Genomic DNA, 55,864 nt, shown 5'->3' with positions numbered 1-55,864 from the left:
GCTCGGCGCCGCCCTCGAATCGGCGACCCGCGACTACGTCGAATCGGTGCGCGCCCGCGCATTCCCCGGCGAGGGCAACTACAGGGACGAGTGACCGCCGCAGGAGCGCGGGTCTACGCTGTGCGCATGACTCACCCTTCCGTTCTCGCCTCCCGCGCCCCCCTGGGCGACCTCGTCCCCGGACGGGTCTCCCCCCGCCGCGACGTCCCCTCATCGATCGAGCGCCCCGAGTACATGTTCCACGACGGGCCCGAGCGCGTCACCGCCTCCGACGTCAAGGACGCCTCGACCATCGAGCGGATCCGCCGGGCCGGGTCGATCGCCGCCCGGGCCCTCGAGGCCGTCGGGCGCGCCGTCGCCCCCGGGGTGACCACCGACGAGCTCGACCGCATCGGCCACGAGTTCCTCATCGACAACGGCGCCTATCCGTCCTGCCTGGGGTACATGGGATTCCCCAAGTCGCTGTGCACGTCGGTCAACGAGGTGATCTGCCACGGGATCCCCGACGACCGCCCCCTCACGGAGGGCGACATCGTCAACGTCGACATCACCGCCTACGTCGACGGAGTCCACGGCGACACCTGCGCGATGTTCGAGGTCGGAGAGGTCGACGAGGAGTCCCACCTGCTCATCGAGCGGACCCGCGAGGCCATGATGCGGGGCATCAAGGCTGCCAGGACCGGTCGCGAGGTCAACGTCATCGGCAGGGTCATCGAGTCCTACGCCAAGCGCTTCGAGTACGGGGTCGTTCGCGATTACACCGGTCACGGCGTCGGCGAGGCCTTCCACTCCGGGCTCATCATCCCCCACTACGACGCCGCCCCCCGCTACGACACCGTCATCGAGCCGGGGATGGTCTTCACCGTCGAGCCGATGCTCACCCTCGGCGGCGTCGAATGGGAGCAATGGGACGACGACTGGACGGTCGTCACCGCCGACCGCTCGCGCACCGCGCAGTTCGAGCACACGATCGTCGTCACCGAAGACGGTCCCGAGATCCTCACCCTGCCATGAGGCCGGCCACCGCGGCTCCGGTCCCGCGACCGGGCCCTGGGTTACGATTCGTGGACGACGACGAGCACCTGGGAGGGGCAATGGCACAGACGGCATGCGGAATCGACATCGGCGGATCGGGCATCAAGGCCGCCCTCGTCGACCTTGCCACCGGGGAGTTCTCCAGCGAGCGGCTGCGCATCGACACCCCCCGACCGGCCACCCCGGAGGCCGTCGCCGACGTATGCCGCCGACTCCTCGACGAGCTCGGGGTCGGCCCGGACGTCCCCGTCGGCATCGCCTTCCCCGCTCCGGTCATCCACGGTGTCATCCCCTTCATGGCCAACCTCGACGAGTCATGGGTCGGCATCGACGTCGACGCACTCATGGACCGGGTCCTCGGGCGCGACGTCGTCCCCCTCAATGACGCCGACGCGGCCGGCCTGGCCGAGATCGCCTACGGAGCGGCCAAGGGCGTCGACGGCATCGTCATCATCACGACTCTGGGCACCGGGATCGGCACGGCCATCGTCCACGACGGCAAGCTCCTGCCCAACACCGAGCTCGGCCACCTCGAGATCGACGGCCACGACGCCGAGAAGCGCGCGTCGTCGGGGCAGAAGACCCTCCAGGACCTGTCGTGGAAGAAGTGGGCGAAGCGGCTCCAGCGCTACTACTCCCACGTCGAGATGCTCTTCTCCCCCGACCTGTTCGTCGTCGGAGGGGGCGTGTCGAAGAACCACGAGAAGTTCATGCCCCTGCTCGACCTCAAGACGCCGATGGTGCCGGCCGCGCTCTTCAACACGGCGGGGATCGTCGGGGCCGCCTGGTACGCCGCCCAGCAGCGCCAGCGCCCCTGAACGGCCCGAGCCGCCCCGCCCCCCGTGCGCGGTCTGCCGCGCGTACGCGAACCTGGGCGTCGGCGGGGCGCGGATGAGCCGGCCTGTACGCCGGGTTCTGTTCCGCGCACCGTCACCGGTGGCGCGGCGGCGACCATCTCTCTAGGACCTGCGTCGCCGCAGGCCTCCAGCGACCTACCCGCGAGCATCGGACGGGCCGCCCTGCTCGCTGCTCGGTCTTGCTCCGGGTGGGGTTTGCCGAGCCGATGCGGTCACCCGCATCGCTGGTGGGCTCTTACCCCACCGTTTCACCCTGACCGCGGACTGGCCGCGGCGGTCTGTTCTCTGTGGCACTGTCCCGCGGGTCGCCCCGGGTGGCCGTTAGCCACCACCCTGCCCTGTGGAGCCCGGACGTTCCTCGAGGGCTCGCGCCCGCGCGGCCGCCCGACCGACTCATCCGCATCGCCGATCCTACCCCACACCGGTTAGGGTGCCCGCATGCGCATCTGGCTGCCCCCTTCCGAGGGGAAGACCCCTCCGTCCACGGGCCCCGCCCTCGACCTGGATCGCCTCGTCCTGCCGGGGCTGCGCGACGATCGGATCCGCGTCATCGACGCGCTCTCGGCTGCGAGCGCCCGCCCCGACGCCCTCGAGGTCCTCGGGCTCGGCGCCCGGTCAGCGCAGGAGATCGCCTCGAACCTCGCGCTGCACGGCTCCGCGTGCGCCCCCGCCGCCCGCCTCTTCACCGGGGTCCTCTACGGGGCCGCCCGACTCGACCTGGTCGCCCCGGGGGCCCTCGACTCCCTGCCGGTGAGGATCTTCTCCGGGCTCTTCGGCGTCGTCTCCCCCGCCGATCCCCTGCCCGATCATCGTCTCGCCATGGGCCGCGACCTGCCGGGCGTCGGTAGTCTCGCCGCCTTCTGGCGCCCCCGCCTCGAGCCGGCGCTGCGCGAGGAGACCGGGTCGCAGGAGGTGCTCGATATGAGGTCGGGACCCTACCGCCAGGCCTGCCCGGCCCCCTGGGCCCGGGTCCTGAGGGTCGGCGTCGTCCGGGAGCGCGAGGGAGTGCGGCGCACGGTCTCCCACGACGCGAAGAAGTGGCGGGGGCTGTTGACCCGGGCGCTGCTCGCCGAGGCCCCGTCGGGGGAGGCCGCCGAGGCCGTCGACCGGATCGCCCGGGGCCTGCGGGCGCGCGACGCGTCCAGGGACGAGCATCGCGTCGTCGACGTCGAGATCGACGAGGCGCGGGCGACGCGCGCGGGCGGGACGATCCGCTCCGTCGTCCTCGTCATCGATTGAGGGACGGTCAGGCCCTTTCGCCCGGGAGGGTGCGCACGACGATCTGCTGGGTGTCCTCGGTGATGTAGAGCCTGTCGTCGGGGGTCAGGCGGATCTGCTCGAGCTCGAGGGGGGAGAGGTCGGCGGCCACGCCGACGCCGTAGCCGTCGCGGACCTCGAGGACGGCGAGGACCCCGTTGCGGCTCCGAGCGTGCTCGTACTCGTCGAGGAGGCCCGCCGGCACGGACGCGGCGAGATCGCGGCGGCGCGCGATGACCTCGCGCAGCTCCTCATCGGTCGCGGCCGTGTCCTCGGCGAAGGAGGCCTTGGCGGCCTCGACGTCGGCGGCGATGGCCGCGGCCTCGTCCCTCATCGCCGTACGCGCGGCCTCGGCGGCCTCGCGGCGTTCCTCGGCGGCGAGCTGGTCGTTCTCCAGGCTCCTCAGGCGCAGATCCATCTGGGCGATCTCGTGCTCCATCGACGAGATGTCGCGCAGCGGGACCTGGTTCGCCTCGATCCGGCCCTGCTGGCGGGCGCGGCGCTCGGAGACCTTGGCGAGCTCGTCCTCGATGCGGGTGATCTCCCGGCCGATGTCGGAGATCACCGCCGTCTGGGCGATCGCGGCGCGCTGGAGGTCCTCGGCCCGTCCGGCGAGTTCCCGGACCGTGGCGTGGGCGGGATGGGAGTCGCGGCGGTGGCGCAGCGAGGACTCGCGCCGATCGAGGTCCTGCAGGTCGAGCAGGAGCAGCTGGTCCTGATGCGAAGCGTTCACGCGCGTCCTCCCTGGGTCGGCCGGTGGCTGGTCCACGGCTCGGTGACAATGGTAGAGACTACGACCTCGACCCCCGCGTCGTCGCGGGCCTCGGCCCTCGCGAGCCGTTCGGCCAGGACCGGCAGCCATGGCCACTCGGTCGCCCAGTGGCTCGCGCACAGCAGCGCCGGGGAGCCCGCCTCCAGGTGCTCCGAGGCCGGGTGGTGGCGCAGGTCGGCGCACAGGTAGGCGTCGGCGCCGAGGTCGCGGACGCGGCCGAGGAAGGAGTCCCCCGAGCCGCCGGAGACCGCGACGCGCTCGACGATCCGCTCCTCGTCCCCGCCGACGAGGAGGCCCGTGGGCCCCTCCGGCAGGCGCGAGGCGACGAGATCGGCGAGGTCGGAGAGGCTCATCGGGTCGATCTGGCCGATCCTGCCGTGCCCGATCGGACGGCCCTCGTCGTCGGTGCCCGCCTCCTCGAAGGGGACGGCGCCCCGGATCCCCACGAGGTCGGCGAGGGCCCGGGCCACGCCGTCCGAGGCGCAGTCGGCGTTCGTGTGCGCGTTGAGCAGGGCGATCCCCGCACGGATCAGGCGGGCGACGATCCTCCCCTTGGGATCCGATTCCGGGAGGAAGGAGGCGCCCCTCAGGAGGAGCGGATGGTGGGTGATGATCATGTCCGCCCCGAGGGCGATCGCCTCGTCGGCGACGGCCCCCACCGGGTCGACGGCGAGGAGGACGGTGCGGACCGGGCGGTCGCCGTCCCCCAGGATCAGGCCGACCCGATCCCATGATTCCGCGGTCGCCGCGGGGTACCACCGCTCCATGAGGGAGCACACGTGCGAAACCGTCCATGTCCGTGCCATGGCGCCAGTCTATCGGCGGGCCGCCCGATTCCCGCAGGAGCGCGCTCCTGCGGCCCCCGCGCAACCGCCACCGCCTCCGCCGATCCCGCCCGTGGGGAGATCGCCGTTTGACGGTCCAGGCGTCGAAACGGCACATGCGCCGATCCCGTCCCCTAGATCGCGGCCGCCCTGCTGCCCTCGGTCGTAGGGCGGATGCGCGCCGTGATCGGGTCTCCATGATGGCGTTCCCCTCATTCCGCGAGGGCCTCCCCCGTCGAGTCGAAAGGTCGGCGCATGGGGGCTACCCTGTCGATTCGTGGACGTCATCAACCTGCTCGGCTCGGGCCTCGTCGGCTACGAGGAGGTTGACGACCTTCAGCGACGCCTCCACGCCGACGTCCTTCGAGGGGGGCCCGACCGCCTCGTCGTGTCGCAGATGACGCCGACGATCACCGCCGGGCGCCACACGCGCCCCGAGGACCTCCCCGACGCCCCGCTGCCCGTGATCCACGTCGACCGGGCCGGGTCGGCCACCTGGCACGGGCCCGGCCAGCTCGTCGTCTACCCCGTCGTCCGACTGAGGGAGCCCGTCGACCTCGTCGCCTGGATCCGCTCGGTCGAGGCCGGCGTCATCTCGACGGTCCGCGACGAGTGGGGCCTCGACGCCCATCGCATCGAGGGCCGGGCCGGGGTGTGGCTCACCGACGAGGGGCGGCGGGACCGCAAGATCTGCGCCATCGGCCTCAAGGTCGCCCGGGGGGCGACCCTCCACGGACTCGCCCTCAACGTCGACATCGACCCGGACTCGGCGTTCAGCGGGATCATCCCCTGCGGGCTGACCGACGCCGACGTCGCCTGCCTGTCGTGGGAGGGCGTGTCGACGACCGTCTCGGCGGCGGCCGACGCCCTGCTCCCCCGCCTGGTCGAATCGATCCTCCCCCAGCTCGCCTCGGCCGACGACGGCCTCGTCAATAGGAGCCCCCAATGAGCACGCTTCCCGATCCCGAGGGCCGCAAGCTCTTGCGCGTCGAGGTCCGCAACTCCCAGACCCCCATCGAGTCCAAGCCCGAGTGGATCCGGACGACCGCCCGGGCCGGCGACAACTACCAGGACATGCGGGCCCTGTCGCGCTCGCGCGGCCTGCACACCGTGTGCGCCGAGGCCGGGTGCCCGAACATCTACGAGTGCTGGCAGGACCGGGAGGCGACGTTCCTCCTGGGCGGGGCGCTGTGCACGCGCCGCTGCGACTTCTGCGACATCGCGACGGGGCGGCCCGGCGAGTACGACCGCGACGAGCCCGCGCGCATCGCCCAGTCGGTCGCCGACTTGCAGCTGCGCTACGTGACGATCACGGGGGTCGCGCGCGACGACCTGCCCGACGGCGCGGCCTGGCTGTACGCCGAGACCTGCCGGCTGATCCGCGCGAGCGCCCCCGGCACCGGCGTCGAACTGCTCGTCGACGATTTCCGCGGCCAGGAGCAGTCGATCGACATGGTCGTCGAGGCCGGGCCGCAGGTGTTCGCCCACAACCTCGAGACCGTCCCGCGGATCTTCAAGAAGATCCGCCCGGCCTTCCGCTACGACCGGTCGCTCGCGATGATCCGGCGGGCCCACGACGCAGGGATGATCACGAAGTCGAACCTCATCCTCGGCATGGGCGAGACCCGCGAGGAGATCGAGGCGTCGATGCGCGACCTGCACGACGCCGGCTGCGACCTGCTGACCCTCACCCAGTACCTGCGGCCCTCGCCGCTCCATCACCCGATCGACCGGTGGGTCCACCCCGAGGAGTTCCTCGAGCTCGCGGCCACCGCCGAGTCGATGGGATTCGCCGGGGTCATGGCCGGTCCGATGGTGCGCTCGTCGTACCGCGCCGGACTCCTGTGGGCCAAGGGGATGCGGGCGCGCGGGCTCGAGCTGCCCGAGGAGCTCGCCCACCTCGACGACTCGGGGACGACCCTCCAGGAGGCGAGCACCGTCCTCGCCTCCCTGCGGGAGCGTCGGGCGCGCCGGGCGCGCGCAGCGGCCTCCGTCGCGTCATGAGGGCAGTCCCGGACTGCGGACCGGCGCGCGCGCTCGTGCGCGCCGCCGAGCAGCACCCGCATCGTCTCAGCCTCGTCGACGTCGGGGCCGACCGGACGTGGACCGTGGGCGAGGCCGCCGTCGCCGTCCGGCGGACGGCGACGGTCCTGTCCGAGGCGGGGATCGGCCCCGGAGACCGGGTCGCGGTGGTCGCGCCGAACTCGGCGTGGCATTTCCTCGTCCACCTGGCGTGCGCGTGGATCGGCGCGGTCACCGTCCCCCTGTCCGATCGCCTGCCCGCCCTCCAGGTCGTCGAGCGCGTGGAGGCTGCGGGGGCGCGCCTCGTCGTCGGCGAGCGCGTCGACGCCCCCGGGGGGATCCGTTTCCTCGCGCTGGCGGAGCTGTCCGCCGCCGTCGACGGCGCGGCCGCCATCGAGGGGGATCCGCCCTCCCGCTGCTATGAGACGGCGGCGATCCTCTTCACCTCGGGGACGACGGGCCGGGCCCGGCCCGTCGAGCTCAGCCACTCGATGCTGTGGTGGGGGTCCACGTGCTTCCGCGACGGCTTCGAGTACTCGCCCGCGCGCGACATCGTCGGGGTGTGCGCGCCGATGTCGCACATCGGCGGGTTCAACGGGACGTCGCTGGACGTCTTCAGCCACGGCGGCACCGTCGTCCTCCTTCCCGGATTCGACGCGCGCGCCATCCTCCGGGCCATCGAGCGCCACCGGATCTCGATGATGTTCGTCGTCCCGACGATGTGCCACGCGCTCCTCGACGCCCTCGACGAGCACGGGGGCGACGTGTCCTCATGGACCCGGCCCCTCGTCGGCGGCGACGCCCTCTCGCCCGCGCTCGACGCCCGGATGCGCGCCCATGGTCTCGCCCCGATCCACGTCTGGGGGATGACCGAGACCTGCGGGGCCGGCGCGATGCTGGCCCCCGACTCCCCCGGCCCCTCCGGGTCCATCGGCCGGCCCTTCCCCTACGTCGACCTGCGGGTCGTCGACGCTCACGGGGCCCCATGCCCGAGCGGGGCGATCGGCGAGATCCAGGTCCGGGGGCCGGGCGTGGTCACCGGGGACGAATGGCTGGGGACCGGGGACCTCGGGTCCGTGGACGCCCACGGGTGGGTGAGCATGGTCGGCCGGGCGGCGAGGATGATCAACACGGGCGGCGAGCTCGTCGCCCCCGCGCGCGTCGAGCAGGCGCTCGTTGGCCTCGAGGGGATCCGCGCCGCCCTCGTCGTCGGGCTCCCCGACGAGCGCTGGGGCCAGGTCGTCGCGGCCGTCGTCGTCGCCGACCGGGGGGCCGATGGCCTCGATCCGCGTGTTCTCGCCCGCGAGCTGGCGGGCGTCCTCGCCCCCTGGGAGACGGTCCGACGCGTGGAGGCTGTCGAGGCGCTGCCGCTGACCGCCAACGGCAAGCCCGATCCGGCGGCGGCGGTGGCGCTTCTCACCCCCTGAAGCGTCGAATCGCCGCGGATCCGCATCCTGCGAATTTGCTAATATTCTCCTGACTTAATTGAAGGAGAATCATGTCCCGCCATCGCATCGTCATCATCGGCTCGGGGTTCGCAGGGCTGCGGGCCGCACGGCAACTGGCGGGGCAGGACGCCGACATCACGCTCCTGGCGCGCACGAGCCACCACCTCTTCCAACCCCTCCTCTACCAGGTCGCCACCGGGATCCTCTCCGAGGGGGACATCGCGCCGACGACTCGCGAGATCCTCAAGCGCCACCGCAACATCACCGTCCTGCAGGCCCTCGTCGAGGACATCGACGTCGAGGCCCGCGAGGTCCGCTGGCGCAACCACAACGAGTCCCACACCACCGGGTACGACACGCTGATCGTCGCCGCCGGAGCGGGGCAGTCCTACTTCGGCAACCCCCACTTCGCCGTCTTCGCCCCCGGCATGAAGACCATCGACGACGCCCTCGAACTGCGCGCCCGCATCTTCGGGGCCTTCGAGGCCGCCGAGATCGCCGAGGACGAGGCCGAGGTCGAGCGCCTGCTGACCTTCGTCGTCGTCGGCGCCGGGCCGACGGGCGTCGAGATGGCCGGCCAGATCCGCGAGCTCGCCTCGAAGACCCTCAAGGGGGAGTTCCGCAGGATCGACCCGACCCGCGCCCGCGTCGTCCTCGTCGACGGGGCCGACCGCCCCCTGCCCGTCTTCGGCGAGCGGCTCGGGGACAAGACCCGGCGCGAACTCGACAGGCTCGGGGTCGAGATCCGGATGAACGCCCTCGTCACCGACCTCGACGCCTCGACCGTCACCCTGAGGTTCGCCGACGGCTCCACCGAGGTCATCGAGTCGACGTGCAAGGTCTGGGCGGCCGGAGTCCAGGCCTGCGAGCTGGGCCGCGTCCTCGCCGAGCGCACGGGCGTCGAGATCGACCGCGCCGGGCGCGTCGTCGTCGGCCCCGACCTGACCGTCCCCGGCCATCCGGAGATCTTCGTCCTCGGCGACATGATGAGCGTGCCCGGGGTTCCCGGCGTCGCCCAGGGGGCGATCCAGTCCGCGTCCTTCGCCGCCTCGATCATCAAGGACCGCCTCGCCGGACGCGACTGCTCCGACCGGGCGTTCTCCTACCGGGACAAGGGCTCGATGGCGACGATCGCCCGTTTCAAGGCGGTCGTCTCGATGGGCCGGTTCCGCCTGACGGGACTGCCCGCGTGGATCGCCTGGTGCTTCCTCCACCTGCTGTACATCGTCGGCTTCAAGTCGCAGATCGGCACGCTCGTCCACTGGTTCTTCAGCTTCATCTCCGGCGTGCGCTCCCAGCGCACGACGACGAACCAGCAGATGGTCGGCCGCCTCGCCCTCGAGCGCCTCGGCGCCCACTCGTCGGGCCGCCTCGTCGCCGGCGAGGAATGACCCGCCCGGCCCGTCCCGCCGGGAGGGCAGGGCGAGTCGGGAACGTCCGTCATCCGCGCCGCATCGGCACCCGGGGCTTGGGGTAGCGCCGATCCCGCCCGCGCCACCACGGCATCCACGAGGCGTACCCGTCGGCCGGGGGCTCCGGGGAATCCGGATCGAACCCGAGGTCGGCCGGCGTCTCCCGGATCCGGTCGACGAGGAAGTACTTGTCGCGGTCGTCGCAGTGCTCGCGCACGATCGCCCGGAACTCGCCGAGCTCGGGGTAGAGCACCCCGGTCAGAGGATTGCGGCGATGCCGCAGGATCTTCGCGAGCCAGTAGGCGAAGAGGGCCGCATTGGCCGCGAGGGCCAGGCCGGAGCAGACGATGTTGGCACGCGGGTCCATCGTCGCGAAGTTGAACGTCGAGTTCGGCGGGACGAGGAGCTCGGGCAGCAGGGTGTTCATCGAGATCCAGAAGACCAGCGTGAAGCACCGGAACCAGATCCACTGACCCTTGGCCCAGGTGAACGCCGGGATCGTGCACGCCAGGAGGAGGGCGAGCGTGCAGTACCACGTGTAGTCGGCTAGGGAGTTGTAGAGGAACGCGTGGTTCCACAGGTCGTAGGCGATCACCCAGGGCCAGACCATATCGACCCAGATCAGCCCCCGCACCCTCTGCTTGCCCGGCGACGTCGCGATGATCTTGCCCAGCCCCGTGATGGTGACGATGTTGAGCAGGCCCGCGGCGGCGGACATGAGGTTCCAATACCCGCCGATCGTCCGGAACCCGGTCGCGGGGTCGATACCGATGCGGCGCTCACGGAGGGCGGCGGCCACGGCCTCGTACCACTCCTGCGAGTGGATCGGCGCTGAGACTCCCCGGGCCTCGGGGAGCCCGGCGATCATGTCGATCGTATGAGCGTCGTTGACGGACTTGAGGCATCGCCAATCGGCGCCGCACTCGTAGTAGACGTCGGCGTTCGCCCAGATCGTCAGGTCGCGGACATTGGCCTCCATGATGTTGACGGCCAGTCCCAGCCACAGGGCCGCGCCCAGCCAGATCGCGTAGGTGTGCGCCTTGACGGGATTGCGCTTGGCGTAGACGAGGACGCTCCCCGTCATCGTCGCGGTGAGGATCATGATCGCGTACTTGCCGAAGGGGAACCAGCCGACCATCGGGGTCCCGTGGATCCAGGCGTAGGGCATGAGGAGGATCCCCCCGGCCGTCCAGACCGCGAAGATCGTCCAATTCCATCGCCGGTTGATCTCCGCGACCGCCATCTGGGCCAGGAGCACGACGAGCCACAGCAGATAGACCTTCGGGGTTCCGATCTCCCATAGGAACAGCGTGCTCATTTCTCCTCCTCAAAATCGCTCGTCGCCCGTCCTGATGGAGTACTTTAATGCGCATCGGCAGGGTTGATGCCCTATTCGGAAGGCGCCGAATCATTCAAGGATCAAAATTCATCACCCCGGCTCTTCACAGTTTTAATCAATTTCTCATCACTCATCTGCGACGACGAAGGAGACGATCCATGAGATCGATGAACCGAGGACCGGTGATCGCGCTCGGCGCCCTCGGGGCGGCAGTTTTCGGCGGAATGTTGGCCTTCAGCCAGTTCACCGGCAAGGCGACGCCTGAGGAGGCGGCCTGGCGCTATCCGGGCGACGACCTCATCGACGCGAATTACGCTAACGGGTATTCCTCGACCTACGCCACCACCATCGACGCCCCGGCATACGCCGTCTGGAGACTTTTCAAACAGATCGGCGCCGATAAGAGCGGGTCGTTCTCCTCAGAATTCCTCGAGCGAGTCTTCGCCCGGCTCCCCTTCTTCAACTCCTACGAAATCCAAGAGGAATTCCAACAACCGGACTCGATGATGCCCGGCGATATCGCCGCCTTCGACTTCCACGGGATGTCGATGGAATGGGCCGATATCGTTCCGGGCAAGTACCTCGTCCAATGGGTCGACACGAAGAACCCGCCGATGGCTCCGGGCTCCTACGCCTTCCGGTTCCCCGGGATGCGCCATTTCGCCGCCGCCTGGTGCTTCTACATGGTGCCGCTCAACGGGGGCAGGACGCGTTTGATCAACCACTGGCGCATCGGATACGAACCGGCTTCGGCGGCCATGACGGCGCTCAACTGGGTCAACATCGAGCTCATCGGCGGATGCATGACAAACCTGCAGAACATCTACGTCAAGAGGGTCCTCGAATTCCGCAAGAAGCAGCAGCTCACCGGCCGCTTCATGCGCAAGGCGCTCGGCGGAGGGCTGATCCCGACGGGCACGCCCGCGGGCCGATACGACGGCACTCCCCTGTTCGACGACACCTACACCCAGTGGTTCCGTTACGGGCGGCGCTCCCCCGCGGTCGCCGAGATCCGCCCCCCGGTCACCGACGACCCGGCGTGGCCGCCGACCGGCCCCGGAACCCCCTGGGCCGAGGAGGTCGACGCCGACTACTTCACCGGATGGACCGAGCCCGAATTCTCCTGGGAGGAGCAGATCCGTCAGAAGACCGAGCGCACGTACCTGCCGGGTTGGGGCAAGGAGGAGTAGATGAGCGGCATCGTTCCCCCGGATTATCCGACCCTCGTCTTCTTCGAGGTCGGGCAGTGGTGGGATTACGCGATGGCGGTCGTCGTCATCGCCGCGCTCGCGGGGACGGCGTGGCTCGCTCAACGCTCGATGCCGGTCGCCCTGACCGTCTTCATCGTCGTCCCGGTGCTCCTGACCCTCTTCTGGTGGCCGTATTCGACGGCGGGCACGGCCTCGGCCGGCTGGTTCCCGATCGTCAAGCAGTACTCGGCCCTCATCGGCTCGTTGAGTCTCGTGGCCCTCCAGGCGTTCCCGCGGCTACGCCGACTGCGCTGGTACCTCGCGATTCCCCCGGCGATCCTCGCCGTCAACATCATCGAAGCGGTGATCCGGGACTTCCAGTGCTACGGCATCCACGGCGTCGACCCGACCCAGGGGATGGTCACCTGGGGCGGTCCGTGGAACATCCTCAACGGCGTCGCCGGTATCGCGAACCTCCTGGCGATCTCCGGATGGGTCGGCATCTTCGTCTCGAAGGGCAAGGAGCGGGCGGTCATCTGGCCCGACCTGACCGTCGGCTGGATCATCGCCTACGACCTGTGGAACCTCGCCTACGTCTACAACTGCCTGGCCGACCGGGCGTGGTACTCCGGCGTCGTCCTCCTGGCCTCGTGCACGATCCCCGCGTTCCTGCGGTGCGGCCAAGGCGCGTGGATCCAGTACCGCGCGTACACGTTGACGCTCTGGTCCGCCGTCGTACTGACCTTCCCGCACTTCATGCACGATTCGATGTTCGCCCACCGCAGCTCCCACAACCCGTGGGCGATGCTCGGGCTCTCGGCGGCCGCGCTGGCCGTCAACCTGTGGGTTCTCGCCCGGCACGCGCATCGGATCGTCGTGCTGCGCCGCAATCCTGCGCGCCAGGAGATCTACTCCGATTCGGGGCGATCCGCTCAGTGGATCCGCGACCGCGCCGGCGACGAGGACCGGCGCCTCATCGCTGCGCGACTGGAGGCGAGCGCCGGGAGGAGCCCCCTGCTGTCCTAGGGCGTGCCGGTGGGGCCCCTCGGATGGCGGCTGCGACGCGAGCCCGCAAAACGCTCGGATCGTTCGGGTACCGCCGGCTCGTGGCGGCCCGGCGGCAGGAGCACGAGCGCCCCGAGGAAGAGAGGAGGGTGGGCCCGGCCGGATTCGAACCGACGACATCTGCGGTGTAAACGCAGCGCTCTGACCAGCTGAGCTACAGGCCCCAGCGCCCGAGGGCGCCGGATCAGTCTAGGACGGGCGCCGACAATGCGCACCCGGCCCAATCCGCAGGCCGCGTGCGCCACGGGCGCGCCGGAGGGAGGATCAGCGTGCGCGGGGTCGCGCCGTCAGACGGATCCCCGCCCAGTCGGCGCCGACCGAGGCCGCCGACGTCGAATGCAGTCCAGCGACCTTCGCCGCGTCCTCGACATCGGCAACGGGTATGGCTCCCGGCCTGCCCGGCTTGGGGATCAGGACCCAGATCAGGCCCCCGTCGTCGAGATTCGACAGGGCGTCGACGAGGAGATCGGCGAGGTCCTCGTCCTCGGCGTCCTCGCTGCGCCACCAGACGATCGCGCCGTCGACGACGTCCCCGTAGTCCTCGTCGACGAGGGAGTGCGCGGTCTCCTCTTCCACGAGGGCGCGCAGGCCCTGATCCGCGTCGTCGTCGACGTAGAACTCTTGAACGACCTGTCCCGGTTTGAATCCGAGGCTCACCGCCACGATCAACAACCACCCTTCGGCGAGAGCGCTCGGCGCGCTGATGCGTACTTCACCCGTTCATCCTACGTCACGCCCGACCGGCGCCGCCGATTCAACGGCCCGCACGAGCCCCGGCCACACCCTCCGCCCTCGTCCCGCCTCGCCGCGTGCGGCCCGGCTGGCTCCCGTCGCCCACCCGTGGCGCAAATGAGGCGCGAATCATGGGCCCGTGGTCCTAAATAGGCTCGCACGAGCGCCCCAGGCGAGGGACAATGGTCCCGATAGCACGAGGCCGTGCACAGGCACGGCACAAGAGACAGAGGGAAGCCGTGAGCCAATCGAGCGAGAACCACCCCGTCGTCAACGGCCTGCTCAGCCAGGTGCCCGACAACGACCCGCAGGAGACCGAGGAGTGGGTCGAGTCCCTTTCGGGCCTCATCAGCGAGAAGGGCGGGCCCCGAGCCCGCTACATCCTCCTCCACATGCTCGACGAGGCCCGTCGCAACGGCGTCCAGCTCCCGCAGGAGTACACGACCCCCTACGTCAACACGATCCCCGTCGATCAGGAGCCCTACTTCCCCGGCGACGAGGCTATGGAGCGCCAGTACCGCCGGTGGATCCGGTGGAACGCCGCGGTCCAGGTCACCCGCGCCCAGCGCCCCGGCGTCAAGGTCGGCGGCCACATCTCCTCCTACGCCTCGGTCGCCACCCTCTACGAGGTCGGCCTCAACCACTTCTTCCGCGGCAAGGACCACCCCGGCGGCGGAGATCACGTGTTCTTCCAGGGGCACGCCTCCCCCGGCCCCTACGCGCGCGCCTTCCTCGAAGGGCGCCTGTCCGAGGAGCAGATGGACGGGTTCCGCCAGCAGGCCTCGACCGAGCACGGCATCCCCTCCTATCCCCACCCCCGTCAGATGCCGGAGTTCTGGGAGTACCCGACGGTCTCGCTGGGGCTGGGCCCCGCCGAGGCGATCTACCAGGCGTGGTTCGACCGCTATCTCCACCTGCGCGGCCTCAAGGACACCTCCCAGCAGCACACGTGGGCGTTCATCGGCGACGGCGAGATGGACGAGCCCGAGTCGCGCGGCATGCTCCAGCTCGCCGCCCAGCAGGGCCTGGACAACCTGACCTTCGTCATCAACTGCAACCTTCAGCGCCTCGACGGCCCCGTGCGCGGCAACGGCAAGATCATCCAGGAGCTCGAGGCCTTCTTCAAGGGCGCCGGATGGAACGTCATCAAGGTGATCTGGGGGCGCGGCTGGGACCAGCTCCTCGCCGCCGACAAGGACGACGCGCTCGTCCACCTGATGAACGAGACCCTCGACGGCGACTACCAGACCTTCAAGGCCAACGACGGCGCCTACGTGCGCGAGCACTTCTTCGGCCGCGACCCCCGGACCAAGGCGATGGTCGAGAACTGGACGGACGAGCAGATCTGGTCGCTCCAGCGCGGCGGCCACGACTACCGCAAGGTCTACGCCGCCTACAAGGCCGCGATGGAGCACACCGGCCAGCCGACCGTCATCCTCGCCCACACCATCAAGGGATACGCCCTGGGCACCCACTTCGCCGGTCGCAACTCGACGCACCAGATGAAGAAGCTCACCCTCGAGGACGCCAAGCAGCTGCGCGATCGCCTCCAGATCCCCATCACCGACGAGGAGCTCGAGCGCGACCCGTACATGCCCCCCTACTACATGCCGCCCCAGGACCATCCGGCGCTGCAGTACATGAAGGAGCGGCGCGAGAAGCTCGGCGGTTGGGTGCCCGAGCGCCGCGACGAGCGCGACCCGCGCCTGCCCGCCCTGCCCTCCAAGCCCTTCGAGGGCCTGTCCAAGGGGTCGGGCCCGCTGGAGGTCGCGACGACGATGGCCCTCGTCCGCCTCCTCAAGGACCTCTTCAAGGACAAGGAGGTCGGCCGCTACTTCGTGCCGATCATCCCCGACGAGGCCCGCACCTTCGGCCTCGACGCGATCTTCCCGTCGTCGAAGATCTTCAACACGCACGGCCAGAACTACACGGCCGTCGACGCCGACCTCATGCTCTCCTACAAGGAGTCCGAGCAGGGCCAGGTCCTCCACACGGGCATCACCGAGGCCGGCTCGGCCGCCGCCTTCCAGGTCGTCGGCACCGCCTACGCGACCCACGACCTGCCGATGGTGCCGATCTACATCTTCTACTCGATGTTCGGCTTCCAGCGCACCGGCGACCAGTTCTGGGCGGCCGCCGACCAGCTGACCCGCGGTTTCGTCATCGGCGCCACCGCCGGCCGCACGACCCTGGCCGGCGAGGGCCTCCAGCACATGGACGGCAACTCCCCCGTCCTGGCCTCGACGAACCGGGCCTTCGTCATCTACGACCCGGCCTACGCCTACGAGGTCCGCCACATCATGGAGGACGGCCTGGCCCGCATGTACGGCGACCCCGATGGGCGCGACCCCAACGTCATGTACTACCTGACGGTCTACAACGAGCCGATCCAGCAGCCGGCCGAGCCCGAGGATCTGGACGTCGAGGGCCTCCTCAAGGGCATCTACCGCATCGAGGGCCATTCGGGCTCGGGGCGGAAGGTCCAGCTCCTGGCCTCCGGCGTCGGCGTGCGCTGGGCCCGCGAGGCCAAGCGGATGCTCGCCGACGACTGGGGCGTCGACGCGGCGGTCTGGTCGGTCACCTCGTGGAACGAGCTGCGCCGCGACGGCCTGGAGGCCGACGAGCACAACTTCCTCCACCCGACCCAGGAGCCGCGCCGGGCCTACCTGACCGCCAAGCTCGAGGGGTGCGAGGGCCCGTTCATCGCGACCTCGGACTACGACAAGCTGACGCAGGACCTCGTGCGCCAGTGGATCCCCGGCGACTACCACGTCCTGGGGGCCGACGGGTTCGGCATCTCCGACACCCGTCGGGCCGCGCGCCGCTTCTTCCGCATCGACGCCGAGTCGCTCGTCGTCCGGGCCCTCAAGGCCCTGGCCGACCGCGGCGAGATCGACCCGTCGGTCGTCTCCCAGGCGATCGAGCGCTACGACCTGTTCAACACGGCGATCGACGCGGCCGGATACACCGCCGCCCACTGATCCGCCGCTCGCGAGCACCGCCCTCCCGATCCCCGGGAGGGCGGTTCGCATCCGATCGAGGGCGGTCGCGCTGGAGTCGATGAGGCCCCTGCGGGCCCCTCCGGGGAGGCCGAGCGCAGGATCAGGACGAGGGCGCGCCGGCCCCGTCCCAGCCCGCGCGCTCCTCCCGGTAGGGCAGGCGCCCCCCGGCCCGCAAGTAGCACGCCGGGCACATCGACTCGTAGGTGACCTCGACGCCGTCGATGGCGACCTGCGCCCCGTCGAAGACGAAGTCGTCGCCCGCCTTGCGCCCGTTGAACATCGCCTTGCGCCCGCACCGGCAGATCGTCTTGAGCTCCTCCAGGGAGTGGGCGATCTCCAGGAGCCGGCGCGAGCCGGGGAAGGAGTGGGTCTGGAAGTCCGTGCGGATCCCGTAGGCGAGGACCGGGACGGAGCGCTCGACCGCGATGCACAGGAGGTCGTCGACCTGGGCCGGGGAGAGGAACTGCGCCTCGTCGACGAGGAGACAGGCCACGGGGTCTGCGCCGCGCGCCCGGTCGGCCGCGATCCTCTCGTCGAGCACGGCGACGAGGTCGGTGCCGCGGGCGACGAGGATGTCGACCTCGCGCGAGACCCCCAAGCGCGAGACGATCCGCGAATCGCCCTTGGTGTCGACGAGGGGCTTGGCGAGGAGGACCTGCTGCCCGCGCTCCTCGTAGTTGAAGGCGGCCTGCAGGAGGGCCGTGGACTTGCCGGAGTTCATCGCCCCGTAGCGGTAGTAGAGCTTGGCCACGCGCCGTCCTTTCGTCCCGGTGATTCTACCGGGACGGGACTCGTTCGACGGGCGGGCCGGCCCGGTCGCCCCGCCGGTCGGTCATCCGTCCCGCTCGGCCTCGAGGACGTCGGGGTCGGAGCCGGAGTAGAAGCGGATGTCGCGGTACTTGGGGCGCAGGAGATTGTCCACCGAGAGCAGGTCGTCGAGAGCGGCCTCGTCGAGGAGCCCCATCTCGAGGACGACCTCGCGGACGTTGCGGCCGCTACGCGCGCACTCGCGACCGACCGCGTCCCCGTTCGCGTGACCGATGACCTCGTTGAGGTAGGTGACGATGCCGATGGAGTTGAGGACGTTGGCTCGGCACACCTCCTCATTGGCCTCGATGCCGATGATGCACAATTCGCGCAGGGTCCTCATCGCGTTGGTCAGGAGCCGCATCGACTCGAAGAGGCTCTGACCGATGACGGGCTCCATGACGTTGAGCTGGAGTTGGCCGGCCTCGGCGGCGAAGGTCAGGGCGACGTCGTTGCCGATGACCTTGAAGCACACCTGATTGACGACCTCGGGAATGACGGGGTTGACCTTGGCGGGCATGATCGACGACCCCGCGGCCCGTTCGGGCAGTCGGATCTCGCCGAGGCCGGCCCGGGGCCCCGACGACAGGAGCCTGAGGTCGTTGCAGATCTTCGAGAGCTTGACGGCGCTGCGCTTGATGGCCGCGTGCATCGACACGTAGGCGCCGGTGTCGCTCGTCGCCTCGAGGAGGTTGTCGGCCCCGCGGATCGGCAGTCCGGTGATCCGTGCGAGTTCGTCGACGACGGTCGTCTGGTAGCCCTCGGGGGTGTTGAGTCCGGTCCCGATGGCGGTGGCCCCGAGATTGACCTCGAGGAGGAGGGCCGCGTTGTTGCGGAGCCTGGGGACCTCCTCGTCCAAGAGGACGGAGAATGCCTCGAATTCCTGCCCCAGGCTCATGGGGACGGCGTCCTGAAGCTGGGTGCGCCCCATCTTCAAGACGTCCTTGAACTGGCTGCCCTTCGCGGACAGTGCGTCGATGAGCCGCTCGAGCTCTCGGATCATCGCCTCGACGTTGGCGTAGACGCCCAGGCGGAAGCCGGTCGGGTAGGCGTCGTTCGTCGACTGGGACTTGTTGACGTGGTCGTTGGGGTGGACGACGTCGTAGCGGCCCTTGGCGTATCCGAGGTGCTCGAGTGCGAGGTTGGTGACGACCTCGTTGGTGTTCATGTTGACGCTCGTGCCCGCGCCCCCCTGGTAGACGTCGATGGGGAACTGGTCGAGGCATCGCCCCTGCTCGAGGATCTCGTCGCACGCCCAGACGATGGCGTCGGCGATGTCGGGGTCGAGGATGCCGTGGGCCCGGTTGGCCAGGGCGGACGCCTTCTTGACGAGGACCATCCCTCGGATGAGCTCGGTCTCCTCCCCGATGGTGGCTCCCGAGATCGAGTAGTTCTCGATGGCCCTGAGGGTGTGGATGCCCCAGTAGGCCTCGAGGGGGACGGATCGTGAGCCGAGGAGGTCCTCCTCGGTGCGGGTCGCCGTCGTCATTGAGCCTGCCCTTCGTTGATCGCACGCGGATATGTTCTGGGTCCAACGTCCCAGTGACGATCATGCCTCATCTTCGTCCCCCATGCCGGCGTTCCGCCCGCTCGCATCCAGTCCACGCCCTTCGGCGGCGTCGAGGAGATCGCCGAGGGTCCGCCACGAGGCGACGAGGTCGTCGGCGAAGGAGGTCTTCGTCTCGCGTTCGACGCGCGCGACGATGGAGTAGAGGCCGAGGGCGTCCAGGTCGAGGTCGGCGACGAGGTCGAGGTCGGCGACGAGGTCGAGGTCGGCGCGGGCCTCCTGCGGATCGAGGTCGACCTCGGCGAGGACCGCCGCCATCGCGGCCTCGCGGGCCCCATCGGCACGGGCCGCCGCCCCCTCGCCCGACGCCGGGGCGAGGCCGGATGCCTCGGCTTCGGGGTCGGAGGGGGTCAGTGAGTAGCCGAGGAGATCGGCGATGGTCCCCATCGGATCAGCCGACCCGGTTGTTGAGCCAGCGGACGGGGGCCCCGGCTCCGGCGTGGCGGAAGGGCTCGAGCTCGTCGTCCCAGGCCTGGCCGAGCGCCAGGTCGAGGCGCTCGCGCAGCTCCTCGAGGGTGCCGGAGGTCTCGAGGGCGGCGCGGATGCGGTCCTCGGGGACGACGACGTTGCCCACGGTGTCCATCTGGGAGTGGAAGATCCCCAGCGAGGGGGTGTGGGACCAGCGGCCGCCGTCGGTCGACGCGGTCGCCTCCTCGGTGACCTCGTAGCGCAGGTGCTCCCAGCCGCGCAGGGCGGAGGCGAGGCGGGCGCCGGAGTCCGTTGGCCCGACCCACGCGAATTCGCACCGGACCATTCCCGCGGCCGCGCCCTGATCCGTCCACTGGAGATGGACCTCCTGGCCGAGGGCGGTGCCCACGGCCCATTCGATATGCGGGCACAGAGCGGGCGGCGTCGAGTGCACGAAAAGCACACCGCGGGTGTACGTCCCTCTCATGGTGACCTCCGGTTGTTCGATGAGGATCGTCTTCCCCTACGCCCTCAACAACCCCGTCACATGACACACGGTGTTGTTTTCATCTTAGAGCACCTCGCCCGCCGACTCCAGGAGCCGACGGGCGGGGCGGGAGGAACGAGTCGTCCTAGAAGGAGGAGTTGCGGATATCGCGCAGGGCCCTCTTGCGAGTCGCTCGATCGAGCCGGTCGATGTAGATCATCCCGTCGAGGTGGTCGCACTCGTGCTGGAGGCACCGGGCCATGAGCTCCTCGCCCTCGAGCACGACCTTCTTGCCGTCCAGGTCGATGCCCTCGACGCGCGCGTACCACGAGCGCTCCGTCGGGTACCACAGGTTCGGCACGGACAGGCACCCCTCATCGCCGTCCTGGTACTCGTCCGTGGACTTCTCGACGATCCTCGGGTTGAGGACGTAGCCGATCTCCCCGTCGATGTTGTAGGAGAAGGCCCGCAATCCCACGCCGATCTGGTTGGCGGCCAGGCCCGCCCGGCCCTCCATGTCGACGCCCTCGAGAAGGTCCTCGACGAGGGCCTTGACCCTCGCGTCGATGTCGACGATCGGGTCGCACGGGGTGCGCAGGATCGGGTCTCCGATGATGCGGATATCGCGGATCGCCACGTCACTCCCCCTTCTCGAGCAGCTGTTCGTGCAATTCCCGGATCGCGTCGGCGGCCTCGGCGACCGGGATCTCGGTCCTCTCCCCCGTCGCGCGCACGCGGATCTCGACGAGGCCGTCGGCCAGGGAGCGCCCGACGACGAGGGACAGCGGAATGCCGACGAGTTCGCTGTCGGCGAACTTCACGCCGGCGCTGACCTTGCGCCGATCGTCGAAGAGCACGTCCAGCCCCGACCCGTCCAAGTCCTCGGCCAGTCCCCGAGCGGCGTCGAAGACCTCGTCGCCCTTGCCCGTCGCCAGGATGTGGACGTCGAAGGGGGCGATGCCCGCCGGCCAGGCCAGGCCACGCTCATCGTGGTTGGCCTCCGCCAGGGCCGCCATGACGCGCGACACTCCGATTCCGTAGGAGCCCATCGTCACGACCCGGGACTTCCCGTTCTCATCGAGGACCGTCAGGCCCAGGGCCTGCGCGTACTTGCGGCCGAGCTGGAAGATGTGCCCCACCTCGATGCCGCGCTCCAGGTGGAGGGGGCCGGACCCATCGGGCGCCAGATCTCCCTCTCGGACCTCGGCGGCCTCGATGGTGCCATCGGCTGAGAAATCGCGGCCCATAACGAGGTCGAGGACGTGGTGGCGATCGATGTTCGCGCCCGTCACCCAGCACGTACCCTCGACGATGCGGGGATCGACGAGGTAGCGGACCGAGCCGGTCGGCTCTCCGTCCTCCCCGACGGCGCGCAACGGCGAATTCGGCCCGATGGCCTCCGGGCCGATGTATCCGCGGACCAGCTCAGGGTGGGAAGAGAAGTCCTCGTCCTGGGCCATCTCGACCTCGGCGGGGGCGACGGAGGCCTCCAGGCGCTTCATGTCGATCTCGCGGTCGCCGGGCACGCCGACGACGAGCAGTTCGCGCGCCCCGTCCGGGTGGGTGAGGACGACGACGACGTTCTTCAGGGTGTCGGCGGCCGTCCACGGGCGGTCCTCGCGCGGGTACTCGGCGTTGAGGAGGTCGACGAGGGTGTCGATCGTCGGGCAGTCGGGGGTGGGGACGACGCGCTTGGGCCCCACGCCCGACGCATCGAGGGGATCCGGCGCGGGCGTCGTCACGGCTTCGGCGTTGGCCGCGTAGCCCCCGGGGGACCGGACGAACGTGTCCTCGCCGATCGGGCTGGGGTGGAGGAACTCCTCCGAGCGCGACCCGCCCATGGCCCCCGACATGGCGGAGACGATGACGTAGTCGAGTCCCAGGCGCTGGAAGATCCTCTCGTAGGTGTCCCGCTCGGCCTGATAGGACGCGTCCAGGCCCTCATCGGACACGTCGAAGCTGTACGCGTCCTTCATGACGAAATCCCGGCCCCGGATCAGGCCCGCGCGCGGACGGGCCTCGTCGCGGTACTTGGTCTGCACCTGGTAGAGCGTCAGCGGCAGGTCCTTGTACGACGAGTACATGTCCTTGACGAGGAGGGTGAACATCTCCTCGTGGGTGGGCGCCAGGAGGTAGTCGCCGCCCTTGCGGTCCTGGAGCTTGAACAGCGTCGGCCCGTACTCGTCCCACCGGTTCGTCGCCTTGTACGGGTCGGCGGGGATCAGCCCGGGGAAGTGGACCTCCTGGGCCCCCATCCGATCCATCTCCTCGCGGACCACGTCCTCGACCTTGCGCAGGACGCGCAGGCCGAGCGGCAGCCACGTGTAGATGCCGGGGGCCGTGCGCCGGATGTACCCGGCGCGGACCAGGAGCTTATGGGAGTCGACCTCGGCGTCGGCGGGGTCTTCGCGCAGCGTGCGCAGGAAGTAGGACGATAGGTTTCTCAGCACGCCGTCCAGCGTAGTTCACCGCACGAACCCCGTGCCAGCCGCGCCCTCAGGCCGAGGGCGCGAGGCGGTGCAGGCGCAGGAACCGGGCGGCGGCCCGTGCGCCGAGCTCGCGGTCGACGAGCTCGGGGTGGGTCAGGTAGTGCCGCTCGGCCCTCCACCCGGGATAGCACCAGGACGGCAGGGGCCCGGCGATCGCCGTCCACAGGGCGCAGGCGGCGACGAGCCCGAAGCAGGCGACGACCAGGGAGGTCTCGACGAGGCAGTCGCGTCCCTGGACGATGCGGGCCACGAGGAGCCCGACGACCAGCCACGCGACGCCGACCAACGGGATCAGCGGCCACACGATCTGCTGGATCGCCGGGGCCGCCGCACGGGGGGATTGGGGGTAGAGGCGCTCGATGGCGATGCGACGGGTCCGAGGGGTCGGCCCCGCCCACAGCCACGCCCAGGCGCAGAGGATGCCCAGGCCGGTCAGTTCGAGCATGACGACCCCACCCCACTGGCCCATTGGCCATCCCCCCTCGGACGGACGCGACGCGCGCCCTCGTCGGCGCGCACGTCGAGCCTACCCGATCGCCCCCGGATCGACCCGACCGGCGATCAGGCCGATGCGAGGACGGCCGCGCGGATGTCGCGGAGCATGAGCATCGTCGAGACCGACTCGGCGAGCACGCCGGCCCACAGCGCCAGCCGGTCGCCCCCGCTGCGATGGCGCTCGCGCAGATGGACGAGCGTGCGGCCCGAGGTGATCGGCACGAGGGCGACGACGCACGTCCCCTGCTCGTCCTCATCCTCATCGGCGCGCGCGTTCCCGGGGGCGGGCGCGCGCATGAGGAGGTAGTCGGACTCCTCTCGGGCGATCTCCTGATCGCCCCCCTCGAAAGCGGACTCGAGGACCGCCCACACGTCCTCAACGGGGGCCGCGATCTCGATCCCCCGGTCGACGACGACGTCGGCGTCCGGGATCAGCAGATCCCCCGGCAGGGACACGGACGCCTGAGAACTGGTCAGCCCCAGGCGCCGGGGGAACCCGGAGGCGGCGACGCCGCAGGCCGCGGCGGCGGTCAGGGCGATGAGGGAACGACGGCGCATGATGCGGCTCCTTCTTCACTGAGCGTTCGGACTGCTGGCTTCACCGGGCGGTCAGACGGCCGGGGTGACCTCGACGCTGCCGGAACCGGGCTCGAGGCCCATCTCCTCGGCGAGGGCGTTCGCGTGGCGGATCAGCGTCTCGACGATCTGCTCCTCCCGGACCGTCTCGACGACCTCCCCGCGGATGAAGATCTGCCCCTTGCCGTTGCCCGAGGCGACACCGAGATCGGCCTCCCGGGCCTCCCCCGGGCCGTTGACGACGCACCCCATGACGGCCACTCGCAGGGGGACCGTCACGTCCTTGAGGCCCTCGGTGACATTCTCGGCGAGCGTCCACACGTCGACCTGGGCGCGCCCGCACGACGGGCACGAGACAATCTCCAGGGTCCGGTCGCGCAGCCCCATGAACTCCAGGAGCTTCGTGCCGACCTTAACCTCCTCGACGGGAGGGGCCGACAGGGACACCCGGATCGTGTCGCCGATGCCCTCCGCCAAAAGGACGCTGAACGCGGAGACCGACTTGATGGTCCCCTGGAAGGCCGGACCGGCCTCCGTCACCCCCAGGTGGAGGGGCCAGTCCCCCTGCTCCGACAGCATCCGATACGCCTGCACCATCGTCAGGACGTCGTGATGCTTGACGGAGATCTTGAAGTCGTGGAAGTCGTTCTCCTCGAAGAGCCCCGCCTCCCACACAGCCGACTCGACGAGGGCCTCGGGGGTGGCCCTGCCGTGCTTCTTGAGGAGCCGGGGGTCGAGGGAGCCCGCGTTGACGCCGATGCGCAGCGAGGTCCCGGCGTCGGAGGCGGCCCGGCAGATCTGCGCGACCTGGTCGTCGAATTTGCGGATGTTCCCCGGGTTGACGCGCACGGCCCCGCAGCCGGCCTCGATCGCCTGGAACACGTACTTCGGGTTGAAATGGATGTCGGCGATGACCGGGATCCGCGACTGCCTGACGATGATCGGCAGGGCCTCGGCGTCCTTATCCGTCGGGCAGGCCACCCGGATGATGTCGCAGCCGGCGGCCGTCAGCTCCGCGATCTGCTGAAGGGTCGCACCGATGTCATGGGTCTTCGTCGTCGTCATGGACTGGACCGAGACCCTCGACCCCCCGCCCACGGGAACGCTCCCGACCATGATCCGCCGGGTCTTCTTGCGAGGAAAGGGCTCTTCCCTGACGGAGGGCATGCCCAGAGCGATGTCAGTCACGGCCTCATTATCTCCCAGCCCGCGCGCCCCGTCCCCGCGGGCTGGACGACCGGCCCGCATCATTCATCACACTCGGCGCCCGAGCGGGAGTCGATGAGGACGCCGGAGCCGTCGACGAGCCGCGCCCACCCCCCGCCGTCGGTGCCGACGTCGAGGCGCGCCCGCTCGTGCTCGCGGGATCCGGCGAGCTCCCACGAGGCCATCTCGTTGGCCACCTCGAGGGCCGTCGCCGTCGCCGTCGTCAGCCACGGGAGGGAGCGGCGCACCTCGATCGTCCGCCCGTACAGGGCCCGCATCCGGGCCGCGCCATCGGCCCTGCCCAATTCGGACAGGTCGGCGGGCAGTTCGGGCCGGATCGCGTCGTCCCCGCCCGGCCTCTCCTCCTTGAGCCCTTCGAGGGCGTACTCGTCGCCGTGGTAGACCACCGGCATCCCCGGCAGCGACATGAGGACGACCGCGGCCGCCCGGGCCCCCGCCGGGCCGACGGCAGTGGCGATCCGCGTGACGTCGTGATTGGAGATGAACGTCGCCGGCAGGAAGGATTCGAGGAGGCGGGCGTGGCGGCCGATCGTCCAGTCGAGTTCGAAGAGGTTGCGGTCGGCGATCGAGTGCCACACCGCCTGGCGCAGCTCGTACTCGGTGACGGAGTCGAAGCCCGAGGCGGCGACGATCGCCGCGTAGTCCCCGTGGATCACCTCGCCGAGGACGAAGAGATCGGGGTGCGATCGGCGCACGCGGCCGATGATCTGCGACCATGCCGCCGAATCGACCGCGTAGGCCGCGTCCAAGCGGAAGGCGTCTGCCCCTCGGTCGCACCAGTAGTCCATGATCGACACGACGAGATCCCGGGTCGCCGCCGATCGGTGGTCGAGCTGGACGAGATCGTCATGCCCCTCGAACACCTCGAGATGGAGGCGCCCGTCCCAGCCGGGGCGTCTGTCGAGGAGGGCCGCGGCCGGCGCGGCCTCCCCCCGCTCCTCGTAGTCGGCGACGAGTCGATGACCGCGGGAGACGTGGTTGAAGACGCCGTCGAGCATGACCGCGATCCCCCGCCGGTGGGCCTCGTCGATGAGGTCGATGAGATCGGATTCGTCGCCCAGTCGCGGATCCACGCGGAAGTGATCGAGGGTGTCGTAGCCGTGGGAGGAGGACTCGAAGACCGGGCCGAGCTGGAGCCCGTCGCAGCCGAGCCGCTGCACCTCGTCGAGCCACCCGATGACCCGTCGCAGCCTGTGCCGCTCGGGATCGCGCGAGGCCGTGAGCGCACCGACCGCCGTCATCGGGTTCGCGTGCCACCAGATCCGCCGTCCCATGCCCTCCCCGCTGCGCATGCCGCTCCCCTCCCGCCCATCGCATTCCCCGTGCGGTGAGCAAGAGTACCCCCGCGCCCGTAGAATTGAGATGAATCCATTAATCCTGGCGAAGAGGTCATCATGGAGCAGCGAGCACTCGGCCGCACCGGAGCCCGGGCATCGGTCATCGGCGTCGGCACCTGGCAATTCGGCACCGACTGGGGCGACGTCCCCATCGAGGACGCCCACGCCCTCCTGCGCGGATGCGTCGACTCCGGCGTCACCTTCGTCGACACGGCGGACGTGTACGGCGACGGGCGCTCCGAGCGCTTCATCGGCTCCTTCGTCAACGCGCTCGACGAAGCCGAGCGCCCCTTCGTCGCCACGAAGATGGGACGTCGCGTCGAGCAACGCCCCGAGAACTACACCGAGGAGGCATTCCTGGCCTGGAACGACCGCTCCCGGGAGAACCTCGGCGTCGACACCCTCGACCTCGTTCAGCTCCACTGCCCCCCGACCGAGGTCCTCGCCGACCCGGCCACGTGGGACGCCCTCGATCGGATGGTCGACGAGGGGCGGATCCGCCACTACGGGGCCTCCGTGGAGACCTGCGAGCAGGCGCTCCTGGCCATGGAGCGCGGCGCCTCGACGATCCAGATCATCATCAACCTCTTCCGCCGCAAGCCCCTCGAAGAGGTCCTCCCCGCCGCCATCGACCGCGGAGTCGGCATCATCGTCCGCGTCCCCCTGGCCTCCGGTCTCCTGTCGGGCCGCTACACCCGCGACACGTCCTTCGCCGCCTGCGACCACCGGACGTACAACCGCGACGGCTCCGCCTTCGACATCGGCGAGACCTTCTCGGGCGTGCCCTACGAGGTCGGCGTCGACGCCGCCGCCGAGTTCACGCGCCTGTGCGCGGAATTCGGCCCCGAAGGGGCCGCTCCCGCCCAGATCGCCCTCAAGTGGATCACTCAGCTCGACGGCGTCACCACCGTCATCCCCGGCGCCCGCAACCTCGAGCAGGCCGCCGCCAACGCCGCGGCCGCCGCGCTGCCGCCCCTGTCCGATGACTTCGAGGCGGCCCTCGCCGACCTCTACGACCGGAGGATCCGCGCGCACGTCCACGACCGCTGGTGAGCAGAGCCGTCGACGGCGCCGGGCCCGGAGGATCGTCCTCCGGGCCCGGCCCGCTCCCGCGCCGCTTCCGCGGCCTTATCCCAGGCTGATCGGCTTGACGATGTCGGCGACGATCAGCAGCGCGCTCATCGCCATGAGCAGTCCGCCGACCGCCCACGTCAACGGCACCAGTCGAGCAGTGTCCGCGTGCCCCGGATCGGGCCGGCCCCGCACGCGTGCCCACGAGCGCCTCGCCGCCTCGTAGAGGGCCCCAGCGATGTGCCCGCCGTCCAGCGGCGGCAAGGGGATCAGGTTGAAGACGAACAGCGCCATGTTGAGAGAGGCCAGCAGCGACAGGAGCAGCGCCGCCCTCTGACGGGCGTCGCCCGCGCCGAGCCCCGACTCCCCCGCCGTGACCTCGCCGGCCAGGCGTCCGACCCCGACGACGGAGACCACTCCCGACGGATCCCGCGGCGCCCCGGTCGCAAGGGACTCGACGACGTCCCACACCGCCATCGGCAGGCGCACGACAACCGCCGCCGTCCCCGTGAACATCCCCCACGTCGCCCGGGCGACATCGCCGACCGAGCCGGGGGCGTAGACGCTCCTCGAGGTCACCCCGATAAGGCTCCCCCGCCCCGTGTCGACCGGGGTCACGTCGAAGGAGAGGCGCTCCCCCCGCCGGTCCACGACGAGAACGGACGGCCCGGCGCCCGACGAGGCCACGGCCTCCTGGAAGGACGCCCAATCGGCCACCGGCTCGCCGTTCCACGAGACGATCTCGTCGCCGGCCTCGACCCCGGCAGCAGCAGCCGGCCCGGGCCGCGCGGACACCTCGGCGGCGACCTCGTCGACCGTCAGCGACGCCGCCGGCACGCCGATCCCCAGGATCGTCGTCGCCGTCAGAACCACGCAGATCAGGAGGTTCATCACCGGCCCCGCCGCCATGACGACGACCTTGCGCCCGGCGGAGAGCCGATAAAAAGCCCGGTGCTCGGCGCCCGCCGGCAGCTCCTCGGCGCACGCGAGCCTCGCCTCCTCCGCCAGCGTCGGACGGCCCCCGCGGGTCGTCGTCCGCGTCCCCGGACGGGCCGGACCGTACATCCCGAGGATCCGCACGTACCCGCCCAGGAGGATCGCCCGGAGGACGTAACGGGTCCGGCCGACGCGCCGACTCGCCAGCGCCGGTCCGAACCCGACCGAGTACTCGGGCACGAGCGCGCCGAAGCGCTTCGCGGGGATCATGTGCCCCACCTCGTGCAGGCCCACCGAGACCAGCAGGCCGACGACGATGACGACGACCCCCCACAGGGCTCCCATCAGCGCCCCCTACGCGCCGCCGCCTCGGCGGCCCGCGCCCGCGCCCACTCCTGGACGTCGAGGATCGCCCCCAGATCCGGGTCGGTGACGCCCTCATGAGACTCCACCACCTCGAACAGGCAGTCGACGATCCCGAGCCAGTCGAGCCGCCCGGCGACGAAGGCCTCGACGAGGACCTCGTTCGCCGCGTTGTACACCGTCGGGTGGGTCGGCGACTCGGCGACGGCCCGGCGGGCCAGCTCGACGGCTCCGAAAGTCTCGTCGTCGACCGGCTCGAAGGTCCACGACTGCGGGGCATCCCAGCTCAACGGGTCCTCAACGCCGTCGAGGCGCTCGGGCCACGTCAACCCGAGCGCGATCGGCAGCCTCATGTCCGGCGGGGACGCCTGGAGCGTCGTCGCCCCGTCGACCCACGTGACCATCGAGTGGACGATCGACTGCGGGTGGACGGTCGTGACGATGCGCTCGGGCGCGACGTCGAAGAGGAGATGCGCCTCGATGAGCTCGAGCCCCTTGTTGACAAGGGTCGAGGAGTTGATCGTGACGACCGGGCCCATCGCCCACGTCGGGTGGGCGAGCGCCTGCTCGGGGGTCACGTCGGCCAGATCGGCCCGGGTGCGCCCTCGGAACGGGCCCCCCGACGCCGTCAGGACGAGGGCGGCGACCTCCGAGCGCCCGGTGACCACCGGCGACGTCAGGCCCTTCTCGTGGACCCCCGAGGCGAGGGCCTGGGCGATCGCCGAGTGCTCGGAGTCCACGGGGACGATCTGGCCGGGGCGGCGCAGGGCCTTGGCGACGAGGTGGCCGCCGACGACGAGCGACTCCTTATTCGCCAGTGCCAGGGTCGCGCCCGTTTCGAGGGCGGCGAGCGTCGGCTCGAGGCCGACCCCGCCGGTGATCCCGTTGAGGACGACGCCCCCCGGGGCCAGGCGCGCCGCCTCAGCGGCGGCGTCCGGGCCGACGAGGAGAGTCGGCGGGGGAAGCTGCGGGGCGAGTGCGCGGATCGCCTCGAGGAGCTCGTCCGCGACGGGGGCCGCCACGGCGACGACGGGGACGCGGTGGTCGACGCACTGACGCGCGAGGAGCCCGATGTTCCCGCCCCCCGCGGCCAGGGCCGCGACCCGCAGGCGCGTCGGATGGGAGGAGATGACGTCGAGCGCCTGGGTGCCGATCGATCCGGTGGACCCCAGGAGGACGACGTCGCGCGGCCCGGCTTCAGTGTCGCTCATCGGGCTCAGTCGACGGCCAGGAGGATCTCGATGGCGCGTCCCAGATAGGCGTCGACCGGGCCCTCCGCGTAGGCCTTCGATCCGCGGGCCGATTGGAACACGGCCTGGCGGATCTCGTCGGCGGTGATGTCCCCCCGGTCGTCGAAGTAGGCGGCGAGGCGCTCGAGGAGATCATCGACCTCGTCGATGGCGTAGCCGCGTCCCGACTGGGGATGGGCGAAGCGCTCGCCGCGGGGGCGCTGAAGACGCGGGTAGAGGGTCGTCGCCCGGTCGGCCACGCGGTCGTACCAGGCGGATTCCCCGTTGACCGCGACATGGTCGGCGCGGTCCCGCTGGACGAAGGCCGCCTCCAGGCGGTTCATCGCCGAGTCGACGGCGTCGATGCGGTAGCCGCGGCGCGTCAGGGTGAACGTCGCCTGGCGGACCTGCTCGGCGCTGAACTGCTCGGCGGGCACGCCCCCCTCGTAGGCGCGGCGTGCATCCTCGAAGAAGGCGTCGACCGAATCGGGATCGTAGCCCTTGTGGAAGAATCCCACGGTCGGGAAGGCCTCGCTCATCGTGTCTCCTGCTCCGTCTCGTCGTGTGCCGCGCGCGCGGCACGGGCCTTGCGGGAGACCGCGGTCGCGAGCTGACCGCAGGCCCCGTCGATGTCCGATCCGCGGGTATCGCGGATCGTCGTGGAAATCCCATTGTCCCTCAGCGTCGTGACGAAAACGTCCTGAGCGCGCCGAGTCGACGCCGTCCAGATCGACCCGGGGGTCGGATTGAGGGGGATCGGGTTGACGTGCGCCCATCCGTGGCCGCGGGCGTTGAGCTCGTCGGCCAGGAGCCGGGCCCTCCACTCCTGATCGTTCATGTCCCGGATCAGCGCGTACTCGATGGACACGCGCCGGCCCGTCGCGAGGAAGTAGGAGCGGGCGGCGTCGAGGAGCTCACCGACCTTCCACCGCGAGTTGATGGGGATCAGCTCGTCGCGCAGCTCGTCGTCGGGGGCGTGGAGGGACACCGCGAGGGTCACCGGCATGCCCTCGCCCGCGAGTTTGCGGATCGCCGGGACGAGGCCGACGGTGGAGACCGTGATGTTGCGCGCCGACATCCCGAAGCCCTCGGGCGCAGGGTCGATGAGTCGGCGCAAGGCCGCCACGACGACCTTGTAGTTCGCCAGGGGCTCTCCCATCCCCATGAAGACGACGTTCGAGAGCCGGGTCGGCCCGCCCTCGAGCAGCCCATCTCGGGCCGCGACCTGCGCCTCGCGCACCTGATCGATGATCTCGGCGGTCGACAGGTTCCGGGTCAGCCCCATCTGCCCGGTCGCGCAGAACGGGCAGGCCATGCCGCATCCGGCCTGCGAGGAGATGCACAGGGTCGTGCGCTCGGGGTAGCGCATGAGGACCGACTCGACGCGCGCCCCGTCGAAGAGCTCCCACAGGTGCTTGATCGTCAGCCCACGGTCGGCCCGCAGGGAGGCCACCTCGGTGACCAATCCCGGCAGGAGGTTCGAGCGGATCGTCTCGTCCATCGAGGCCGGCAGGTCGCTCATGGCCTCGGGATCGGCGGTGAAGCGCTCGAAGTAGTGACGGGAGAGCTGATCGGCGCGGAACGCCGGGAACCCCGCCTCCGTGAGGATCCGCTTGCGTCCCGCCAGGTCGAAGTCGGCCAGGTGCGCGGGGGCCTTGCCGCGCCTCTTAGCGGCGAAGGACAGGACCGGCCTGGCATCCGGGCTCGTCGCCCCCTCCGGCGCCTGGTCGGTGGGCCACACCTGCCGACCGCGCCCTCCGGCGAATTCGACGCTCATGCGCCCCCTCCCACCGCTGCCGCGACGATCATGTAGACGACGGGCGCCGACATGAGGATCGCGTCGATCCTGTCGAGGACTCCCCCGTGGCCGGGCAGCAGGCCCGACATGTCCTTGAGCCCGGCCTCGCGCTTGATGAGGGACTCCGTGAGATCCCCCATCGTCCCGACGACGGCCCCGCACACGCCCAGGAGGAGGCCCCACGCCGGGCGCCCGCCGAGCCACCACATGCCGACGACGCCGATCGCCGTCGTCGCGACGACGGAGCCGCAGAAGCCCTCCCAGGACTTCTTCGGGGAGAGCCGGGGGGCCATCGGGTGCTTGCCGAAGAGAACGCCCGCGGCCCATCCCCCGGTGTCGTTGCCGATGATCAGGAGGATGAAGACCCCCAGAACCCGTGCGTCGCCGGTCTTGGCGAGCATGAGGAGGACGAAAGAGGCGAGGAAGGGGATGTAGACGGCGGCGAAGATCGAGGCGACGACGTCGATGATCCGGGTCGAGGCCCCCGGGCTCAGCAGCCGCCAGGCGATGACGGCGAAAACCGTGAGGTACAGGGCGAAGAGCAGGGCCTCCGGGCCCAGCGTCCAGGCGCAGGTGACCATCCCGACGGCCCCCACGTACAGGGGGGCCATCGTCAGTTCGATGCCCATCCGGGCGAAGGCCCCCCCGAGCTCCCACAGCGCCGCCCAGGCCAAGGCGACGACGACGAGGACGAAAAGCGGGCGGAAGAGGAAGAGGGGGATCGCCACGGCCGATGCGAGCAGGACGCCCGTCGTGATCGCGGCCGGCAGATTGCGCCCGGCCCTGCCCGTGGAGGACAGGACCGCCCCCTCCCGGGTCGGACCGGGGTGGAGAATCCGGTCCAGCGCGCTGGAGGGGGATTCGGTCGTCATCAGATCGTCAGGAGCTCGCTCTCCTTGGCGGCCAGGAGAGCGTCGATGGAATCGGTGTGCGCCTTGGTCGCGGCCTCGAGGGCCTTCTCGGCGCGATCGACCTCGTCCTCGCCGGCCTCGCCGTCCTTCTTCAAGCGGTCGAGGGACTCCTTGGCCTTGCGGCGCACGTTGCGCACGGCGACCCGGGCGTCCTCCGCCTTGCCCTTGGCCTGCTTGACGTAGTCGCGACGGCGCTCCTCGGTCAGGGCCGGCAGGACGACCCGCACGACGTTGCCGTCGTCGGTCGGGTTGACGCCCAGGTCTGACTCGCGCAGGGTCTTGAGGATCTCCTGGGTCGCGGTGCGGTCGAAGGGCGAGATGAGGACGGTGCGGGCCTCGGGGATCTGGAAGGACGCGAGCTGCTGCATGGGCGTCGGCGACCCGTAGTAGTCCACGAGGAGCTGGTCGAACATCCCGGACGTCGCGCGCCCGGTGCGGATGTTGGCGAATTCGCCGGAGGCGGCCTCGACGGCCTTGTCCATCTTTTCCTCTGCTTCGAGGAGGATATCGTCGATCACTGGGGCTCCTATGGTTTCAGTCGTGTGCCGTGACAAGCGTACCGATTGTTCCACCGAGCAGGGCGGTCGTGACATTCCCAGGATCGGACATTCCGAAAATCCTGGTCGTCAACCCGTTGTCACGGCACAGGGCCAGGGCGGTGGCGTCGATGACCTTGAGGTCCCGCGTCAGCGCCTCGGAGTAGGTCAGCTCGTCGAAGCGCCGGGCCCGCGGATTGCGGTTCGGGTCGTCGTCGTAGACTCCGTCGACGCCGTTCTTCGCGACGAGGAGCTCATCGCAGTGGGTCTCGAGGGCGCGCTGGGCCGAGACCGTGTCGGTCGAGAAGTACGGCATTCCCGCTCCGGCGCCGAAGATGACGACGCGCCCCTTCTCGAGGTGGCGGATCGCGCGCAACGGGATGTAGGGCTCGGCGACCTGGGTCATCTGGATCGCCGACTGGACGCGCGCCGCGGCGCCGGCCTGCTCGATGAAGTCCTGAAGGGCGAGGGCGTTCATCACGGTCCCGAGCATCCCCATGTAGTCGGCGCGGGCGCGGTCCATCCCGGCCTTGGCGAGTTGGGCTCCGCGGAAGAAGTTGCCGCCGCCGACGACGATGGCGACCTCGACGCCCTGGCGAACGGCCTCGGCGATCTGCTGGGCGACGCTGCGCACCACTGCGGGGTCCAGCCCCACGGCGCCGCCGCCGAAGGCCTCTCCGGAGAGTTTGAGGAGGACGCGTCGGTTGGTGGTCATGGGGTTCCCTTCTCGGTGGTTCGTGAGGACGGTGTTATCTGAACAGCGTAATGGCCCCGCCCAATGCGGGCGGGGCCATGACGGCGGGTCAGGCTCCGACGTGGACGCGCACGAAGTCGGTGACCTTCGCGCCGGCCTCGTCGAGGACCTTGCCGACGGACTTCGAGGGGTCGCGGGCGAATGCCTGGTCGACCAGGCAGTTGTCCTTGAAGAAGGCCTCGATGCGCCCGTCGACGATCTTGCCGACGATGTGCTCGGGCTTGCCCTCTTCGAGGGTGATCTTCTCCAGGGTCGCCCGCTCCTTCTCGAGGACGTCCGCGGGAACGTGCTCGCGGTCGAGGTAGAGCGGCATGTAGGCGGCGACGTGCATCGCGATGTCGTGGGCGACGGGGGCTCCCGCGGCATCGGTGGCGACGAAGACACCAACCTGCGGGGGCAGGTCCGGGCTGGTCTGGTGCAGGTAGAGGTCGACGTTCTCGCCCTCGACGCGCACGACCCGGCCGATCTGGAGCTTCTCGCCGATGACCGCGGCCATCGAGTTGAGCTGATCCTGAACGGTGCTGTCGCCCATGGGGGCGGCCAGGAGGGTCTCGACGTCGGCGGCGCCGGAGGCGACGGCCGCAGCGAGGACCTCGGTCGCGAAGTCGATGAACTTCTGGTTCTTCGCGACGAAATCGGTCTCGGAGTTGACCTCGACGAGGACGCCCACGCCATCGGCGCTCTGGGCGGCCAGGAGGCCGGCGGAGGCCGAGCGGCCCTCGCGCTTGGACAGGGACTTGAGGCCCTTGAGGCGGATGATCTCGAGCGCCTTCTCGGCGTCTCCGTCGGCCTCGGTCAGGGCCTTCTTAACGTCCATCATGCCGGCGCCGGTCTGCTCGCGCAGCGCCTTGACGTCGGCGGCGGTGAAGTTCGCCATTACGGTGTTCCTTCCTGGAAGTGGAGTCAGTCCTGGGCGGGGGCCTCGGCGGCCGGCTGCTCGGGGGCGGCGTCGGCCTGCTCGGCGGAGTCGCCGGCCAGGAGCTCGCGCTCCCACTCGGCCAGCGGCTCGGCGGCGGCGTCGGCCTGCTCGCCCGAGGGCTTGCGGGCCTCGGAGCGGGCGAGGAGGCCGTCGGCGACGGCGTCGGCGATGACGCGGGTCAGCAGGGCGACGGCGCGGATCGCGTCGTCGTTGCCGGGGATCCGGTAGTCGACCTCGTCGGGGTCGGCGTTGGTGTCGAGGATCGCGACGATCGGGATGTTGAGCTTGCGGGCCTCGGAGACGGCCAGGTGCTCCTTCTTCGGATCGACGATCCACACGGCCGAGGGGACCTTGACCATGTCGCGGATGCCGCCGAGGGTGCGCGTGAGCTTGTCCTTCTCACGGCTCATCATCAGGAGTTCCTTCTTGGTGTGGCCGGAGGCGGCGACGTCCTCGAAGTCGATCTGCTCGAGCTCCTTCATGCGCTGGAGGCGCTTGGAGACCGTGTTGAAGTTGGTGAGCATGCCGCCGAGCCAACGGTGGTTGACGTAGGGCATGCCGACGCGCTGCGCCTGCTCGGCGACGGCCTCCTGGGCCTGCTTCTTCGTGCCGACGAAGAGGATGATCCCGCCGTGGGCGACCGTCTGCTTGACGAAGTCGTAGGCGATGTCGATATCGGCGATCGTCTGCTGCAGGTCGATGATGTAGATGCCGTTGCGCTCGGTGAGGATGAAGCGCTTCATCTTCGGGTTCCAGCGTCGGGTCTGGTGGCCGAAGTGGACGCCGGACTCCAGGAGCTGGCGCATGGTGACGACTGCCATTGCATCGTCCTTCCCCCGCTTCCGCGGGATCTTCGGGGCTCGACGCCCCGTGATATTGGGTTGACGCCCGGCCGGAAGCCCCGGTTCGGGCCCTAGTGCCATGACCGGCGCCTCCTAACTAAAGGACCGCGGCGCCGCGCCCCGCGCCCGAACCGCCGATGACGGGGGACGCGGAAATGGCACGCGAAGTCACCCGCGCGAACGGGTGCCCCAGTAGTTTAGACCACGTCGGTATCGGCTCCGATCGACGAGGATGTGACGCTCCTCTCCGCGCTCGTCCACAGGGGGCCGTCCCGTCCCGCCGTCCACAGCCCACCTCTTGCGCAGTCGCGTCGACGGACGGGGGCGACCAGGCTCGGCGCATGGCCTTCCTCCGTCATCGAGTCCTCCCCGTCCTCGCGGCCTCCTGCCTCCTCGCGGTAGGAGCGCGCGCCTACTGCTCGTCGGCGGCGCCGGTCCACGATCCGACGTGGCGGTGGCCCACCTCCGGGCCGGTGCCCGTGACCCGGGCTTTCCTCCCCCCGGCGCGCGACTGGCTCCCCGGCCACCGGGGAGTCGATCTGGCGGCCCCGATCGGGAGCCTCATCGTCGCCCCCGCCCCGGGCACCGTGACCGTCGCCGGACGGATCGTCGACCGCGGCGTCGTCGCCATCGATCACGGCTCGGTCACGTCGTCCTTCGAACCCGTCCTCCCCCTCGTCGCAGTCGGCGAGGACGTGGCGGCCGGCCGGCCGATCGCCGTCGTCGAGCCCGGACACGATCCCGGCCCCCTTCATTGGGGCGCGAGAACCGGTCCGAAGCGCTATATCGATCCCCTGCGGATGCTCACCGGCCCGGCCCACCTCAAGCCGTGGGACGGCGGGGCGGACTCGTCCCCGATCCCGCCGGACGGGGTCGTCCCCCCTCTTGGATCAGGGGCCCTCACGCGGATCGGCCGGCGCGGACGGGCCCTCCGCGCCGAGCGAGCGCGTGATCGCTACGTCGCCCGCCGTTTCCTCGCGCTCACCGAACTGCGCGCCGAGCGAGCGCCTGATCGGTCATGCCCGCGGGTGGGCCTGACGGTAGACCGATGAGAGCCGCCCCGCATCGACATGGGTGTAGCGCTGGGTCGTCCGCAGGGAGGAGTGACCGAGGATCTCCTGGACGGCGCGCAGATCGGCGCCTCCCTGAAGGAGGTGGGTCGCCGTCGTGTGGCGCAGCGCATGGGGGGCGAGATCGCGCACGCCCGCGATCGCGCACATCCGGTGGATCATCGTCCGCACGATCCTCTGGTCGATCCTCCCCCCGCGCCGGCCCAGGAAGAGGGCGCACCCCGACGAGGCGCCGAGCAGCGCCGGACGGCCCCGCTCCATCCACGCCCCAAGGGCTCGCCCGGCTTCGTCGGTGAAGGGCACGGTCCGCTCCTTATCTCCCTTGCCGACGACCCGTAGCGTCGCCGACGCCGTGTCGATCGAGCCCGTGTCGAGGGAGCACAGTTCGGCGACGCGGATCCCGGTCGCGTAGATCGTCTCCAGGATCGCCCAGTCCCTCAGGGCGACGGGTCCGTCGACGGATCGGGCGCGCGCATGGTCGAGGAGCATGGCGGCATCGTCCTCGTCGATGACGCGCGGGAGGCGCTGGTCGGGCCGCGCCGACATGAGGACCAGCGAGGGGTCCTTATCGAGGATCCCGTGATCCTTCGCCCAAGAGCAGAAACTTCGGATCGACGAGGTCTGACGCGACAGCGAGGACCGCGAGGCCCCGGTCGCGGCCCGGGCCGAGAGCCATGATCGCAGGGCCCGCGGGCGGACGAGGGAGCGCAGGTCCTCCGCCGTCGCCCCCCCTCCCGGGCCGAGGGACTCGAGCAGGGACAGGACATCCGACCCGTAGGCCCGCACCGTGTGCTCGGACAGCCCTCGGGAGTGCTCGAGGTGGTCGAGCCACTGCTCGTAGGGGCTGGACTCGCGCATGTCCGTCATGCTACCCGCCTCCTCCGCCATCCCGATGAGTCGGAGACGACCCACCCGGCGAGTTCGAGGCCGGCGAGGGCCACGAGGACCTCGCGCTCCGACAGCCCCGAGGAGCGGGCCAGCGCCGACAGCCCCGCGCGAGCACGCACGGGAAGGGCCTCCCACACGCGGCGCTGGCCCGCCTCCAAGGCATGCGCCCCGTGGTCCTCCTCGACGGGCGAGGAGAAGAGGGCCCCCTGAGCGCCGGCCCCGATCGGGTCGATCATCTCGACGACGTCGTCCGCGTCCCGGATGAGTTCCGCGCCGTTGCGCATCAGCGCATGACACCCCTTCGAGGCGTGGGACGAGAGGGGGCCCGGAACGGCCCCGACGGGCCGTCCCAGATCGAGCGCGCGCCTGGCCGTCGCCAGGGCCCCCGACCTCTCCCCGGCCTCGACGACGACCGTGCCCGCGCCCCAGGCGGCGATCACGCGGTTGCGCCCGAGGAACCGCCAGGCGGCGGGGCGCCAGGACGGAGGAACCTCCGAGACGAGAGCCCCGCCGGAATCGACGATCCTCGTGAAGTCGTCGACGTGGGCCTTCGGATAGGGGTTCGCCAGGCCGCCGGCCATGACGGCGACAGTCGGGGCGCCGGCGTCGAGGGCCCCGCGGTGCGCGGCGATGTCGATGCCGAAGGCCCCGCCGGAGACGACGACGCGGCCTCGATCGGACAGTTCGAACGCGAGGTCCCGGGCCGTCCTGATGCCCGCCTGCGTGGCGGCCCGCGCGCCGACGATCGACACCGACGGCCGGCGCGGGATCCGGCCCCGGACCCAGAGGGCCGCCGGCGCATGCGCGCCGAGCAGGTCGAGGGCCTCCGGCCACTCGGGATCATCCCGGGCGACCACCCGGATCCCCCGTCGCTCGGCCCCCTCGAGTTCGGCATCGACGTCCCATCCGGAGCACCGGGGATGCCACCGGGCCCATGCGCCCGCCCAGTCCCTCCCGGGGCCGGTGAGCGAATCCGGCAGGGGGCCGGGCTCAGGGGCCTGCGCCCACCGGCGCGCCCGCTCGTCCCCCAGCGCCAGGCGGAGCGCGTGGGCGTAGGGGTCGTCCGGCTCGATGATGCCCGTCCACCACGCGGCGCGCCGCGTCGCCTCGTCACAGATCCCCATGGGGTCCTCCTGTTCTCAGTTGAAGGGCGCGCGCCACGTCGCACTGATCGGGGGCGGGGCGGCCGTCGAGATCGGCGAGGGTCCACATGAGGCGCAGGACCCGGTCGGCGCCGCGCATCGACACGGTCCCCCGGTCGACCGCCCGGTCGAGGGAGTCGACGATCCTCGGATCGATCCCCGATTCGGTTCTCAGCCACCGGCCCGGCAACTCGGCGTTGACCCTCCACGGGGTGGAGGCGAGCCGATGTCGAGCCCTCTGCCTCGCGGCCGATACCCTCTCGCGCACCTGGGCCGATGACGGTCCCGGGCCGACGGCGAGGTCCGCCCGAGTGGGGGCGCGCATGGCGACGGTGATGTCGATGCGATCGAGGAGCGGCCCGGACAGGCGCGACATGTAACGACGCCGGGCCAGGGAGGAGCACGTACACGGGCGCGCCCGCGTCGATCCCCCGCACGGGCACGGATTCGAGGCGAGGACGAGCTGGAACTTCGCCGGGTACCGGGCCCGGATCTTCGACCGGTGGATCGTGATCTCCCCGTCCTCAAGCGGTTGCCGCAGCGCGTCGAGCACCGAGGGGGAGAACTCTGCGGCCTCGTCGAGGAGAAGAACGCCGCCATGGGCCAGGGAGGCCGCTCCCGGCAGGATCACCGACGTCCCGCCGCCGATGAGGGAGGCCATCGTCGCCGAGTGATGGGGGGCCTGCAGCGGGGGCCTGCGGATCAGCCGCGTGGTCCCCAGCTCCCCGGCGAGGGAGTGGAGTGAGGTCGAGGTCAGGGCCGTCGCGTCGTCGAGCTCCGGCAGGATCGTCACGAGGCGGGAGGCGAGCATCGTCTTACCCGCACCGGGCTCTCCGACGAGGAAGAGATGGTGGCCGCCCGCGGCGGCGACCTCGAGAGCCCCGATCGCCTCGTTCTGACCGCGCACATCGGCCAGATCACTGGCGGCCCCTCGTTCCTCCGGAGTTCTCCGGGCCGGTTCGGCCGCCGGAGCCGATCGGGATCCTCTGGCCCTCGGGCGCGCCGCCTTCCCACCCGCCCAGGCGACGAGGTCGGCGAGGTGGTCGAATCCGACGACGTCCATCCCGGGGATCAGCGCGGCCTCGTCGACGCCGTCGGAGGCGACGACGGCCCGATCGATCCCCTGCGACCTGGCGGCGATCAGGGCGGGGAGGATCCCGCGGACGGGCCTCATCGACCCGTCCAGTCCCAGCTCGGCGATGAGGACCGCCCCGTCGAACGGTCCGGGCGGCAGGCTCCCCGCGGCGATGAGGACAGACGCGGCGATCGCCGCGTCGAACCCCGAACCGGATTTGGGCAGTCCAGCCGGCGAGAGATTGACGGTGACCCTCGAGTCGAGGACCTCCAGACCGCACGACTGGAGGGCGGAGCGGACGCGCTCCTTGGACTCGCGCAGCGAGGCGTCGGGCAGGCCGACGAGGGTGAAGGCGACCATGCCCCGCCCGACGTGGGTCTCGACGTCGACGAGTGCGCCCTCTAATCCGATGAGCGCGACGCTTCGGGCGACCGCCAGCGCGTCGGCGCTCACGACAGCCCCTCGACCCAGTCGATGCGGGCCCCGCATTCGCGCAGATCCGTCATCCGGTCGGCGACGGCCCGCCGCGCGCTGGCCCGGTCCGGCACCGTGATGGCGATGGCGTCGACCCGCGCCCTCGCCCGAGTCCCGGTGGCCCGGAGCCAGGCGCCCCCGAGCCCTCTCAGGCGCCGGAGCTTGCGCGAGTCGACGGCCTCAAGGGCGGAGCCGAGCCGATTGCCGACGCGCGTCTTGACCTCGATGACGACAATGGTTCCCGAGGCCGGATCGGCGGCGATCAGATCGATCTCCCCCCGCCTGCCGTCGCGCCAGTTCCGCCCGAGCACCGTCAGCCCGGCCTCGTCGACGACGGCGGCAGCCGTGTCCTCCCCCGCCAGTCCCAGGTCGCGCCTGATGTCCTTCATCCGGATCACCTCCGGGGCCAGCGTGGCGCGCATCCGGCCCCGGCGACCAGGAGGCGCCCCCGCCCTGTGGAGGGCCGAGGGCGCCGGTCGCCTGTGGATGGGGCTGCGCCGGCTCAGGGGATGTCGAGCTCCGGCTTGGACAGCTCCTCGACGTTGACGTCCTTGTAGGTGATGACTCGCACCGAGCGCACGAAGCGCGACGACCGGTAGATGTCCCACACCCACGCGTCCGTCAACGAGAGCTCGAAGAAGACGTCGCCGCCGACGGGACGGGCCTGCACATCGACCTGGTTGCACAGGTAGAAGCGCCTCTCGGTCTCGACGACGTACTTGAACAGGCCGATGACGTCGCGGTACTCGCGGAACAGCTCGAGCTCGAGGGTGTTCTCGTAGCCTTCAATATCCTCATTCACCCGACCATCATCCCTTCTTCCGCCCCGGTTGCGCACCACGGGCCCCGGCATGGCCCGTCACCCCCGGCAGCCTCCACGACCTGCGGTGCTCCCGGCAGGCCCCCAGGCCCGCCAGTCCCGCGATATGCGCCGGCGACGCGTAGCCGACGTTATGCGCCCAGTCGTAGCCCGGGTCCTCCAGGGCGCGCATATGCGCGTCCCGCGCCTCCTTGGCGATCACCGAGGCCGCCGCGACGACCGCGCAGGACGCATCGGCCTTGACCCGCGTGACGACGTCGAACGGCGACAGGACCGGCGCTTCAGGGCCGCCGCGCGGCCCGGCGAGCAGATCCTCGGGCGGGGAGAGCCAGTCGTGGGATCCGTCGAGGAGGACGCCCCCGGGGGTCCTCCCCCTCCCGACGACCTCGGCCAGGGCCCGCAGCCCCGCGGTCCTGAGCGCCGCGATGATCCCCCATCGGTCGATCTCCCCGGGGGACGCCCATCCGACCGCGCAGTCGAGGACCCACGCGCGCACCCGGGGCTCGATCCGGGCTCGCGCCCGCGCGGTCAGCGCCTTCGAATCCGTCAGCCCCTCCGGTGGGTCCGCGCACGTCCCGTCGACGAGCGCGACGCCGACCGCGACGGGCCCCGCCAAGGCCCCGCGGCCGACCTCGTCCATTCCGGCGACGATCCCCCAGTCGCGCGCGAGGAGCAGTTCGTCCCGACGCGACGCCGTCGTCATCTGGGCTCCGGGACGCTCGAGAAGGGCCCGGGATCGTTCAGGCCCGACGCCCAATGGCCGAAGGGCCAGATCACGGCGGCGACGGTGCCGACGATCGCGTCGACCGAGACGTAGGGAGTCTCCCCCGGACCCATATGGTAGCGGGAATCCGCGGAATTCGAGCGGTTGTCGCCCATGACCCACACCGCTGCCTCGGGCACGGTGACGTCGAATTCGATGAGGGAGGGGGCCTGCCCGTCCGCGACGTACGGCTCGTCGATGGGCTCCCCGTTGACCATCAGCCGCCCGCCGTCCCCGCAGCACTGGACACGGTCGCCGCCGACCCCGATGACGCGCTTGACGAGGGTCTGCTCCCCGTTGGCCGGGACGAGGCCGAGGAACTCGCCCACGGCCGATGCCCAGCGCCCGATGGTCGTCTCCGAGCCCGAGGCCGGCGGCAGCCATCCGAGTTCGTCGTCGAAGACGACGACGTCGCCCCTTTCGATGCTGCCGGTCAACGCGTCGACGCGATTGACGGCGATCCGGTCGTTCTCGACGAGGGTCGGGTTCATCGACGGCGAGGGGATCCAGAAGACCTGGACGACGAAAGCGCGCAGGAGAGTCGAGATGACCAGGGCGATGACGACGATCGTCGCGGCCTCGCGGATCCAGGCTCCCGGGCCCGTGCGCTCGGCCGCGTGGAGCCGATCGAGGTCCGCGATCGAGGGCGCATGCAGGGGGCCGGGGCTGTCACTCCGGTCGTTGTCTCCTCGTCGCTCGACCATGTTCCTCCTGATCGTCTGGTGGGGGCGGGCGAAGCGGCGGGCCCGGCCCCTTGACGGGACCGGGCCCGCGCCGGTCAGTGCCGAAGGGTCACTCCGCGCTGCCCGAGCGGTGCTCCTTGATCTTCGCAGCCTTGCCGTGAAGATTGCGCAGGTAGTAGAGCTTCGCCCGACGGACATCGCCCTTGGTGACGACCTCGATATGGTCGATCGTGGGGGCGTTGACCGGGAACGTGCGCTCGACTCCGACGCCGAAGGACACCTTGCGGACCGTGAACGTGGCGGACACGCCGTGGCCGCGGCGGGCGATGACGACGCCCTGGAAGATCTGGATACGAGACCGGCTGCCCTCGATGACCTTGACGTGCACCTTGACGGTGTCGCCCGCGCGGAACGCGGGGACGTCATCACGGATGGCTGCCGCGTCGACTGCGTCCAGCTTCTGCATTGTTACTCCTTGACGCACCTGCCGCAGGTCAGTCGCGCCGGATTCGGCAGGCTCGGGGCCTGCGTGATCGGCTCCTCTCGGACGCACCGGCGTCCCCCTGCGGCAGGATCCGCCGCGCCCGATCGGACCTCCTCAGTGTGCCACATCCGAGTCCTCCGGCCGAGCCCGCTCCCGCCTCACCGCGGGACGGCGGTCGTGAGTTTGCGCACGAGGACGACGTCGCGGTTCTCGACGCCGCCGACGACGAAGACCCGTCTCCCGGCGCGGGAAAAGCCGTGGCGCCGGTAGAAGCGCTGGGCCCTCGTGTTCGCCTCGTTCGTCCCCAAGACGATCTGGGAGGCCGCACCGGTCCTCTCGACGTCGACGACCGCCTCCTCGAGGAGGGCGCCGGCGATCCCCGACCCGTGCCACGCCTCGTCGACGTAGCACTTCGACAGGTAGGCGGCGCCGGGCGCGATCCGCCCGCCCACGAGTCCATCGGGCAGTCCGCGGGGCCCCGACAGGACCGTCAGGGTGTAGCCGACGAGGTCCGCGTCGACCTGGGCGACGAGGATGCGGTGAGCGGCGGGATCGGCGAGCATCTGATCGAAGGACTCGTCGGACAGCTCGGTACGGCAGAAGTCCTCGATGGCCTCGGCCGGCAGGGAGTCCGGGCAGGCCAGGGGGAAGGTTCGACGGGCCAGGGCGGCGATCCGGGGGGCCTCGTCGGGGCGGGCGGGGCGGATCGCCAGGGGGCGCGCCCCGGTCTCCGCGGCCGCGTAGCCTCGTGAGGCGAGGTGCTCGCGCGCGGCGCCGTCGAGGAGCCGGGCCGGCAGGGCCTCGACGAGATCGGGCCGGCGCTCGACCGTGCGGTCGATCGCGCGCTCCTGGCGCCATCTGCGGATGGCCCCGTGATCCCCTCCCAGGAGGACCTCGGGCACCTCGAGTCCGCGCCACGAGCGGGGACGGGTGTACGCGGGATACTCGAGGATCCCCGCCGAGTGGGACTCCTCGACGAGGGACTCCGGGTTCCCCATGAACCCGTCGAGGAGCCGGGTGACGGCTTCGACGAGGACGAGGGCGGCGGCCTCCCCCCCGTTGAGGACGTAGTCGCCGATCGAGTACTCGACGACCTCGCGCCCAGCGTCCCGGTAGTAGTCGGCGACCCTCTGATCGATGCCCTCATAGCGCCCGCAGGCGACGACGAGGTGGTCGGCGCCGGCCAGGTCCTCGGCCATCGCCTGAGTGAGGGGGGAGCCCGACGGGGTCGGGATCGCCAAGACGCGGCGCGCCCCCAGGGTCGACGCCTCGTCGACCCTGGGGTCCTGGGCGAGGACCTCATCGAGGGCCCGGCCCCATACGTCGGGGCGCATGACCATCCCGGCCCCTCCCCCGTAGGGGGCGTCGTCGACGCTGTGGTGCCGGTCGGTCGTCCATCCGCGCAGGTCGTGAACGCGCAGGTCGAGGAGACCGGATTGGCCGGCGCGGCCGATGAGGGACAGGTCGAGGGCGGTGAAGTACTGGGGGAAGATCGTCACCAGGTCGATGCGCATCAGCGGGCCCCGCGATCCCCCGCGTCGACGTCGGCGGCGTCGAAGAGCCCGGGGGGCGCGTCGACGACGATCCGTCCGCCCTCGATATCGACCTCGGGGACGAGGGCCCGGACGAACGGGACCATGACGTCCTCCCCGCAGGGGGCTCTGACGAGGAGGAGGTCCTGGGCCGCGCCCGGTTGGAGGCCGGTGACGACACCGAGCCCCTCCCCGCTCGGGGCGACGACCGCCAGCCCTTCGAGCTGATGCGGGTACCAGGCGTCCTCCTCGTGGTGCTCGTCGACGAGGAGCGCCGCCCCGCGCAGGGCTTCGGCTCCCTCGCGGGTCTCGACGCCGACGAAGCGGACGAGCATGCGGCCCTTGTGCACGCGCGAGGAGGCGATCTCGAGGGACGGCGTTCCGGGCAGGTCGGTCTCGAGGAGTGCCCCGAGCCGAAGGACGGAGGGGTCGTCGGAGCGGACGTCGAGGACGACTTCGCCGCGCAGGCCGTGGGCGGGTCCGATCACTGCGGCCGTGAGCTGCATGGAGGGCCTTTCAATGGGGAGCGGATGGGGTGGGAGGGACTGGCGATGGCCGAAGGGAGGGACCCGGCGGACCGGATCCCTCCCTTGATGACGGCGTGTCGAAGACGCGTCACTCGCGATCGGTATCGACGACGTCGACCCGGACGGGGCCTCGCGTCGACAGGGCACCAATCACGGTGCGGAGCGCGCGGGCGGTGCGCCCTCCGCGCCCGATGACCCGACCGAGGTCCTCGGGATTGACCCTGACCTCGAGCAGTTGGCCACGGCGCATCGACCTGGTCGAGACGCGGACGTCCTCGGGATGGTCGACGATGCCGCTGACGAGGTGCTCCAACGCGTCGGCGAGCATGCTCAGGCGTCCTCGCCGGCGTCTTCGGAGGCCTCGTCGTCGGACTCGGCGGAGGCGGCGGCCTCCTCCTCGGCCTTCTTCGCGGCTTCTTCCTCGGCCTTCTTCGCGGAGGCGGCGGCCTTCGACTTCTCAGCGGCGGACTCGGCGGCCTTGACGGCCTCGGCGGCCTGGGCCGCCTTGTCGGCCTCGGAGACGAGGACGCGCGAGACGGCATCGGCCTTGCCGTTGAACTTGGCGATGTCGCCGGTCAGCACGAGCAGGTTGCGGACCTGGTCGGAGGGCTGGGCGCCGACGCCGAGCCAGTACTGGGCGCGGTCGGAGTCGATGCGGATCGTCGACGGGTTCGGCTGGGGGTCGTAGACGCCGATCTCCTCGATGACGCGACCATCGCGCTTCTTGCGCGAGTCGACGACGACGACACGGTATGCGGCGGCGTGGATCTTGCCGACGCGCTTGAGACGGATGCGAACTGCCACTGGTGTGGTCACTCCTGTTTCGTGATTGATGTGGGGCTCTCGCCGACGAGGTGGGAACACGGGTCGGCGATCATCCCGGGACGCGTCCGAATGGGGCGAGAGGGTCCCCGGACGGGCGAGTACAGGGGAATTCTGCCATGCGGGGGCGGTTTTCCCCAATCATCGGAGCCCCTCGGCGGGTCCGGGGGGCGTGGGATCGCTCACGCGGAGGCGAGGGGTGCCCCTCGCGCGATGATCGCGGTGGGGGCGGCGAGGGCGTCGAGCCGCTCCGCGGGATCGTCGGCGAGGACGACGAGGTCCGCCGGCGCGCCCTCGTGGAGCGCGGGGAGCCCGAGCTCGCGGCGCGTCCTCCACGTCGCGGCGTCGAGGACGTCCCCGGCGGGCAGTCCGCGCTCGCGCCACAGTCTCATCTCCCGCAGGATCGTCCCGTGCTCCTGGTAGCCGCCCGAGTCGGTCCCCATGAGGAGGCGGACGCCCGAGTCGACGAGCATCGCGAAGTGCTCCCGGCGCAGGGCGTGCATCTCCCGCATCGTGCGCGCGTACACCGGGTACTTCGCTCCCGCCTGGTCGGCGAAGTCCGAGAAGAGCTCGACCTGGAGGAGGGTCGGGGTGACGAGGACGCCTCGGGCCGCGGCCTCCGCGGCCTGGTCCTCGTCCATGCCGGTGGCGTGCTCGATGTCGTCGACCCCGGCGGAGAGGAGGTCGTCGACGGTGCGGCGCCCGAAGGAGTGGACGGCGACGCGGGCGCCCGCGTCGTGAGCGGCGGCGACGGCGTCGATGAGCACCTCGCGCGGCCACAGCGGATCGAGATCCGAGTCGGCCCCGTTCGACCGGTCGATCCAATCGCCGACGATCTTGATCCACGGGTGGGAGGCGGCCTGCTCGGCGACGAGGCGGGGCAGGTCCGCGGGCTTCTCGGCCTCGATCGGCAGGTCGCGGATGTAGCGGCGCGGACGCGCGATGTGCCTGCCCGCGCTGATGATCCGAGGGGCGACTGTCAGGTCCTCGAGGTCCGAGCAGTCGACCGGGGAGCCGCAGTCCCGCACGGCGAGGACGCCCGAGCGGACCGTCGCCTCGGCGTGAGCCCGCCGCGCGTCGGGCCCCGCGGGGCCTTCGGGTCCGATGCCGAGATGACAGTGGGAGTCGACGAGCCCGGGGATCGCGTACCCCGTGAGGTCGGCGGGCGCGTCGCTGTCGCACCGGTGGATCCCCGTCGCCCCGATCCGCCAGGACCCGCTCGTCCACTCGGCGTCGGCATCCGGTTCCGGGGACCACAGCATCCGGCCGGCGAAGATCACCTCATGCCGCCCAGGAGCCGCTTGACGTCGTCGGGCAGGTCGTCGACGGTGGGGCGCGGGGAGGGATCGGGCGCGGCCCCGAACGCCGACCCGGCCGCGGAGGAGGACCGGTGCTCCTGGGGCAGGAGGGCTTCGAGCTCCTGCTGCTTGCGCTTGGCGGGGTTGCCCGAGCGGGCGGCCTTCTTGACCTTCGCCTGAGCGGCCTTGGCCTTGCGGGCGTTGGCCTTCTGCTTGGCCTTCCCGCCGGATCCGGGCAGGGACCCCATGCCGGGGATCCTCCCGCCGGCCTGGCCCATCTGCCCCATCATGTCGCGGGCGGCCTCGAACCTTTTGACGAGGCCGTTGACGTCGGCGACCGTCATGCCCGACCCGCGGGCGATCCTCTGGCGGCGGGAGCCGTTGAGGAGCGAGGTGTCCCGGCGCTCGGCGGGGGTCATCGATCGGATGATCGCCTCGGCCCGGTCGACCTCCCGCTCGTCGAAGTTGTCGATCTGGTCGCGCAGTTGAGCGGCTCCTGGGATCATCCCGAGCATCTTCTTCATCGACCCCATCTTGCGGATCTGCTGAAGCTGGGAGAGGAAGTCCTCGAGGGTGAGCTGGCCGGCCATCGCCTTGGCGGCGACCTTCTCCGCCTCGGCCGCGTCCATGCGCTTCTCGGCCTGCTCGATGAGCGTCAGGACGTCGCCCATGTCGAGGATGCGCCCGGCCATGCGATCGGCGTGGAAGCGCTCGAAGTCGTCGAGGCCCTCGCCGGTGGAGGCGAAGAGGATCGGGGCCCCGGTGACGCCGCGCACGGACAGGGCGGCGCCGCCTCGGGCGTCGCCGTCGAGCTTCGACAGGACGACACCGGTGAATCCGACGCCGTCGCGGAAGGCCGAGGCGGTCTGGACCGCGTCCTGGCCGACCATGGCGTCGAGGACGAACATCACCTCGTGCGGGTCGACGGCCTGGCGGATCGCGACGGCCTGGGCCATCATCTCCTCGTCGACGCCGAGTCGCCCGGCGGTGTCGACGACGACGATGTCGATGCCGGATTGGCGCGCGAAGTCGACGCCGCTGCGGGCGACCTCGACGGGATCGCCGACGCCGTTGCCCGGTTCGGGCGCCCACACCTTGACGCCGGCGCGCTCGCCGACGACCTGGAGCTGCTGGACGGCGTTGGGGCGCTGGAGGTCGGAGGCGACGAGGAGGACCGTCTTGCCCTCCTCGCGCAGCCACTTGCCGAGCTTGCCGGCGAGGGTCGTCTTGCCGGCGCCCTGGAGGCCGGCGAGCATGAACACGGTGGGTCCTCGATCGGCGAAGACCAGCTCCCGGGTTTGGCCGCCGAGCATCTCGACGAGCTCGTCGTGGACGATCCTCACGACCTGCTGACCGGGGTTGAGGGCCTTCGAGCGCGCGGCCCCGTAGGCCTTCTCGCGCACGTCCGAGGTGAACTGCCGGACGACGGGCAGCGCGACGTCGGCGTCGATGAGGGCCCGTCGGATCTGCGAGATCGCCTGGTCGACGTCGGACTCGGTGAGGACGCCTCGCGAACGCAGGTCGCGGAAGGACTGGGTCAAACGGTCGGAAAGATTGCCGAACACTGGGGGTCTCCGATGCCTGTGGGACCGCGCCTGGGGCGCGTGGACTGAGGACGAGGGTAGCGCACGCGAGCGCCGTCCCCTCTCAGGGGCCGACGATGGCCTCGGCGAAGGCGCGCGGGTCGAAGGGCGCGAGGTCGTCGGGCCCCTCCCCCAGTCCGACGAACTTGACGGGCACGCCGAGGGCCCGCTGGACGGAGACGACGATGCCGCCCTTCGCCGATCCGTCGAGCTTGGTCAGGACGATGCCGGTGACGCCGACCGCCTGGGCGAAGACCTCGGCCTGCTTGAGGCCGTTCTGCCCCGTCGTCGCGTCGAGGACGAGGAGGACCTCGTTGACGGGAGCCTGCTTGTCCATGACGCGCTTGACCTTGCCGAGCTCGTCCATGAGCGTCGACTTCGTCTGGAGGCGCCCGGCGGTGTCGACGAGGACGACGTCGACGCCCCTTTCGGCGCCGGCGCGCACCGCGTCGTAGGCGACGGAGGCGGGGTCGGCGCCCTCGCGGTCGGATCGGACGACGTCGACTCCGACGCGTCGGCCCCATGTGGCGAGCTGGTCGGCGGCGGCCGCGCGGAAGGTGTCGGCGGCGCCGAGCAGGACGCTGCGCCCGTCGGAGACGAGGACGCGGGCGAGTTTGCCGACGGTCGTCGTCTTCCCGGTGCCGTTGACGCCGACCATGAGGACGGTGGCGGGCAGTTGCCCATCGGCGCCGTGACGGGCGAGGTCGAGGCCGCGGTCCGCGTCCTCGCCGATGAGGGCGAGGAGCTCCTCGACGAGGATCCCCCTGACGCGGTCGGAATCGGCCGCGCCCTCGACGGCGATGCGGGTGCGCAGGGACTCCATGAGGGAGTCCGTCGCCTCCAGGCCAAGATCCGCCATGAGGAGGGTGTCCTCGATCTCCTCCCAGTCGGCGGCCCCCAGGTTGGAACGGGTGAGGACGCGCAGAACCGCCTGGCCGAGTGCGCCGGAGCCGGCCAGACGGGCGCGCAGGCGCCGCATCCGGGACGGGACCGGTTCGGGGGCCTCGATCGCGACGGGCGGGTCGTCTGCGCGCCGCGGCTCCTGCGCGTCGAGATCCTCCTCCACCGAGGGGGGTTCGTCCGCTTCCCCCGACGCGCCGTCGACCGGGGAGGCGGCGATGGGCTGGTCGTCGGATCGGGAGGATCGGCGCACGGCGGCGGTGACGGCGCCGGCTCCGACGACGACGAGGGCCGTCAGGGCGACGACGGCGCCCATCGGTTGGGAGACGAGGTCGATGAGGAAATCCATGGGCCTATCATCCCCCATCGCGGGCCCGGGCTTCCACCGGGCGGGCGCTCCTTAGGGGCGACGGGATCCGCGCGAGGCCTGGAACGCCTCGATCCGGTCGGTGACGTGCTCGATGCGGCTGATCCCGGGGAGGCGGTCGGGGTCGAAATACGCGGAGGCCCCGGTCGCCGATTCCTCCATGAGGTCAGTCAGGCGCACGGGGGTCGGGCCGACGGCGGAGGGTTCGGGCAGGGACTGGAAGTCCCTGCCCTGCTCGCGCAGGTGCGACTGCCACACCTGGGCCGGTCGGCGCACGAGGGCGAGTCCGACGAGGACGCCGACGGCCGCGCCCAGGGTGAGGAGGAGCGTGAGGACCATGACTGCGACGCCTGCGAACATGGGGGAATCATCGCCCCGGAGGCGCCCGCCCGACGAGGCGGCGCACCCCGGTTACCGGATCGTGACCATGATGTCCCTCACGCCGCGCACGGCGGTGTTCCGCGCGTCCTCGCCGCGCGCGGGGGCTCAGTCGAGGTAGTCGCGCAGGACCTGGGAGCGCGACGGGTGGCGCAGCTTCGACATCGTCTTGGACTCGATCTGACGGATCCTCTCACGGGTGACGCCGTAGACCTTGCCGATCTCGTCGAGGGTCTTCGGCTGCCCGTCGCCCAGCCCGAAGCGCATCGAGACGACGCCCGCCTCGCGCTCGGACAGGGTGTCGAGGACGTGATGGAGCTGTTCCTGCAGGAGGGTGAAGGACACGGCGTCAGCGGGGACGATGGCCTCGGAGTCCTCGATGAGGTCGCCGAACTCGGAGTCGCCGTCCTCGCCCAGGGGCGTGTGCAGCGAGATCGGCTCCCGACCGTATTTCTGGACCTCGACGACCTTCTCGGCGGTCATGTCGAGCTCCTTGGCGAGCTCCTCGGGGGTGGGCTCGCGCCCGAGGTCCTGGAGCATCTGGCGCTGGACACGGGCGAGCTTGTTGATGACCTCGACCATGTGGACGGGGATGCGGATCGTCCGCGCCTGGTCGGCCATCGCCCGGGTGATGGCCTGGCGGATCCACCAGGTCGCGTACGTCGAGAACTTGTAGCCCTTCGTGTAGTCGAACTTCTCGACGGCACGGATCAGGCCGAGGTTGCCCTCCTGGATGAGATCGAGGAACTGCATGCCGCGCCCCGTGTAGCGCTTGGCCAGGGAGACGACGAGCCGCAGATTGGCCTCGAGGAGGTGGTTCTTGGCCTGCTGGCCGTCCTGCGAGAGGAAGTGGAGCTCGCGGCGCTCCTTCGAGGTCATCGAATCGGCCTCGTTCTTCAGCTTGTACTCGGCGTACAGGCCGGCCTCGATCCTGCGGGCCAGATCCACTTCCTGCTCGGCGTTGAGGAGGGAGACCTTGCCGATCTGCTTGAGGTAGTCCTTGACCGGGTCGGCGGTCGCCCCGGCGACAGTCACCTGCTGGACGGGTTCGTCGGTCTCATCGGAGTCGGAGACGACGAAGCCGCCCTTGACGCGAATCCCCTCGGAGGTGCGCTCGCGCAGCGCGGCGCCCTCGTCGGCCTTGGAGTCGTCGGAGGCATCGTCGTCCTCGACGTCCTCGGCGTCGGCCGACTCATCGGCCTCGACGTCGGAGTCCTCCTCCTCGTCGACGGCCTCCAGGTCGGCATCGTCGACGTCGACGTCGTCGATCGACACCGGGTCGTCGTCATGGGATTCGGGGGAGTCGATCTCCTCGGCGGCCGCGGCGGGGGCCTTCTTCTTCGCGGTCGTCTTGCGGGCGGCGGTCTTCTTCGCGGGGGCCGGCTTCTCGTCCCCGGCGGCCTTCTTCGCCGCAGTCTTGCGCGACGGGGCCTTGGCCTTCTTCGCGGGAGCCGCGGCCTCGTCCGCTCCGCCGTTCTCGGCGGCCTTCTTCTTCGCGGTCGTCTTGCGGGCGGCGGTCTTCTTCGCGGGGGCCGGCTTCTCGTCCCCGGCGGCCTTCTTCGCCGCAGTCTTGCGCGACGGGGCTTTCATCGCCGTCTCAGAGCCCTGCTCAGCGGGGACGGCCGTCGCCTCCTGGACGCCAGTCACTGCCTCATCGGCCTTCTTCTTGCGGGTGGTCGTACTCGCAGCGCGAGATGCACTCACACGTATCCCTTTCTCAGCGGGCAGGATCAGAGTCGAAACGGAAACGGCCGTCGACATAGTTCCTCACATTATAATCGCCCGCGCCCGTTCGGCTCGTCAAAAACGGCGCTCCCCCGACTCCACTACTGTGTGGCCATGACCCCACTCGCCCAGGGCTTCGCAGCCCTCCGCCCCGCCGTCGATCTCGCCACCGCCGACGCCCTCGACGAGACGATCTCCTCATTCGCCGACCCGTGCTCCCCCACCGAGATCTTCTCCGCCGCCCGCACCGCCGCCGCCGGGGGGAAGAGATTCCGGGGCCTCCTGGCCCACCTCGGGCGCTCCCTCGTCTCAGGCGCGCCGATCGACCGCTTCCCCGTGGGCCCGCTCAGCGCCGCCCTCGAGCTCTACCAGGCGAGCGCCCTCGTCCACGACGACCTCATCGACCACTCCCCCACCCGCCGCTCCCTGCCCACCCCCCACGTCGCCCTCGCGAGAATCCACTCCGATCGGGGATGGACCGGCGACGACCGGGAGTTCGGCTCCAGCGCCGCCCTCCTCGTCGGAGACCTCCTCTTCTCCGCCGCCGAAAGGGCCGTCGCCCGCTCCTGCGCCGACCTGGCCCCCGCCGCTGCCTCGCGGCTGCTCCTGGCCTACTCGCGGATGCACGCCGAGGTGGCCTACGGGCAGTACCTCGACCTGCGCGCCGAGCAACTCCCCCTCGACCCCTCCGACGACGAGGCGATCAGCACGACCACCGCCGACGAGGTCAACCTCCACAAGTCGGCGCGCTACTCGATCGTCCACCCGACGCTCCTGGGCGCCATCGCGGCCGGAGCCGACGACGCGCTCCTGGGCGACCTCGAATCCATCCTCACCCCCTGGGGACTCGCCTTCCAGATGCGCGACGACGACCTCGGCGTCTTCGGCGACCCGGACCTCACCGGCAAGCCCGCCGGCGGAGACATTCGCGAGGGCAAGCGGACGGCGCTCCTGGCCATCGCCTGGGCCGAAGCCACCCGAGCCGAGAGGGAGGCCCTCGCCTCCGCCCTGGGACGGGCGGATCTCGACGACGTGCGCCTGGAGGAGGCCCGCTCCGTCATCGACCAGCGGGCGCGGGCCGCCCACGAAGGGCTCATCGACGCACTGGTCGACCGGGGGCGACGAGCCCTCGACTCCTCCCGCCTCGACGAGGCCGCGCGCGCCGTCCTCGCCGAACTCGCCGAGATCGTCGTCGTCAGGCGCGCCTGAGGCGCCCAAGCCCGGCTCGGCCCGCCACCGATGTCAGAAGGCCAGGGTCGAGGCGATCGCGTTCACCCGATGATGACGCCCCGCCACCAGCGCCTCCAGCGGAGTCTCGCCGAGCTCGTCCTGGACGCGGTAGAGCCAGTCGACGGCCTCCTGCGGGGTGAACCCGTCGTCGGCGAGCAGCGTCAGCGTCCCCGGCAGGCTGAAGAGCGGCTCCCACCCGTTCTCGCCCTTGACGATGATCTCAGCGGGGATCTTGTCCTCCCCGGCGTCGTCGCGCACGCAGAACAGGCGCCGCTCTTTGAGGAGCTGCTTGATGCGCCGGGTCTCGAGGCCGAGGAGGCGCGCGACCTCGTCGAAGGACAGGAAGGAGGAAGTGTCGGTCATGTGGGCGATCCTAGCGCCGAGCAGCCGCGGGCGCGCCGCTGCCCGCGCCGCCCTCCCCGACGCTCCTCCCATAGAATTCCGACCGTGACCGACCCCCTGGACGAAACACCCGACGCCGAGCCGAGCGCACGCGCCGGCGCGCCGGTCGACCCCCTGATCGGCCTGCTCGTCGACGGGCGCTACCGGATCGACCGGCGCCTCGCCCGCGGCGGCATGGCGACCGTCTACATCGCCCAGGACGAGCGCCTCGAGCGCCCGGTCGCCCTCAAGGTCATGCACCCCCACCTCGCCGAGTCCCAGGACTTCGTCGCCCGGTTCCGCCGGGAGGCCCGCTCCGCCGCGAGGATCATCCATCCGGGCGTCGTCTCCGTTTTCGACCAGGGAGTCGTCCACGGACAGGGGTTCCTCGTCATGGAGCTCGTCGACGGGACCAACCTGCGGGCCCTGCTCGCCGCCCAGGGCGCCCTGACGCTCTCCCAGGCCCTGCGCTACGCCCAGGACGTCCTCGAGGCCCTGCGCGCCGCGCACCGCGTCGGCGTGATCCACCGGGACATCAAGCCCGAGAACGTCCTCATCCCCACCGACGGGCCCGCCCGGGTCACCGACTTCGGCCTGGCGCGCGCCGCCTCCGAGGTGTCGATGTCGACCACCGGGTCGATGCTCGGCACCGTCGCCTACATCGCCCCCGAAGTCGCCGCCTCCGCGGTCGCCGACGCCCGCACCGACATCTACGCCGTCGGCATCATGCTCGTCGAGATGCTCACCGGATCCGTTCCCTGGGAGGGGTCGACCCCCCTCCAGATGGCCGCCCATCACGTCAACGACGACATCCCCCTGCCCTCGGCCTCCCAGCCGTGGATCCCCCGCGAGATCGACGACCTCGTCTCCTCCCTCGCCGCCCGCGACCCCGACGAGCGCCCCGAGGACGCCCAGGAGGCCCTCGACCTCATCGCCCGCGCCGCCGCGTCGCTCCCCGCCGACCTCGCCTCGCGCCGCGCCGACGTCGCCTCGCGCGCGACCGACCCGACGACGCGCACGACCCTCCTGCCCGTCGGCGAGCGGACGACCCTCCTGCCCCGGTCCGTCACCGGCACCTCCCAGGCGGTCGTCCACACCTCCTCCGCCGTTCGAGTCGCCGAGGAGCCCAAGCGGCGCTCGCGCGCGGCCACCCTCGTCGGCCTCCTCGTCGTCCTCCTCGTCGCCGGGTCGGCCGCCGGCCTGTGGTGGTGGAACGCCTACGGCCCCGGCTCCTACCTGACGATGCCCCAGACCGAGGGGCGCGGCGTCGACGAGGTCGTGGCCGACCTCACCGGGATGGGCCTCGAGGTCGTCGTCTCCGAGGAGTTCTCCGACTCCGTCCCCGCGGGCTCCGTCGTCTCGTCGACTCCCGAGGGCGGGGCTCCCGTCCACAAGGACGCCGAGGTCCAGCTCGTCGGCTCGAAGGGCGTCGACATGCGGGAGGTCCCCGACCTGGCGGGCATGACCCTCGACGAGGCGACCACCGCCCTCGTCGGCGCCGGACTGGCCGTCGGGCACGCCCCCCGCGAGTACTCCGAGGAGGTGCCCGAGGGATCGGTGATCTCCCAGGCGACGCCGGCCGGCGACTCGCTGCGCCACGACACCCCCGTCGATCTCGTCGTCTCCCGGGGGCGCCAGCCGATCACCGTGCCGGACCTCATGTCCGGGACGGCTGATGAGGCCGCCGCCGCGCTCGCCGACCTGGGCCTGACCGCCGCGCCCTCGCAGGCCTACTCGGCGACCGTCCCCGCGGGCTCCCTGATCTCCCAGGAGACGGCCTCGGGCACCGTCCTCCACCTGGGCGACCCGGTGGCCTACACCGTGTCGAAGGGGCCGGAGATGGTCGCTGTCCCCGACGTCACCGGCCTCCAGCGCGACGCCGCCGTCGCCGCCCTGCAGGGCGCGGGGCTCGGCGTCGACGTGCGGCTCGTCCTCGGAGGGGTCTTCGGGACCGCCCGCTACACCGACCCGGAGGCCGGCACGTCGGTCCCGGCGGGGACGACCGTCTCCCTGTA

At 70.9% G+C, this 55,864-nt stretch carries 56 protein-coding genes, 1 tRNA gene and 1 other RNA gene (2 of these 58 cut by a window edge); 15 read left to right on the top strand and 43 right to left on the bottom strand.

Translation table 11 applies throughout. The features are described from left to right. The 3 genes from panB to ppgK form a co-directional block, all read left to right on the top strand. On the top strand, window positions 1-94 hold the 3' end of the coding sequence (panB, locus tag M3T53_RS04600) for a 3-methyl-2-oxobutanoate hydroxymethyltransferase (RefSeq protein WP_272433276.1). 755 nt of this gene lie to the left of the window's left edge; the window shows 94 of its 849 coding nt (coding positions 756-849); the start codon falls outside the window, past its left edge; it ends in the stop codon at window positions 92-94. A gap of 32 nt (window positions 95-126) precedes the next feature. Then, the gene (map, locus tag M3T53_RS04595; RefSeq protein ID WP_272433275.1) at window positions 127-1,014 is read left to right on the top strand and encodes a type I methionyl aminopeptidase; all 888 of its coding nucleotides are present in this window, start codon (window positions 127-129) and stop codon (window positions 1,012-1,014) included. An 80-nt stretch (window positions 1,015-1,094) separates the two neighbouring features. Beyond that, complete coding sequence (ppgK, locus tag M3T53_RS04590; protein WP_272433274.1) at window positions 1,095-1,853, top strand: polyphosphate--glucose phosphotransferase; 759 nt, start codon at window positions 1,095-1,097, stop codon at window positions 1,851-1,853. A 70-nt stretch (window positions 1,854-1,923) separates the two neighbouring features. Here the strand turns inward: ppgK and rnpB are convergent. Then, window positions 1,924-2,288, bottom strand: an RNA gene (gene rnpB, locus M3T53_RS04585) — RNase P RNA component class A. 42 nt (window positions 2,289-2,330) lie between these two features. Between rnpB and M3T53_RS04580 the strand changes: the two genes are divergently transcribed. Continuing rightward, window positions 2,331-3,131 carry a YaaA family protein gene (locus M3T53_RS04580; protein ID WP_272433273.1) on the top strand — a complete coding sequence of 267 codons (801 nt, stop codon included), beginning with the start codon at window positions 2,331-2,333 and terminating at the stop codon, window positions 3,129-3,131. A 7-nt stretch (window positions 3,132-3,138) separates the two neighbouring features. Here M3T53_RS04580 and M3T53_RS04575 read toward each other — a convergent pair whose 3' ends face one another. Together M3T53_RS04575 and M3T53_RS04570 are read right to left on the bottom strand one after the other, a co-directional pair. Further along, entirely contained in the window at window positions 3,139-3,882 is a 744-nt protein-coding gene (locus tag M3T53_RS04575) for a zinc ribbon domain-containing protein (protein ID WP_272433271.1), read from the bottom strand. Beyond that, on the bottom strand, window positions 3,879-4,727 hold the full coding sequence (locus tag M3T53_RS04570; RefSeq protein ID WP_272433270.1) for a Nif3-like dinuclear metal center hexameric protein: 849 nt from the start codon (window positions 4,725-4,727) through the stop codon (window positions 3,879-3,881). The genes M3T53_RS04575 and M3T53_RS04570 overlap by 4 nt, the downstream gene beginning before the upstream one ends. Before the next feature lie 295 nt (window positions 4,728-5,022). Here M3T53_RS04570 and lipB point away from each other — a divergent pair, with 295 nt between their 5' ends. From lipB to M3T53_RS04550, 4 genes are all read left to right on the top strand, one after another. Beyond that, window positions 5,023-5,694 (top strand): lipoyl(octanoyl) transferase LipB, encoded by a 672-nt coding sequence (lipB, locus tag M3T53_RS04565; protein WP_272433269.1) that lies wholly within the window; start codon window positions 5,023-5,025, stop codon window positions 5,692-5,694. Then, on the top strand, window positions 5,691-6,749 hold the full coding sequence (gene lipA / locus M3T53_RS04560) for a lipoyl synthase (RefSeq protein WP_272433268.1): 1,059 nt from the start codon (window positions 5,691-5,693) through the stop codon (window positions 6,747-6,749). The genes lipB and lipA overlap by 4 nt, the downstream gene beginning before the upstream one ends. Beyond that, on the top strand, window positions 6,746-8,194 hold the full coding sequence (locus M3T53_RS04555; protein ID WP_272433267.1) for a class I adenylate-forming enzyme family protein: 1,449 nt from the start codon (window positions 6,746-6,748) through the stop codon (window positions 8,192-8,194). The genes lipA and M3T53_RS04555 overlap by 4 nt, the downstream gene beginning before the upstream one ends. A 71-nt stretch (window positions 8,195-8,265) precedes the next feature. After that, window positions 8,266-9,606: an NAD(P)/FAD-dependent oxidoreductase gene (locus tag M3T53_RS04550; RefSeq protein ID WP_272433266.1), complete on the top strand. Its 1,341-nt coding sequence runs from the start codon at window positions 8,266-8,268 to the stop codon at window positions 9,604-9,606. Between the two features lie 49 nt (window positions 9,607-9,655). On the opposite strand, the gene M3T53_RS04545 is transcribed toward M3T53_RS04550, so the two are convergent. Further along, complete coding sequence (locus M3T53_RS04545) at window positions 9,656-10,945, bottom strand: DUF5692 family protein (RefSeq protein ID WP_272433265.1); 1,290 nt, start codon at window positions 10,943-10,945, stop codon at window positions 9,656-9,658. Window positions 10,946-11,133: 188 nt separating this feature from the next. Between M3T53_RS04545 and M3T53_RS04540 the strand changes: the two genes are divergently transcribed. Continuing rightward, window positions 11,134-12,156 carry a hypothetical protein gene (locus M3T53_RS04540; RefSeq protein WP_272433312.1) on the top strand — a complete coding sequence of 341 codons (1,023 nt, stop codon included), beginning with the start codon at window positions 11,134-11,136 and terminating at the stop codon, window positions 12,154-12,156. Continuing rightward, window positions 12,157-13,182, top strand: coding sequence for a DUF5692 family protein (locus M3T53_RS04535; RefSeq protein WP_272433264.1), 1,026 nt, complete (start codon window positions 12,157-12,159; stop codon window positions 13,180-13,182). A 129-nt stretch (window positions 13,183-13,311) separates the two neighbouring features. Here M3T53_RS04535 and M3T53_RS04530 read toward each other — a convergent pair. Beyond that, window positions 13,312-13,385: transfer RNA gene (locus M3T53_RS04530), tRNA-Val, on the bottom strand. Between the two features lie 100 nt (window positions 13,386-13,485). Then, window positions 13,486-13,884: a DUF3052 domain-containing protein gene (locus tag M3T53_RS04525; RefSeq protein ID WP_272433263.1), complete on the bottom strand. Its 399-nt coding sequence runs from the start codon at window positions 13,882-13,884 to the stop codon at window positions 13,486-13,488. 308 nt (window positions 13,885-14,192) lie between these two features. Between M3T53_RS04525 and aceE the strand changes: the two genes are divergently transcribed. Next, window positions 14,193-16,934 (top strand): pyruvate dehydrogenase (acetyl-transferring), homodimeric type, encoded by a 2,742-nt coding sequence (gene aceE, locus M3T53_RS04520; protein ID WP_272433262.1) that lies wholly within the window; start codon window positions 14,193-14,195, stop codon window positions 16,932-16,934. Window positions 16,935-17,055: 121 nt separating this feature from the next. Here aceE and M3T53_RS04515 read toward each other — a convergent pair whose 3' ends face one another. From M3T53_RS04515 to M3T53_RS04470, 10 genes are all read right to left on the bottom strand, one after another. Then, window positions 17,056-17,706, bottom strand: coding sequence for a thymidine kinase (locus M3T53_RS04515; protein ID WP_272433260.1), 651 nt, complete (start codon window positions 17,704-17,706; stop codon window positions 17,056-17,058). 81 nt (window positions 17,707-17,787) lie between these two features. Continuing rightward, complete coding sequence (gene aspA / locus M3T53_RS04510; protein WP_272433259.1) at window positions 17,788-19,251, bottom strand: aspartate ammonia-lyase; 1,464 nt, start codon at window positions 19,249-19,251, stop codon at window positions 17,788-17,790. Window positions 19,252-19,311: 60 nt separating this feature from the next. Next, window positions 19,312-19,716, bottom strand: coding sequence for a phosphopantetheine-binding protein (locus tag M3T53_RS04505; protein WP_272433258.1), 405 nt, complete (start codon window positions 19,714-19,716; stop codon window positions 19,312-19,314). Between the two features lie 4 nt (window positions 19,717-19,720). Further along, window positions 19,721-20,224 (bottom strand): DUF3145 domain-containing protein, encoded by a 504-nt coding sequence (locus tag M3T53_RS04500; RefSeq protein ID WP_272433257.1) that lies wholly within the window; start codon window positions 20,222-20,224, stop codon window positions 19,721-19,723. Between the two features lie 145 nt (window positions 20,225-20,369). Next, entirely contained in the window at window positions 20,370-20,861 is a 492-nt protein-coding gene (def, locus tag M3T53_RS04495; protein ID WP_272433256.1) for a peptide deformylase, read from the bottom strand. A gap of 1 nt (window position 20,862) precedes the next feature. Beyond that, window positions 20,863-22,674, bottom strand: a complete 1,812-nt coding sequence (locus M3T53_RS04490) for a proline--tRNA ligase (protein WP_272433255.1) — start codon at window positions 22,672-22,674, stop codon at window positions 20,863-20,865. A 46-nt stretch (window positions 22,675-22,720) separates the two neighbouring features. Next, complete coding sequence (locus tag M3T53_RS04485) at window positions 22,721-23,182, bottom strand: hypothetical protein (RefSeq protein ID WP_272433254.1); 462 nt, start codon at window positions 23,180-23,182, stop codon at window positions 22,721-22,723. Window positions 23,183-23,274: 92 nt separating this feature from the next. Continuing rightward, window positions 23,275-23,766, bottom strand: a complete 492-nt coding sequence (locus M3T53_RS04480; RefSeq protein WP_272433253.1) for a hypothetical protein — start codon at window positions 23,764-23,766, stop codon at window positions 23,275-23,277. Between the two features lie 51 nt (window positions 23,767-23,817). Continuing rightward, window positions 23,818-24,951 carry a flavodoxin-dependent (E)-4-hydroxy-3-methylbut-2-enyl-diphosphate synthase gene (gene ispG, locus M3T53_RS04475; RefSeq protein WP_272433311.1) on the bottom strand — a complete coding sequence of 378 codons (1,134 nt, stop codon included), beginning with the start codon at window positions 24,949-24,951 and terminating at the stop codon, window positions 23,818-23,820. An 80-nt stretch (window positions 24,952-25,031) separates the two neighbouring features. Next, window positions 25,032-26,303: an alpha-amylase family glycosyl hydrolase gene (locus M3T53_RS04470; RefSeq protein ID WP_272433252.1), complete on the bottom strand. Its 1,272-nt coding sequence runs from the start codon at window positions 26,301-26,303 to the stop codon at window positions 25,032-25,034. 102 nt (window positions 26,304-26,405) lie between these two features. Here M3T53_RS04470 and M3T53_RS04465 point away from each other — a divergent pair, with 102 nt between their 5' ends. Beyond that, window positions 26,406-27,401 carry an aldo/keto reductase gene (locus M3T53_RS04465; protein ID WP_272433251.1) on the top strand — a complete coding sequence of 332 codons (996 nt, stop codon included), beginning with the start codon at window positions 26,406-26,408 and terminating at the stop codon, window positions 27,399-27,401. A 75-nt stretch (window positions 27,402-27,476) separates the two neighbouring features. Here the strand turns inward: M3T53_RS04465 and M3T53_RS04460 are convergent, their stop codons facing one another. From M3T53_RS04460 to rpsB, 9 genes are all read right to left on the bottom strand, one after another. Then, window positions 27,477-28,700: a M50 family metallopeptidase gene (locus M3T53_RS04460; RefSeq protein WP_272433250.1), complete on the bottom strand. Its 1,224-nt coding sequence runs from the start codon at window positions 28,698-28,700 to the stop codon at window positions 27,477-27,479. Then, window positions 28,700-29,929, bottom strand: a complete 1,230-nt coding sequence (gene dxr, locus M3T53_RS04455; RefSeq protein ID WP_272433249.1) for a 1-deoxy-D-xylulose-5-phosphate reductoisomerase — start codon at window positions 29,927-29,929, stop codon at window positions 28,700-28,702. Before dxr ends, M3T53_RS04460 begins: the two co-directional genes overlap by 1 nt. Before the next feature lie 5 nt (window positions 29,930-29,934). Continuing rightward, complete coding sequence (locus M3T53_RS04450) at window positions 29,935-30,486, bottom strand: DivIVA domain-containing protein (RefSeq protein ID WP_272433248.1); 552 nt, start codon at window positions 30,484-30,486, stop codon at window positions 29,935-29,937. Continuing rightward, window positions 30,483-31,724 carry a 23S rRNA (adenine(2503)-C(2))-methyltransferase RlmN gene (rlmN, locus tag M3T53_RS04445; RefSeq protein ID WP_272433247.1) on the bottom strand — a complete coding sequence of 414 codons (1,242 nt, stop codon included), beginning with the start codon at window positions 31,722-31,724 and terminating at the stop codon, window positions 30,483-30,485. Before rlmN ends, M3T53_RS04450 begins: the two co-directional genes overlap by 4 nt. Next, the gene (locus M3T53_RS04440) at window positions 31,721-32,617 is read right to left on the bottom strand and encodes a phosphatidate cytidylyltransferase (RefSeq protein WP_272433246.1); all 897 of its coding nucleotides are present in this window, start codon (window positions 32,615-32,617) and stop codon (window positions 31,721-31,723) included. The genes rlmN and M3T53_RS04440 overlap by 4 nt, the downstream gene beginning before the upstream one ends. Then, a complete protein-coding gene (frr, locus tag M3T53_RS04435) occupies window positions 32,617-33,174 on the bottom strand; it encodes a ribosome recycling factor (RefSeq protein ID WP_272433245.1) in 558 nt (185 codons plus the stop codon). Before frr ends, M3T53_RS04440 begins: the two co-directional genes overlap by 1 nt. 16 nt (window positions 33,175-33,190) lie before the next feature. Next, the gene (gene pyrH, locus M3T53_RS04430) at window positions 33,191-33,907 is read right to left on the bottom strand and encodes a UMP kinase (protein ID WP_272433244.1); all 717 of its coding nucleotides are present in this window, start codon (window positions 33,905-33,907) and stop codon (window positions 33,191-33,193) included. An 88-nt stretch (window positions 33,908-33,995) separates the two neighbouring features. Next, complete coding sequence (gene tsf, locus M3T53_RS04425) at window positions 33,996-34,823, bottom strand: translation elongation factor Ts (RefSeq protein ID WP_272433243.1); 828 nt, start codon at window positions 34,821-34,823, stop codon at window positions 33,996-33,998. A gap of 26 nt (window positions 34,824-34,849) precedes the next feature. Then, complete coding sequence (gene rpsB, locus M3T53_RS04420; protein ID WP_272433242.1) at window positions 34,850-35,686, bottom strand: 30S ribosomal protein S2; 837 nt, start codon at window positions 35,684-35,686, stop codon at window positions 34,850-34,852. A 362-nt stretch (window positions 35,687-36,048) separates the two neighbouring features. Here rpsB and M3T53_RS04415 point away from each other — a divergent pair, with 362 nt between their 5' ends. Continuing rightward, window positions 36,049-36,759, top strand: a complete 711-nt coding sequence (locus M3T53_RS04415; protein WP_272433241.1) for a M23 family metallopeptidase — start codon at window positions 36,049-36,051, stop codon at window positions 36,757-36,759. On the opposite strand, the gene M3T53_RS04410 is transcribed toward M3T53_RS04415, so the two are convergent. From M3T53_RS04410 to M3T53_RS04330, 17 genes are all read right to left on the bottom strand, one after another. Continuing rightward, window positions 36,724-37,644 (bottom strand): tyrosine recombinase XerC, encoded by a 921-nt coding sequence (locus M3T53_RS04410; protein ID WP_272433240.1) that lies wholly within the window; start codon window positions 37,642-37,644, stop codon window positions 36,724-36,726. The genes M3T53_RS04415 and M3T53_RS04410 overlap by 36 nt on opposite strands. Continuing rightward, window positions 37,641-38,789, bottom strand: coding sequence for a DNA-processing protein DprA (dprA, locus tag M3T53_RS04405; protein ID WP_272433239.1), 1,149 nt, complete (start codon window positions 38,787-38,789; stop codon window positions 37,641-37,643). Before dprA ends, M3T53_RS04410 begins: the two co-directional genes overlap by 4 nt. Continuing rightward, window positions 38,776-40,371, bottom strand: coding sequence for a YifB family Mg chelatase-like AAA ATPase (locus M3T53_RS04400; protein WP_272433238.1), 1,596 nt, complete (start codon window positions 40,369-40,371; stop codon window positions 38,776-38,778). Before M3T53_RS04400 ends, dprA begins: the two co-directional genes overlap by 14 nt. After that, window positions 40,332-40,745 (bottom strand): YraN family protein, encoded by a 414-nt coding sequence (locus tag M3T53_RS04395; RefSeq protein WP_272433237.1) that lies wholly within the window; start codon window positions 40,743-40,745, stop codon window positions 40,332-40,334. The genes M3T53_RS04400 and M3T53_RS04395 overlap by 40 nt, the downstream gene beginning before the upstream one ends. A 113-nt stretch (window positions 40,746-40,858) precedes the next feature. Further along, complete coding sequence (locus M3T53_RS04390) at window positions 40,859-41,158, bottom strand: DUF2469 domain-containing protein (RefSeq protein ID WP_272433236.1); 300 nt, start codon at window positions 41,156-41,158, stop codon at window positions 40,859-40,861. A gap of 7 nt (window positions 41,159-41,165) precedes the next feature. Next, the gene (locus M3T53_RS04385; RefSeq protein ID WP_272433235.1) at window positions 41,166-41,879 is read right to left on the bottom strand and encodes a ribonuclease HII; all 714 of its coding nucleotides are present in this window, start codon (window positions 41,877-41,879) and stop codon (window positions 41,166-41,168) included. Beyond that, window positions 41,876-42,643: a signal peptidase I gene (gene lepB / locus M3T53_RS04380; RefSeq protein ID WP_272433234.1), complete on the bottom strand. Its 768-nt coding sequence runs from the start codon at window positions 42,641-42,643 to the stop codon at window positions 41,876-41,878. The genes M3T53_RS04385 and lepB overlap by 4 nt, the downstream gene beginning before the upstream one ends. 88 nt (window positions 42,644-42,731) lie before the next feature. After that, on the bottom strand, window positions 42,732-43,088 hold the full coding sequence (gene rplS / locus M3T53_RS04375) for a 50S ribosomal protein L19 (RefSeq protein WP_272433233.1): 357 nt from the start codon (window positions 43,086-43,088) through the stop codon (window positions 42,732-42,734). Window positions 43,089-43,264: 176 nt separating this feature from the next. After that, on the bottom strand, window positions 43,265-44,620 hold the full coding sequence (gene trmD / locus M3T53_RS04370; protein ID WP_272433232.1) for a tRNA (guanosine(37)-N1)-methyltransferase TrmD: 1,356 nt from the start codon (window positions 44,618-44,620) through the stop codon (window positions 43,265-43,267). Further along, window positions 44,620-45,144: a ribosome maturation factor RimM gene (gene rimM, locus M3T53_RS04365; protein WP_272433231.1), complete on the bottom strand. Its 525-nt coding sequence runs from the start codon at window positions 45,142-45,144 to the stop codon at window positions 44,620-44,622. Before rimM ends, trmD begins: the two co-directional genes overlap by 1 nt. 109 nt (window positions 45,145-45,253) lie before the next feature. After that, window positions 45,254-45,493, bottom strand: coding sequence for an RNA-binding protein (locus M3T53_RS04360; RefSeq protein WP_272433230.1), 240 nt, complete (start codon window positions 45,491-45,493; stop codon window positions 45,254-45,256). A gap of 2 nt (window positions 45,494-45,495) precedes the next feature. Next, complete coding sequence (gene rpsP, locus M3T53_RS04355; protein ID WP_272433229.1) at window positions 45,496-45,969, bottom strand: 30S ribosomal protein S16; 474 nt, start codon at window positions 45,967-45,969, stop codon at window positions 45,496-45,498. Window positions 45,970-46,169: 200 nt separating this feature from the next. After that, the gene (locus tag M3T53_RS04350) at window positions 46,170-47,249 is read right to left on the bottom strand and encodes an amidohydrolase family protein (protein ID WP_272433228.1); all 1,080 of its coding nucleotides are present in this window, start codon (window positions 47,247-47,249) and stop codon (window positions 46,170-46,172) included. A gap of 14 nt (window positions 47,250-47,263) precedes the next feature. Next, window positions 47,264-48,850, bottom strand: a complete 1,587-nt coding sequence (gene ffh / locus M3T53_RS04345; RefSeq protein WP_272433227.1) for a signal recognition particle protein — start codon at window positions 48,848-48,850, stop codon at window positions 47,264-47,266. A gap of 82 nt (window positions 48,851-48,932) precedes the next feature. Then, window positions 48,933-50,117, bottom strand: a complete 1,185-nt coding sequence (ftsY, locus tag M3T53_RS04340) for a signal recognition particle-docking protein FtsY (RefSeq protein WP_272433226.1) — start codon at window positions 50,115-50,117, stop codon at window positions 48,933-48,935. A gap of 51 nt (window positions 50,118-50,168) precedes the next feature. Further along, entirely contained in the window at window positions 50,169-50,495 is a 327-nt protein-coding gene (locus M3T53_RS04335; RefSeq protein ID WP_272433225.1) for a hypothetical protein, read from the bottom strand. A 126-nt stretch (window positions 50,496-50,621) separates the two neighbouring features. Continuing rightward, window positions 50,622-52,274, bottom strand: a complete 1,653-nt coding sequence (locus tag M3T53_RS04330) for an RNA polymerase sigma factor (protein WP_442866918.1) — start codon at window positions 52,272-52,274, stop codon at window positions 50,622-50,624. Window positions 52,275-52,352: 78 nt separating this feature from the next. Here M3T53_RS04330 and M3T53_RS04325 point away from each other — a divergent pair, with 78 nt between their 5' ends. Continuing rightward, complete coding sequence (locus M3T53_RS04325; protein WP_272433223.1) at window positions 52,353-53,447, top strand: polyprenyl synthetase family protein; 1,095 nt, start codon at window positions 52,353-52,355, stop codon at window positions 53,445-53,447. 33 nt (window positions 53,448-53,480) lie between these two features. Here M3T53_RS04325 and M3T53_RS04320 read toward each other — a convergent pair whose 3' ends face one another. Then, window positions 53,481-53,831, bottom strand: a complete 351-nt coding sequence (locus tag M3T53_RS04320) for an Rv2175c family DNA-binding protein (protein ID WP_272433222.1) — start codon at window positions 53,829-53,831, stop codon at window positions 53,481-53,483. A 96-nt stretch (window positions 53,832-53,927) separates the two neighbouring features. On the opposite strand from M3T53_RS04320, the gene pknB reads away from it, so the two are divergent. Next, window positions 53,928-55,864 carry the 5' portion of a Stk1 family PASTA domain-containing Ser/Thr kinase gene (pknB, locus tag M3T53_RS04315; RefSeq protein ID WP_272433310.1) on the top strand. The gene runs 10 nt beyond the window's last position, so only the first 1,937 of its 1,947 coding nucleotides appear in the window; it begins with the start codon at window positions 53,928-53,930; its stop codon lies beyond the right edge, outside the window.

The sequence above is a fragment of the Actinomyces sp. B33 genome, from assembly GCF_028437565.1.
Classification (GTDB): domain Bacteria; phylum Actinomycetota; class Actinomycetes; order Actinomycetales; family Actinomycetaceae; genus Pauljensenia.
This window is presented reverse-complemented; position numbering and strand designations above follow the sequence as displayed.

Coding starts and splice junctions, on each gene's coding strand:
- map (WP_272433275.1), top strand. CDS start 127: ATGACTCACCCTTCCGTTCTCGCCTCCCGCGCCCCCCTGGGCGACCTC.
- ppgK (WP_272433274.1), top strand. CDS start 1,095: ATGGCACAGACGGCATGCGGAATCGACATCGGCGGATCGGGCATCAAG.
- M3T53_RS04580 (WP_272433273.1), top strand. CDS start 2,331: ATGCGCATCTGGCTGCCCCCTTCCGAGGGGAAGACCCCTCCGTCCACG.
- M3T53_RS04570 (WP_272433270.1), bottom strand. CDS start 4,727: ATGGCACGGACATGGACGGTTTCGCACGTGTGCTCCCTCATGGAGCGG.
- lipA (WP_272433268.1), top strand. CDS start 5,691: ATGAGCACGCTTCCCGATCCCGAGGGCCGCAAGCTCTTGCGCGTCGAG.
- M3T53_RS04555 (WP_272433267.1), top strand. CDS start 6,746: ATGAGGGCAGTCCCGGACTGCGGACCGGCGCGCGCGCTCGTGCGCGCC.
- M3T53_RS04550 (WP_272433266.1), top strand. CDS start 8,266: ATGTCCCGCCATCGCATCGTCATCATCGGCTCGGGGTTCGCAGGGCTG.
- M3T53_RS04545 (WP_272433265.1), bottom strand. CDS start 10,945: ATGAGCACGCTGTTCCTATGGGAGATCGGAACCCCGAAGGTCTATCTG.
- M3T53_RS04540 (WP_272433312.1), top strand. CDS start 11,134: ATGAACCGAGGACCGGTGATCGCGCTCGGCGCCCTCGGGGCGGCAGTT.
- M3T53_RS04535 (WP_272433264.1), top strand. CDS start 12,157: ATGAGCGGCATCGTTCCCCCGGATTATCCGACCCTCGTCTTCTTCGAG.
- aspA (WP_272433259.1), bottom strand. CDS start 19,251: ATGACGACGGCGACCCGCACCGAGGAGGACCTCCTCGGCTCACGATCC.
- M3T53_RS04505 (WP_272433258.1), bottom strand. CDS start 19,716: ATGGGGACCATCGCCGATCTCCTCGGCTACTCACTGACCCCCTCCGAC.
- M3T53_RS04500 (WP_272433257.1), bottom strand. CDS start 20,224: ATGAGAGGGACGTACACCCGCGGTGTGCTTTTCGTGCACTCGACGCCG.
- M3T53_RS04485 (WP_272433254.1), bottom strand. CDS start 23,182: ATGGGCCAGTGGGGTGGGGTCGTCATGCTCGAACTGACCGGCCTGGGC.
- M3T53_RS04480 (WP_272433253.1), bottom strand. CDS start 23,766: ATGCGCCGTCGTTCCCTCATCGCCCTGACCGCCGCCGCGGCCTGCGGC.
- ispG (WP_272433311.1), bottom strand. CDS start 24,951: ATGCCCTCCGTCAGGGAAGAGCCCTTTCCTCGCAAGAAGACCCGGCGG.
- M3T53_RS04470 (WP_272433252.1), bottom strand. CDS start 26,303: ATGCGCAGCGGGGAGGGCATGGGACGGCGGATCTGGTGGCACGCGAAC.
- M3T53_RS04465 (WP_272433251.1), top strand. CDS start 26,406: ATGGAGCAGCGAGCACTCGGCCGCACCGGAGCCCGGGCATCGGTCATC.
- M3T53_RS04460 (WP_272433250.1), bottom strand. CDS start 28,700: ATGGGAGCCCTGTGGGGGGTCGTCGTCATCGTCGTCGGCCTGCTGGTC.
- dxr (WP_272433249.1), bottom strand. CDS start 29,929: ATGAGCGACACTGAAGCCGGGCCGCGCGACGTCGTCCTCCTGGGGTCC.
- M3T53_RS04450 (WP_272433248.1), bottom strand. CDS start 30,486: ATGAGCGAGGCCTTCCCGACCGTGGGATTCTTCCACAAGGGCTACGAT.
- rlmN (WP_272433247.1), bottom strand. CDS start 31,724: ATGAGCGTCGAATTCGCCGGAGGGCGCGGTCGGCAGGTGTGGCCCACC.
- M3T53_RS04440 (WP_272433246.1), bottom strand. CDS start 32,617: ATGACGACCGAATCCCCCTCCAGCGCGCTGGACCGGATTCTCCACCCC.
- pyrH (WP_272433244.1), bottom strand. CDS start 33,907: ATGACCACCAACCGACGCGTCCTCCTCAAACTCTCCGGAGAGGCCTTC.
- tsf (WP_272433243.1), bottom strand. CDS start 34,823: ATGGCGAACTTCACCGCCGCCGACGTCAAGGCGCTGCGCGAGCAGACC.
- rpsB (WP_272433242.1), bottom strand. CDS start 35,686: ATGGCAGTCGTCACCATGCGCCAGCTCCTGGAGTCCGGCGTCCACTTC.
- M3T53_RS04415 (WP_272433241.1), top strand. CDS start 36,049: ATGGCCTTCCTCCGTCATCGAGTCCTCCCCGTCCTCGCGGCCTCCTGC.
- M3T53_RS04410 (WP_272433240.1), bottom strand. CDS start 37,644: ATGACGGACATGCGCGAGTCCAGCCCCTACGAGCAGTGGCTCGACCAC.
- dprA (WP_272433239.1), bottom strand. CDS start 38,789: ATGGGGATCTGTGACGAGGCGACGCGGCGCGCCGCGTGGTGGACGGGC.
- M3T53_RS04400 (WP_272433238.1), bottom strand. CDS start 40,371: ATGCGGGGCCCGCATCGACTGGGTCGAGGGGCTGTCGTGAGCGCCGAC.
- M3T53_RS04395 (WP_272433237.1), bottom strand. CDS start 40,745: ATGAAGGACATCAGGCGCGACCTGGGACTGGCGGGGGAGGACACGGCT.
- M3T53_RS04385 (WP_272433235.1), bottom strand. CDS start 41,879: ATGACGACGGCGTCGCGTCGGGACGAACTGCTCCTCGCGCGCGACTGG.
- lepB (WP_272433234.1), bottom strand. CDS start 42,643: ATGGTCGAGCGACGAGGAGACAACGACCGGAGTGACAGCCCCGGCCCC.
- rplS (WP_272433233.1), bottom strand. CDS start 43,088: ATGCAGAAGCTGGACGCAGTCGACGCGGCAGCCATCCGTGATGACGTC.
- trmD (WP_272433232.1), bottom strand. CDS start 44,620: ATGCGCATCGACCTGGTGACGATCTTCCCCCAGTACTTCACCGCCCTC.
- rimM (WP_272433231.1), bottom strand. CDS start 45,144: ATGCAGCTCACGGCCGCAGTGATCGGACCCGCCCACGGCCTGCGCGGC.
- M3T53_RS04360 (WP_272433230.1), bottom strand. CDS start 45,493: ATGCTCGCCGACGCGTTGGAGCACCTCGTCAGCGGCATCGTCGACCAT.
- M3T53_RS04350 (WP_272433228.1), bottom strand. CDS start 47,249: ATGCTGTGGTCCCCGGAACCGGATGCCGACGCCGAGTGGACGAGCGGG.
- ftsY (WP_272433226.1), bottom strand. CDS start 50,117: ATGGATTTCCTCATCGACCTCGTCTCCCAACCGATGGGCGCCGTCGTC.
- M3T53_RS04335 (WP_272433225.1), bottom strand. CDS start 50,495: ATGTTCGCAGGCGTCGCAGTCATGGTCCTCACGCTCCTCCTCACCCTG.
- M3T53_RS04330 (WP_442866918.1), bottom strand. CDS start 52,274: ATGTCGACGGCCGTTTCCGTTTCGACTCTGATCCTGCCCGCTGAGAAA.
- M3T53_RS04325 (WP_272433223.1), top strand. CDS start 52,353: ATGACCCCACTCGCCCAGGGCTTCGCAGCCCTCCGCCCCGCCGTCGAT.
- M3T53_RS04320 (WP_272433222.1), bottom strand. CDS start 53,831: ATGACCGACACTTCCTCCTTCCTGTCCTTCGACGAGGTCGCGCGCCTC.